General features: G+C 69.4%; 50 protein-coding genes and 1 pseudogene (1 of these 51 cut by a window edge). 22 read left to right on the top strand and 29 right to left on the bottom strand.

Annotation, left to right across the window (positions count from 1 at the left end; all coding sequences use genetic code 11):
- Positions 1-48, top strand: the 3' end of a protein-coding gene (locus tag ACJ8AN_RS39860) for a hypothetical protein (protein ID WP_407760869.1). The gene continues 201 nt to the left of window position 1, outside the view; 48 of the gene's 249 nt are visible here — the last part of the coding sequence; the start codon falls outside the window, past its left edge; the stop codon is at positions 46-48.
- 66 nt (positions 49-114) lie between these two features.
- On the opposite strand, the gene ACJ8AN_RS39855 is transcribed toward ACJ8AN_RS39860, so the two are convergent.
- The 3 genes from ACJ8AN_RS39855 to ACJ8AN_RS39845 all read right to left on the bottom strand — a co-directional run bounded on the left by ACJ8AN_RS39855 (position 115) and on the right by ACJ8AN_RS39845 (position 3,294).
- Positions 115-1,152, bottom strand: coding sequence for a heparin lyase I family protein (locus tag ACJ8AN_RS39855; RefSeq protein WP_407760868.1), 1,038 nt, complete (start codon positions 1,150-1,152; stop codon positions 115-117).
- Positions 1,153-1,332: 180 nt separating this feature from the next.
- Positions 1,333-2,181 (bottom strand): S-formylglutathione hydrolase, encoded by an 849-nt coding sequence (fghA, locus tag ACJ8AN_RS39850; protein WP_407760867.1) that lies wholly within the window; start codon positions 2,179-2,181, stop codon positions 1,333-1,335.
- Positions 2,182-2,184: 3 nt separating this feature from the next.
- Positions 2,185-3,294, bottom strand: a complete 1,110-nt coding sequence (locus tag ACJ8AN_RS39845) for an S-(hydroxymethyl)glutathione dehydrogenase/class III alcohol dehydrogenase (protein ID WP_407760866.1) — start codon at positions 3,292-3,294, stop codon at positions 2,185-2,187.
- An 844-nt stretch (positions 3,295-4,138) separates the two neighbouring features.
- Here ACJ8AN_RS39845 and ACJ8AN_RS39840 point away from each other — a divergent pair.
- The 3 genes from ACJ8AN_RS39840 to ACJ8AN_RS39830 all read left to right on the top strand — a co-directional run bounded on the left by ACJ8AN_RS39840 (position 4,139) and on the right by ACJ8AN_RS39830 (position 8,116).
- The gene (locus ACJ8AN_RS39840; protein WP_407760865.1) at positions 4,139-5,143 is read left to right on the top strand and encodes a hypothetical protein; all 1,005 of its coding nucleotides are present in this window, start codon (positions 4,139-4,141) and stop codon (positions 5,141-5,143) included.
- A 101-nt stretch (positions 5,144-5,244) separates the two neighbouring features.
- Positions 5,245-6,441 (top strand): cytochrome P450, encoded by a 1,197-nt coding sequence (locus ACJ8AN_RS39835; RefSeq protein ID WP_407760864.1) that lies wholly within the window; start codon positions 5,245-5,247, stop codon positions 6,439-6,441.
- 199 nt (positions 6,442-6,640) lie between these two features.
- Positions 6,641-8,116 (top strand): right-handed parallel beta-helix repeat-containing protein, encoded by a 1,476-nt coding sequence (locus tag ACJ8AN_RS39830; RefSeq protein WP_407760863.1) that lies wholly within the window; start codon positions 6,641-6,643, stop codon positions 8,114-8,116.
- Positions 8,117-8,122: 6 nt separating this feature from the next.
- Here ACJ8AN_RS39830 and ACJ8AN_RS39825 read toward each other — a convergent pair whose 3' ends face one another.
- Positions 8,123-8,656: a hypothetical protein gene (locus ACJ8AN_RS39825; RefSeq protein ID WP_407760862.1), complete on the bottom strand. Its 534-nt coding sequence runs from the start codon at positions 8,654-8,656 to the stop codon at positions 8,123-8,125.
- Positions 8,657-8,672: 16 nt separating this feature from the next.
- Complete coding sequence (locus ACJ8AN_RS39820; RefSeq protein ID WP_407760861.1) at positions 8,673-9,185, bottom strand: hypothetical protein; 513 nt, start codon at positions 9,183-9,185, stop codon at positions 8,673-8,675.
- Positions 9,186-9,387: 202 nt separating this feature from the next.
- On the opposite strand from ACJ8AN_RS39820, the gene ACJ8AN_RS39815 reads away from it, so the two are divergent.
- Together ACJ8AN_RS39815 and ACJ8AN_RS39810 are read left to right on the top strand one after the other, a co-directional pair.
- Entirely contained in the window at positions 9,388-11,034 is a 1,647-nt protein-coding gene (locus ACJ8AN_RS39815) for an acyl-CoA synthetase (RefSeq protein WP_407760860.1), read from the top strand.
- Positions 11,035-11,154: 120 nt separating this feature from the next.
- Positions 11,155-11,841 carry a hypothetical protein gene (locus ACJ8AN_RS39810; protein WP_407760859.1) on the top strand — a complete coding sequence of 229 codons (687 nt, stop codon included), beginning with the start codon at positions 11,155-11,157 and terminating at the stop codon, positions 11,839-11,841.
- Positions 11,842-12,291: 450 nt separating this feature from the next.
- Here ACJ8AN_RS39810 and ACJ8AN_RS39805 read toward each other — a convergent pair whose 3' ends face one another.
- The 6 genes from ACJ8AN_RS39805 to ACJ8AN_RS39780 form a co-directional block, all read right to left on the bottom strand.
- Positions 12,292-13,749, bottom strand: a complete 1,458-nt coding sequence (locus ACJ8AN_RS39805) for a DUF4214 domain-containing protein (protein ID WP_407760858.1) — start codon at positions 13,747-13,749, stop codon at positions 12,292-12,294.
- Between the two features lie 381 nt (positions 13,750-14,130).
- Positions 14,131-14,277, bottom strand: coding sequence for a hypothetical protein (locus tag ACJ8AN_RS39800; RefSeq protein WP_407760857.1), 147 nt, complete (start codon positions 14,275-14,277; stop codon positions 14,131-14,133).
- Positions 14,253-14,531, bottom strand: coding sequence for a transposase (locus ACJ8AN_RS39795; RefSeq protein WP_407760856.1), 279 nt, complete (start codon positions 14,529-14,531; stop codon positions 14,253-14,255). Before ACJ8AN_RS39795 ends, ACJ8AN_RS39800 begins: the two co-directional genes overlap by 25 nt.
- Before the next feature lie 26 nt (positions 14,532-14,557).
- Positions 14,558-14,731, bottom strand: a complete 174-nt coding sequence (locus tag ACJ8AN_RS39790) for a transposase (RefSeq protein WP_407760855.1) — start codon at positions 14,729-14,731, stop codon at positions 14,558-14,560.
- Positions 14,719-14,916 (bottom strand): transposase, encoded by a 198-nt coding sequence (locus ACJ8AN_RS39785; protein ID WP_407760854.1) that lies wholly within the window; start codon positions 14,914-14,916, stop codon positions 14,719-14,721. Before ACJ8AN_RS39785 ends, ACJ8AN_RS39790 begins: the two co-directional genes overlap by 13 nt.
- Before the next feature lie 468 nt (positions 14,917-15,384).
- The gene (locus ACJ8AN_RS39780) at positions 15,385-15,687 is read right to left on the bottom strand and encodes a transposase (protein ID WP_407760853.1); all 303 of its coding nucleotides are present in this window, start codon (positions 15,685-15,687) and stop codon (positions 15,385-15,387) included.
- Here ACJ8AN_RS39780 and ACJ8AN_RS39775 point away from each other — a divergent pair.
- A complete protein-coding gene (locus ACJ8AN_RS39775; RefSeq protein ID WP_407760852.1) occupies positions 15,686-16,105 on the top strand; it encodes a hypothetical protein in 420 nt (139 codons plus the stop codon). The genes ACJ8AN_RS39780 and ACJ8AN_RS39775 overlap by 2 nt on opposite strands.
- Positions 16,077-16,517 carry a hypothetical protein gene (locus ACJ8AN_RS39770; protein ID WP_407760851.1) on the top strand — a complete coding sequence of 147 codons (441 nt, stop codon included), beginning with the start codon at positions 16,077-16,079 and terminating at the stop codon, positions 16,515-16,517. Before ACJ8AN_RS39775 ends, ACJ8AN_RS39770 begins: the two co-directional genes overlap by 29 nt.
- 83 nt (positions 16,518-16,600) lie before the next feature.
- Here ACJ8AN_RS39770 and trxA read toward each other — a convergent pair whose 3' ends face one another.
- A complete protein-coding gene (gene trxA / locus ACJ8AN_RS39765) occupies positions 16,601-16,927 on the bottom strand; it encodes a thioredoxin (RefSeq protein WP_407760850.1) in 327 nt (108 codons plus the stop codon).
- A gap of 121 nt (positions 16,928-17,048) precedes the next feature.
- Positions 17,049-17,960, bottom strand: coding sequence for a LysR substrate-binding domain-containing protein (locus ACJ8AN_RS39760; RefSeq protein ID WP_407760849.1), 912 nt, complete (start codon positions 17,958-17,960; stop codon positions 17,049-17,051).
- 174 nt (positions 17,961-18,134) lie between these two features.
- On the opposite strand from ACJ8AN_RS39760, the gene ACJ8AN_RS39755 reads away from it, so the two are divergent.
- A complete protein-coding gene (locus tag ACJ8AN_RS39755; protein WP_407760848.1) occupies positions 18,135-19,136 on the top strand; it encodes a fatty acid desaturase family protein in 1,002 nt (333 codons plus the stop codon).
- Here the strand turns inward: ACJ8AN_RS39755 and ACJ8AN_RS39750 are convergent.
- Positions 19,109-19,294, bottom strand: coding sequence for a hypothetical protein (locus tag ACJ8AN_RS39750; RefSeq protein ID WP_407760847.1), 186 nt, complete (start codon positions 19,292-19,294; stop codon positions 19,109-19,111). The genes ACJ8AN_RS39755 and ACJ8AN_RS39750 overlap by 28 nt on opposite strands.
- A 7-nt stretch (positions 19,295-19,301) precedes the next feature.
- On the opposite strand from ACJ8AN_RS39750, the gene ACJ8AN_RS39745 reads away from it, so the two are divergent.
- From ACJ8AN_RS39745 to ACJ8AN_RS39735, 3 genes are all read left to right on the top strand, one after another.
- The gene (locus tag ACJ8AN_RS39745) at positions 19,302-20,246 is read left to right on the top strand and encodes a TIGR00730 family Rossman fold protein (RefSeq protein ID WP_407760846.1); all 945 of its coding nucleotides are present in this window, start codon (positions 19,302-19,304) and stop codon (positions 20,244-20,246) included.
- 95 nt (positions 20,247-20,341) lie between these two features.
- Positions 20,342-20,758 carry a hypothetical protein gene (locus ACJ8AN_RS39740; RefSeq protein WP_407760845.1) on the top strand — a complete coding sequence of 139 codons (417 nt, stop codon included), beginning with the start codon at positions 20,342-20,344 and terminating at the stop codon, positions 20,756-20,758.
- Between the two features lie 195 nt (positions 20,759-20,953).
- The gene (locus ACJ8AN_RS39735; protein WP_407760844.1) at positions 20,954-22,309 is read left to right on the top strand and encodes an aminotransferase class V-fold PLP-dependent enzyme; all 1,356 of its coding nucleotides are present in this window, start codon (positions 20,954-20,956) and stop codon (positions 22,307-22,309) included.
- A gap of 1 nt (position 22,310) precedes the next feature.
- Here the strand turns inward: ACJ8AN_RS39735 and gndA are convergent, their stop codons facing one another.
- From gndA to zwf, 3 genes are read right to left on the bottom strand one after another with little or no spacing between them, the layout of a single operon-like run.
- The gene (gndA, locus tag ACJ8AN_RS39730) at positions 22,311-23,750 is read right to left on the bottom strand and encodes an NADP-dependent phosphogluconate dehydrogenase (protein WP_407760843.1); all 1,440 of its coding nucleotides are present in this window, start codon (positions 23,748-23,750) and stop codon (positions 22,311-22,313) included.
- A gap of 34 nt (positions 23,751-23,784) precedes the next feature.
- On the bottom strand, positions 23,785-24,453 hold the full coding sequence (pgl, locus tag ACJ8AN_RS39725) for a 6-phosphogluconolactonase (protein WP_407760842.1): 669 nt from the start codon (positions 24,451-24,453) through the stop codon (positions 23,785-23,787).
- Positions 24,450-25,994 carry a glucose-6-phosphate dehydrogenase gene (zwf, locus tag ACJ8AN_RS39720; RefSeq protein ID WP_407760841.1) on the bottom strand — a complete coding sequence of 515 codons (1,545 nt, stop codon included), beginning with the start codon at positions 25,992-25,994 and terminating at the stop codon, positions 24,450-24,452. Before zwf ends, pgl begins: the two co-directional genes overlap by 4 nt.
- Before the next feature lie 240 nt (positions 25,995-26,234).
- Here zwf and ACJ8AN_RS39715 point away from each other — a divergent pair, with 240 nt between their 5' ends.
- The 3 genes from ACJ8AN_RS39715 (at position 26,235) to ACJ8AN_RS39705 (ending at position 29,436) form a co-directional block, all read left to right on the top strand.
- Complete coding sequence (locus ACJ8AN_RS39715) at positions 26,235-26,603, top strand: hydrogenase maturation nickel metallochaperone HypA (protein ID WP_407760840.1); 369 nt, start codon at positions 26,235-26,237, stop codon at positions 26,601-26,603.
- A 100-nt stretch (positions 26,604-26,703) separates the two neighbouring features.
- Positions 26,704-28,512, top strand: a complete 1,809-nt coding sequence (locus ACJ8AN_RS39710) for a serine/threonine protein kinase (RefSeq protein ID WP_407760839.1) — start codon at positions 26,704-26,706, stop codon at positions 28,510-28,512.
- A gap of 54 nt (positions 28,513-28,566) precedes the next feature.
- Positions 28,567-29,436, top strand: a complete 870-nt coding sequence (locus ACJ8AN_RS39705; RefSeq protein ID WP_407760899.1) for a DUF2381 family protein — start codon at positions 28,567-28,569, stop codon at positions 29,434-29,436.
- A gap of 11 nt (positions 29,437-29,447) precedes the next feature.
- Here ACJ8AN_RS39705 and ACJ8AN_RS39700 read toward each other — a convergent pair whose 3' ends face one another.
- The 3 genes from ACJ8AN_RS39700 to ACJ8AN_RS39690 form a co-directional block, all read right to left on the bottom strand.
- Positions 29,448-29,843: a hypothetical protein gene (locus ACJ8AN_RS39700; RefSeq protein WP_407760838.1), complete on the bottom strand. Its 396-nt coding sequence runs from the start codon at positions 29,841-29,843 to the stop codon at positions 29,448-29,450.
- A 48-nt stretch (positions 29,844-29,891) separates the two neighbouring features.
- Positions 29,892-30,377 (bottom strand): hypothetical protein, encoded by a 486-nt coding sequence (locus ACJ8AN_RS39695; protein WP_407760837.1) that lies wholly within the window; start codon positions 30,375-30,377, stop codon positions 29,892-29,894.
- A 466-nt stretch (positions 30,378-30,843) separates the two neighbouring features.
- A complete protein-coding gene (locus ACJ8AN_RS39690) occupies positions 30,844-32,556 on the bottom strand; it encodes a GNAT family N-acetyltransferase (protein ID WP_407760836.1) in 1,713 nt (570 codons plus the stop codon).
- A 203-nt stretch (positions 32,557-32,759) separates the two neighbouring features.
- Between ACJ8AN_RS39690 and ACJ8AN_RS39685 the strand changes: the two genes are divergently transcribed.
- Together ACJ8AN_RS39685 and ACJ8AN_RS39680 are read left to right on the top strand one after the other, a co-directional pair.
- Positions 32,760-33,422, top strand: coding sequence for a hypothetical protein (locus tag ACJ8AN_RS39685; RefSeq protein WP_407760835.1), 663 nt, complete (start codon positions 32,760-32,762; stop codon positions 33,420-33,422).
- Positions 33,423-33,710: 288 nt separating this feature from the next.
- The gene (locus ACJ8AN_RS39680; RefSeq protein ID WP_407760834.1) at positions 33,711-36,659 is read left to right on the top strand and encodes a kelch repeat-containing protein; all 2,949 of its coding nucleotides are present in this window, start codon (positions 33,711-33,713) and stop codon (positions 36,657-36,659) included.
- On the opposite strand, the gene ACJ8AN_RS39675 is transcribed toward ACJ8AN_RS39680, so the two are convergent.
- The 5 genes from ACJ8AN_RS39675 to ACJ8AN_RS39655 form a co-directional block, all read right to left on the bottom strand.
- Positions 36,580-37,374 (bottom strand): hypothetical protein, encoded by a 795-nt coding sequence (locus ACJ8AN_RS39675; RefSeq protein WP_407760833.1) that lies wholly within the window; start codon positions 37,372-37,374, stop codon positions 36,580-36,582. The two genes, ACJ8AN_RS39680 and ACJ8AN_RS39675, sit on opposite strands and share 80 nt — an antisense overlap.
- On the bottom strand, positions 37,371-39,038 hold the full coding sequence (locus tag ACJ8AN_RS39670; protein ID WP_407760832.1) for a protein kinase domain-containing protein: 1,668 nt from the start codon (positions 39,036-39,038) through the stop codon (positions 37,371-37,373). The genes ACJ8AN_RS39675 and ACJ8AN_RS39670 overlap by 4 nt, the downstream gene beginning before the upstream one ends.
- Before the next feature lie 223 nt (positions 39,039-39,261).
- Positions 39,262-40,425, bottom strand: coding sequence for an NAD(P)/FAD-dependent oxidoreductase (locus ACJ8AN_RS39665; RefSeq protein WP_407760831.1), 1,164 nt, complete (start codon positions 40,423-40,425; stop codon positions 39,262-39,264).
- A gap of 14 nt (positions 40,426-40,439) precedes the next feature.
- Complete coding sequence (locus ACJ8AN_RS39660; RefSeq protein ID WP_407760830.1) at positions 40,440-42,314, bottom strand: LodA/GoxA family CTQ-dependent oxidase; 1,875 nt, start codon at positions 42,312-42,314, stop codon at positions 40,440-40,442.
- Between the two features lie 16 nt (positions 42,315-42,330).
- Positions 42,331-44,157 (bottom strand): fascin domain-containing protein, encoded by a 1,827-nt coding sequence (locus tag ACJ8AN_RS39655; protein ID WP_407760829.1) that lies wholly within the window; start codon positions 44,155-44,157, stop codon positions 42,331-42,333.
- Positions 44,158-44,816: 659 nt separating this feature from the next.
- Here ACJ8AN_RS39655 and ACJ8AN_RS39650 point away from each other — a divergent pair.
- Complete coding sequence (locus ACJ8AN_RS39650) at positions 44,817-45,656, top strand: DUF2381 family protein (RefSeq protein ID WP_407760828.1); 840 nt, start codon at positions 44,817-44,819, stop codon at positions 45,654-45,656.
- 12 nt (positions 45,657-45,668) lie between these two features.
- Complete coding sequence (locus ACJ8AN_RS39645; RefSeq protein ID WP_407760827.1) at positions 45,669-47,474, top strand: serine/threonine protein kinase; 1,806 nt, start codon at positions 45,669-45,671, stop codon at positions 47,472-47,474.
- Between the two features lie 32 nt (positions 47,475-47,506).
- Here the strand turns inward: ACJ8AN_RS39645 and ACJ8AN_RS39640 are convergent, their stop codons facing one another.
- The 3 genes from ACJ8AN_RS39640 to ACJ8AN_RS39630 form a co-directional block, all read right to left on the bottom strand.
- Positions 47,507-47,713: an OB-fold protein gene (locus ACJ8AN_RS39640; protein ID WP_407760826.1), complete on the bottom strand. Its 207-nt coding sequence runs from the start codon at positions 47,711-47,713 to the stop codon at positions 47,507-47,509.
- A gap of 835 nt (positions 47,714-48,548) precedes the next feature.
- The gene (locus tag ACJ8AN_RS39635) at positions 48,549-49,964 is read right to left on the bottom strand and encodes an ATP-binding protein (protein WP_407760825.1); all 1,416 of its coding nucleotides are present in this window, start codon (positions 49,962-49,964) and stop codon (positions 48,549-48,551) included.
- A complete protein-coding gene (locus tag ACJ8AN_RS39630) occupies positions 49,961-50,344 on the bottom strand; it encodes a hypothetical protein (protein ID WP_407760824.1) in 384 nt (127 codons plus the stop codon). The genes ACJ8AN_RS39635 and ACJ8AN_RS39630 overlap by 4 nt, the downstream gene beginning before the upstream one ends.
- Positions 50,345-50,830: 486 nt before the next feature.
- On the opposite strand from ACJ8AN_RS39630, the gene ACJ8AN_RS39625 reads away from it, so the two are divergent.
- The 3 genes from ACJ8AN_RS39625 (at position 50,831) to ACJ8AN_RS39615 (ending at position 54,881) form a co-directional block, all read left to right on the top strand.
- Positions 50,831-52,591, top strand: a complete 1,761-nt coding sequence (locus tag ACJ8AN_RS39625; RefSeq protein ID WP_407760823.1) for a glycoside hydrolase domain-containing protein — start codon at positions 50,831-50,833, stop codon at positions 52,589-52,591.
- 281 nt (positions 52,592-52,872) lie between these two features.
- Complete coding sequence (locus ACJ8AN_RS39620) at positions 52,873-54,477, top strand: sigma 54-interacting transcriptional regulator (RefSeq protein WP_407760822.1); 1,605 nt, start codon at positions 52,873-52,875, stop codon at positions 54,475-54,477.
- A 74-nt stretch (positions 54,478-54,551) separates the two neighbouring features.
- The gene (locus ACJ8AN_RS39615) at positions 54,552-54,881 is read left to right on the top strand and encodes a hypothetical protein (RefSeq protein WP_407760821.1); all 330 of its coding nucleotides are present in this window, start codon (positions 54,552-54,554) and stop codon (positions 54,879-54,881) included.
- Here the strand turns inward: ACJ8AN_RS39615 and ACJ8AN_RS39610 are convergent.
- A pseudogene (locus ACJ8AN_RS39610) lies at positions 54,874-55,351 on the bottom strand (serine/threonine protein kinase); the annotation flags it as partial. The gene ACJ8AN_RS39615 and the pseudogene ACJ8AN_RS39610 overlap by 8 nt on opposite strands.

Raw genomic sequence — 55,351 nt, 5'->3', positions numbered from 1 at the left:
CGCCCGTACGCCGAGCCCGCGGCGGACCGCAAGCTGGCGCCGGTTTGAATCCCAGGGGCCCTCACCGCGCACGGCTTCCATGGCGGTGAGGGACTCCCCGGGACTCCGCGCGGCTCAGCGCCGCGAGGAGCGAGGACGGCGAGCGCGCGCGGGGGCGAGCGCCTTGCGCCGGCCGAGCAGGGCGGCCAGGGTCAGCGCGGCGGCGACGAGCAGGGGCGTTCCGCCGGTCGCGGAAGCACCGCAGCCCGCGGTGGGAGGCACCATGCCGGCCCCGAGCGACGAATCACCGGGGACGATGCCGCCCGGGCCCGGGAGGGAAGAATCCCCGGGGTCCGAGGGCAGCTGCGCGATGGGCCCCGTCGAGGGCTCGTCCTGGGGAGCGGACTGCCCGGGCGCTCCGGTGTCCGGGTTCGGCGCGGGGCCGGGCTCCGGGGTGGCGACGGCGGTGGACATCACGTCCTCCAGGCGCGTGGCCTGGACGAAGCCGTCGTGGAAGACGATGCCATCGGGCGAGATGGACTCGTCGCGGTAGAGGCCCAGCTTCAGGTAGTTGCCCTGGCCCGCGTACTGCGTGGCCACCATCGTCTTGGGCACGACGACCTGGCCGTCGTGGTACAGCTCCACGAAGCCGGCCTTCGGGTCGGGGGACCACTTCACGTGCAGCACGAAGTCGTTCCAGTGCTCGCGCTGCATGGGCGCGGTCCAGACGATCTTCCCGCTGCTGCCACCCAGGCGCAGCGTCAGCTTGTTGTTCACCACGTAGAACTCGAGCGGCGGAGAGCCACCGTTGCCATCGTGGTGCCACTGGGTGAAGAGGGCCCACTTCGGCGAGCTCGGGAAGCTGCTCGGGAAGAGGGTGCTCCACTTGTAGAAGAACTCGGAGCCCGCGGCCTCGCGCTTCAGGCTCAAAACCTCGTTGCGGTTGCCGCTGGCGTTGATGGGGTCATCGCCCTTGCGAACGGTGACCTTCATCGCGTAGCGGCCCTCTCGCACCGGCGAGCTGACCACCTGCAGGCGATCCGAGGCGACACTTTGCTCGCGATCCCACTGCGAGAGGTTTCCAGTCTCGAAATCACCCCGCCAGACGATGGAGGCGGAGGCAAGGGTGGGCAGTAGCAGGGCGAAGGGGGCAAGTCTCAGCAAACGCTTCAATCTCGGGCCTTTCGTTCCGTTGAGCCACCTCGGACAAATGGCGGCTCCCGAGACTTCCCCGCGTGCCTCCCTGTCAGCCCTCCTTGGAGCGGGTGCTGTCCCTCTTCCCCGGGCCCTGCTCGAGCACACGAGCGCCACGCAGTGGGCCCGCCCGGCGAGCGAGCGCGGCCCCCTGCCATTTCAGGCGTTTAGCGCCGCGGCGTGGTGGCGGAGGTGGTCCTCCATGAACGTCGAGACGAAGTAGTAGCCGTGGTCGTAGCCCTCGTGGAAACGGAGCGTCAGGGGCTGCCCCGTCTGCTCGCAGGTCTCCCGGAGGAGCTCGGGTTTGAGCTGCTCGGCGAGGAACTTGTCGCGGGTGCCCTGGTCCACGAGGAGGTGCGGAAGCCGCGCGCCCGCGCGGAGGAGCTCGGTGGCGTCCCACGCGCGCCAGGCCTCGGTGTCCGGCCCGAAGTAGGTGCCGAAGGCCTTCTGTCCCCAGGGGCAGCGCATGGGGGCGCAGATGGGGGCGAAGGCGGAGACGGAGCGGTAGCGGCCGGGCTGGCGCAGGGCGGAGACGAGCGCGCCGTGTCCGCCCATGGAGTGGCCGAAGAGTCCCTCGCGGTCCATGCGAGCGGGGAAGTTGCGGCCCACCAACTCCGGCAGCTCGCGGGTGACGTAGCTGAACATGTGGAAGCGCGAGCTCCAGGGCGGCCGCGTGGCATCCACATAGAAGCCGGCGGCGGTGCCCACCTCCCAGTCCGCGTCCTCCTTCTCGATACCGGTGTTGCGCGGGCTGGTGTCGGGGACCACGAGCATCAGCCCGAGCTCGGCGGCGAGCCGCTGTGCCCCGGCCTTGATCTGGAAGGTCTCCTCGGTGCACGTGAGGCCGGAGAGGTAGTAGAGGACGGGCACCTTGCCTGCCCGCGACTGGGGAGGCAGGTAGACGGAGAAGCGCATCTCGCCGCCACACACCTCCGAGTCGTGCCGGTAGTAGGCGACGGTGCCGCCGAAGCAGGAGTGCTCGGAGGAGAGCCGGAGCTTCGCGTCCATCCTCTAGTACCTCACCACGGCGCGGATGGACTCGCCCCGGTGCATGAGGTCGAAGCCCTCGTTGATGCGCTCGAGCGGCAGCGTATGGGTGATGAGCGGGTCGACCTGAATCTTGCCCTCCATGTACCAGTCGACGATGCGGGGCACGTCCGTGCGGCCCCGCGCGCCGCCGAAGGCACTGCCCTTCCACACGCGCCCGGTGACGAGCTGGAAGGGACGGGTGCGGATTTCTTCTCCCGCGGCGGCCACGCCGATGACGATGCTCTCGCCCCAACCGCGGTGGCAGCACTCGAGCGCCTGGCGCATGGTGTTCACATTGCCGATGCACTCGAAGCTGTAGTCGGCGCCGCCATTGGTGAGGTTGACGAGGTAGGGCACCAGGTCCGCGCCCACCTCGCTCGGGTTGACGAAGTGGGTGAGGCCGAACTTCTCCGCGATGGCCTTGCGCGAGGGATTGAGGTCCACGCCGACAATCTGATCCGCGCCCACCATGCGGCACGCCTGCACCACGTTGAGGCCGATGCCGCCGAGCCCGAAGACGACCACGCGCGCGCCCGCCTCCACCTTCGCGGTGTAGACGACGGCGCCCACGCCCGTGGTGACGCCGCAGCCGATGTAACAGACCTTGTCGAAGGGCGCGTCCTCGCGAATCTTCGCCACCGCTATCTCCGGGAGCACCGTGTGGCTCGCGAAGGTGGACGTGCCCATGTAGTGGTAGACGGGCTCCTTGCCGATGCGGAAGCGGCTGGTGCCGTCCGGCATGAGGCCCTTGCCCTGCGTGGCGCGGATGGCCGTGCACAGGTTCGTCTTGCGCGACAGGCACGACTTACACTGGCGGCACTCGGGCGTGTAGAGCGGGATGACGTGGTCGCCCTTCTTCACCGAGGTGACGCCGGGCCCCACGTCCACCACCACCCCCGCGCCCTCGTGGCCGAGGATGCAGGGAAAGAGGCCCTCGGAGTCCTTGCCCGACAGCGTGTACGCGTCCGTGTGGCAGATGCCCGTGGCCTTCAGCTCGATGAGCACCTCGCCGGCCCTGGGCCCCTCGAGGTGCACCGTCTCGATGCGAAGGGGCTTCCCTGGTTCGACTGCCACCGCGGCCTTGATGTCCATACCCGTGTCCTCCGGTTGCGAGATGTAGCGGGGAGCGGCGCAGGATAGCGGGCACGCACGGGGCCAGGGGCTTCATCGGCCGAAGAATTGCGCTTCCCGACAGGCGCGGTAACACATGGTCGGATACGCGGTGGAATCGAGGAGCACCGGACGAAGCGCATGAGAAGCGTGGCCGACAGAGCGGGAGCGGGCGTGCGGCCCGGCGGGACGGGTGTCCTGCTGGTGGCGCTGCTGCTCGCCGTGTCGGCTTCCGGGTGCACCCGTTTCGACGAGTCCATTGATTCGCTCACCCTCCAATTGGAGGAGCTGAGCCGGGCCACTCCCGCTGTGCACCGTGCCTCGGTGCGCGAGCCGGTGGCCCCAGAGAGCGTCGCCCGGGTCCGGGGGATGCTCATCGCGGGCCTCGCTGCCGTTCGCGAGGAAGACCCGCCCAGGCCAGTGGGTACCGAGCTCCGTCGGTCCCCCCCGGGCCCGGAGGCCACGCCTCCGAGGCAGGCCCGGAGAGCCGAGCACCCGCAGGTGAAGCCGGTGCTTCGTGTCGCAATCGCCGTCGGAGCACCGCGCCAGCCGGTCAACACTGGCCGCGGTCGGGGGATGTTGCCGGGAGTCGTCCGGGGCCGGGGAATTGATTCCACCGAGCCGTCGGACCTCGCGCGCCCGTTGCCGGGTGGCACATCCCTGTGGGCTGGAGGTGTCCTGCCAGACACTCTCCGATCGCGGCCGGGCCCCGAGCCCTCTGGGACACTTGTTGCCGCGAAGCCTCGTCCCCACCTCCTCGCGCACCTCGAAACCGCCAGGGCTCCTGACGGGACGCCGGGCGTGGAGAGGTGGAGGAGGCGCTCACATGAAGCGGGGAGCGGTGAACCGGGCCACGAGGACGTGTGTGCTCGCGGGAGCTGTGTGGCTTCCGGCGGCGGCGTGGGCGAACCCGCCCAATCTGTCGTTTCCGGTGGTCCTCCCCGAAGGCGCGGGCCTCTCATTGCGCACGGGCCCGACGGCCCCGCGCCTCGAGGGCCATTGGTGGTACGGCTGGAGCGAGGGACAGGAGACGGTGGTCTGCGCCCCGAGCACCTGTACGCCTCCGCCCGGCGTGGACGTGTGGCGCGTGTACCCCCAGGACGAGGGGGGCTATTGGCGTGCGGGTGTGCGGGCGGGGACGCCAGGCGCGAGCGTGGACGTGTCCGAGGTGGACTGGAGCGACGCGCTCGAGAACACCACCTGGAGCACCGCGTCCGCCGTCCGCGTGGAGACCACGCTGTACACCGCGCTCGCCGAGCCCTTGCCGGCCTACGAGATGCTGCACCTCTATGGCCAGGGGAACCGGGAGATGCGGGGCGTGGTGGCCTCGAACACGGAGCCGTCGCTTCCCTCGCTCACCGAGAGCGGGGACGCGACTGTCGTCACGCCGTGTGCGCGGCTCACCCTCCAGAAGCTGGAGGCGTCGGACAGCGCCACCCGTCCGTCCTCGGAGCGTTTCCATTGGAACGCGGCCGTGGGCGAATGGAGTGGGGCGGCGTACACGCTCGTCAACAGCGCGCTCTGGGAGAAGGCTGAGCGGGGCCACGGGGACGGCCTGTCAGCCGAGGTGGACATCGGCGGCAGGGCGCTCTTCCGGTACGACTGGGAGCCGGGGCGTGCCGCGTTGCCCTCGCACGTGAGCGCCGCGGGCTGGTACCGCCTGACGTTCAGCCTGGATGGGAGCGTCGCGGGCGGCAAGCGCTGCGGGGCGTACGTGCTCAATACCTCGATGACCGAAGCGGAGGTCGAGGTGGGCGAGCAGTACCCGGCCGTGGTCGATCCGGTGTGGAACCTGTCCTATCTGGATGTCTACGTACGCCAGAAGGACTGAACCCGTGCGGTAGGAATCCCCCTGATGCCCCCGGCTGCGCGTGGGAGGGCACGTGAGGTAGCCTCGGGCGCCTCATCTTCACCTCCCCGGGGGGACTCCACATGACCGCTCGTTTGAACCTCTTCGCGCCCGAGTTCCGGGCCGACCCCTATCCCATCTTCGCCGAGCTGCGCCGTCAGCCCACGCTCGCCCGGGTGGAGCCGATCGGCTTCTGGGGCATCACCCGCTACGCCGACGCCCTGGAGGTCTTCAAGAACCCCCAGCTCTTCACCTCCACGGGTCAGGCGGCCATCGCGGAGCCCGCCTGGCTGGGGCAGCGCAACCCGTTCGCGCACTCCGTGGTCATGTTGGATCCTCCCCGGCACACCCGTCTGCGGGCGCTCGTCAACCGCGCCTTCGGCCAGGCCGCCCTGAGCCGGTTGGAGCCGCGCATCCGCGCCTACGCCCAGCAGGCCGCCGCCGAGCTGCCCCTCGGCCGGCTCGTGGACTTCATCGACTCCTTCGCCCTGCGCGTGCCCGCCGCCGTCATCGGCGAGCTGCTCGGCCTGGACGCCTCGCTGCACCCGCGCTTCAAGCGCTGGGCGGACGACATCGTCCACACCACCTCCACCCCCCCGGATGCCCATGAAATGCAGGCGCGGATCCGTGCCACCTACCAGGAGATGCAGCAGTACCTGGGCGAGGTGTTGGAGGACCGCCGCCGCTCCCCCCGCGAGGACATGGTGAGCGATCTGCTCGCCGCCCGCGTGGACGGCGAGTCCCTCACCGGGGAGGAGCTGATGGGCTTCCTCTTCCTGCTGCTCGTCGCGGGCCTGGAGACCACCGTGCACCTGCTGGCGCACTCCGCCCTGGTGCTGTCGGAGCGCCCGGACGTGCTCGCCCGCGTGCGCGCGGACCGCTCGCTCCTCCCGCGCTTCGTGGAGGAGGTGCTGCGCTTCGCGGCGCCCGCCCAGACGGCGGTGCGCAGCACCACGGCCGACACGGAGCTCTCGGGCACCCGCCTGCCGGCCGGCTCCCATATCCTGCTGTTCCTGGGCGCCATCTCCCGCGACGAGGCGCAGTTCCCCAACGGAGACCGCTTCGACCTGGATCGCGAGGGCCAGGCAAACATGCCCTTCGGCCACGGCATCCACTTCTGCCTCGGTGCCCCGCTGGCCCGGCTGGAGGCGCGGCTCGCCCTGGAGGCGCTGTTCGACCGGTGCGGCGGGCTGGAGGGCGACGCCGGGCCAGTGCAGTGGAACGAGTCCATCACCGTGCGCGGGCCCAAGGTGCTGCCGCTCACGCTGCGGCCCGCGTGAGGCCGGTGTTCGCCCCGGAGTGGCCCCTCGGACTGTCCTGGAGGCGATGAACGCGTACGACCCGGGTGCGGCTCGTGCACCCGGGAGCGCGCGAAGTGTCGCCCGGTGCGACCTCTCCCCACGCTCGTCCCCTTGATGACGCCTCCGGTCGTGCCGAACTTCGGCGCGGGCAACCGGGCAGGTGGGCGAGGGGGCGAGCATGAAGCGGGGAGAGGGCGACAGGCGCGGCCTCAAGGGCACCTGCGGAGTGCTCACATGGTTACTGCTGAGCGCCTGTGGGCCCGCGACACCGGCGGAGACGCGGTCCCCCGACTCGTCCGTGCCTCCCGGGGCGCGGCCTGTCCCGGCGGAGCAGACGCCTCCTGGCGAGCAGCCCGCCCCGGAGGAGCCCACGCTCCCGGAACCCACGGGACGCAGTTGGTACGTGAGCACGAAGGGCTCGGACGCGGGGGCGGGCACGCAGGAGTCCCCGCTGCGCACCCTTGGCCGGGCGGTGGCGCTGGCCCAGCCGGGGGAAGTCATCCGGGTGCTGCCGGGCGTGTACGCGGAGCAGCTGCTCCTCGAGTCCCGGGGCGAGGGGGCCCAGGCCATCATCCTGCGCGGAGAGGGCACGCCGCGGCCCACCCTCGTTCCGAGTGACAGGGCCCGGAGCTCGGTCATCCTCGTGCGGGGGCGGTGGATCCTGGAGAACCTGCACGTCGACGTGGGCGGTGCGCCCATGATGGCCGTCACCTTCGAGAGCGGCGCCACGGGCTCCTTCCTGGCCGGCAGCGAGCTGAACGGTGGGACGTCGGGCGCGGGCGTGCTCGTGGAGGGCCCGGCGCACGTCACGATTCAAGACAACCACCTGCACCACTTCATCAAGTCGGGAGATGACTCGCATGGCGTGGCGGTGGTGGGCCCGTCGCGAGACATCGTCATCCGGCGCAATGACATCCATCACACCTCGGGCGACTCCATCCAATGCGAGGGGGAGGTACCCGCGGTGGCCCTGCGCATCGAGGGCAATCAATTGCACGATGAAGGGGAGAACGGGGTGGACCTGAAGAGGTGCCAGGACGTTCTCGTGCGAGGCAACCAGCTCTGGGGCTTTCCGAACACGGCCATTCGCGAGCCAGGGAGCTCGGCCGGCGAGGCGGTGGTCATCCACGAGTCCGCCCGGGGTGTCGTCATCGAGGGCAACACCCTGTCGCGCGCGGGCCGGGGCGTCTCCGTGTTGAGCGGAGAGGACATCCGGGTGGAGGGCAATACGCTGCGGGAGATCCGCAACTTCCCCGAGGGCAACGGCCAGGGCATCCGCATCGCGGGGGGCAGGAACGTGCAGGTGGTGGACAACACCGTGGAGGGCTCGGCCAGCTATGGGTTGATGCTGGCGGCCGATGGCGAGGCCGTCACCGGACTCACGGTGAGGAACAACCGGTTGTGCACGGGCACGCAGCCGCTGCTGCTGCGGCTCGGTTCCGAGTCCTTCCGCCCCGGGCTGCGCATGGACACGAACCACTACGCTCCGGGCGGCGTGCTGAAGGCCGATGGCGTAAGAGAGACGCTCACGGGAGCGCTCACGGCCTTCCAGGCGGATTTCTCCGGAGAGCAACTCCTGCTCTCGTCACAGGAGCGGCTCGAGGTGTGGCAGCGGGTGCTCGGAGTGGATGAGGACTCCTCGCTGCTGGAGTGAGCGGAGTCAGGCCGAGGGCCTGCCCTCGCCGAGGAAGCGGGCCCTCAAGGTGCGGACCACCTCGGTGTCCCAGCGTGCGGAGAGCAGCTCCACGGCGGTGCGGCGGTAGCGCAGCGCGCACGCGAGGCACACCAGCGTGGCCCCCAGCCCGATGACGCTGTTCTGCCAGGACGCCAGGTCCCACTGGCCGTCCCAGTACCACTCGCGCAGGCTCGTGGGCCAGAAGTACCAGAGCGGCCAGCCCGGGCCGCTGCCCGCGAGGTCACACAGCAGGTGCAGGTGGAAGGCCCCCAGCGCCAGGGCCGCCACCGCGAGCTTCCTCCGGGCCAGCGCCGCGCACACCGCCGCGGTCACCAGCGCGCCCACGTACCCGTGGAAGAGCAGGTGGTGGTAGCGCGCGTACAGCTCGCCTCCGCCGAGGATGCTCAGCCCGTCCAGGTCCGGCGCCAGCCCCGCGCAGGCCACGAGCACCCGGTCCCTCCGGGCCTCCAGGCGCTGCGCCATCAACCAGGACAGCTCGGCGTGAACGATGGGATTCATGCGCTGGGCCCGGCGCTCAGGCGACGTCCGGGGGCGTGTCGTAGTCGGGCGTCAGGTCAATCACATACACCGTGAGCAGGTGGTAGATGATGACGTTGCTCACCCAGAAGAAGATGGCGGGGAAGCTCACGTACACCAGCAGCGTGCCCGGCCACACCTGCAGGTGCTTGCCGAGGAGCACCACCGGGAGGAAGCCGCCCACCCACTCGCCGGCCCAGCACACCACCGAGGCGATGGCGATGCGCGTCCAGAGCTTCACGCCCTTGGGGTAGAACCAGTAGTAGTGCAGCGTCCACATCAGGAACACCGCGCCCGCCCACAGCGCCATGCTCCCGAACGAGAACCAACCGTAGTCCGAGTCCGGGTACACCCAGCCGTACGTCCCGTTCACCGCCTTCCAGGCCTGGTTCTGGCTCAGCTCCAGCAGCCACAGCAGCGGCGCGATGTAGAGAATCTGGGTGGCCAGCACCCGCGCGTAGAGGTGGAACGACCGGCGTTGGGAGTCGGCTGTCAGGGCAATCGCATTCATCGGGTTCCCCGGGAAAGGAAGGACTGGGTGACGTAACGGCCGCTGCATGCACCGACCCCGTCCCCCGCTGCTTCCCTCTGGCCGTCAACCGCTTCCATTCTGGCGCCAAACCCGTGCGGTTTTCCACTCCCCGACAGTTCTTCCCGGTGTGTGGGGCGTCCCCGTGGCAGGCTCCCGGGGCCTTTCCCGACAGGAGCGAGTCATGTCCTCACCCTCACCGCGCAACATGACCGACTACGAGGCGACCTACCGCGGCTTCAAGTGGGAGCGCCCCGAGTTCTTCAACTTCGCCACGGACTTCGTCGACCGCTGGGCCCGCGAGCGCCCCGACGCGCCCGCCCTCCAGTGGAGCGACGAGGCGGGCAATGTCCGGCTCTTCAGCTGGAAGGAGGTGAAGCAGCACTCGCTGCACGCGGCGCAATTCCTCGCGAGCCTGGGGCTGCGCAAGGGCGACCGCGTCTTCGTGATGATGCCGCGCATTCCGGAGTGGTGGTTCCTCACGCTGGGCTGCATCCGCGCGGGCATCGTCTTCATGCCGGGCACGCCGATGCTCACCGCCAAGGACATCCGCTACCGGCTGCTGGCGGCGGAGGCCAACGGCGTCATCACGGACGCGAGCTGCCTGGACAAGTTCGAGGGCCTGGTGGGCACGGGCCGGGTGGAGACGTGGGTGGCGGTCGGCCAGGCGCCCTCTCCCTGGGTGGGCTACGCGCCGGGCGGGGCGGGCACGGGCCAGCACGGGGCCGGCTTCGAGCGCACGCGGGCGGATGACCCGATGCTCATCTACTTCACCTCGGGCACCACGGGCATGCCGAAGATGATGCAGCACACGCAGGCCAGCTACGGCCTGGGACACCAGATTACAGGGCGCTACTGGCTGGATTTGACGCCGGAGGACCGGCACCTGACGCTGTCGGACACGGGCTGGGCCAAGTGCGCGTGGGGCAAGCTGTTCGGCCCGTGGAGCCAGGGCGCGTGCAACGTGGTGTACGACTTCCGCGGCCGGTTCGACGCGGCGCGGATTCTGCGGGTGCTCGAGCGGCAGAAGGTGACGACGTTCTGCGCGCCGCCCACGGCGTGGCGGGCCATCGTGCTGCAGGACCTGTCGCAGTACGATCTGTCGTCGCTGCGGCACGTGCTGAGCGCGGGCGAGCCGCTCAACCCCGAGGTCATCGACACGGTGAAGCAGGCCACGGGGCTGTACATCCGCGAGGGCTACGGGCAGACGGAGTCGGTGGTGGTGGTGGGGATGTTCTCCGCGCTGGAGCCGAAGGCGGGCTCGATGGGCAAGCCGTCACCGGGCTTCGACGTGTCGGTCATCGACCAGGACGGCAAGGAGCTGCCGGCGGGCCAGGAGGGAGACATCGCGGTGAGGGTGAAGCCGGAGAAGCCGGTGGGCCTCTTCGACGGCTACCTCAACGACGACGCGTCCAACGAGGTGTCCTTCCGGGGCGACTGGTACGTGACGGGAGACCGGGCGGTGAAGGACGCGGAGGGGTACTTCTGGTTCGTGGGGAGGCGCGACGACGTCATCAAGACCTCGGGCTACCGGGTGGGGCCGTTCGAGGTGGAGTCGGCGCTGCTGGAGCACGCGGCGGTGGCCGAGTCGGCGGTGGTGGGCGTGCCGGACGAGCGGATTGGCCAGCGCATCAAGGCGTACGTGGTGCTGGCGCCGGGCTTCAAGGCCTCGGACGCGCTCGCGGAGGAACTCCAGGAGTACGTGAAGAAGACGACGGCGCCCTACAAGTACCCGAGGGAGATCGAGTTCGTGACGGAGCTCCCGAAGACGGTGAGCGGTAAAATCCGCCGCACCGATCTGCGGGCGATGGCGCAGCAGAAGAAGGACTGAGCCCCTCACCCCTCTCCCCCCGGGCTGAGGATTGCACACGCAGAGGGAGAGAGGGAGCAAGGGGTGAGCACGTTGGACGGCGCATGACGTGCGCGGTAGGGTTTTATAGAGAGGCAGCCAATGCAAGCTGCCCCTCTATATCTGACGTACGAAGTTCTCTATCCGGCCGGGAGTTTCGGTCCACTTGATGAGGTGTGGCTGAGGCAGAGGCTGCTGCACACCCTGCACCTCATGGAGGAGCAACCCGGCGTCACCATCAACCGATTGGGCACCAGCCGGGCGGAGCGAATGGGGGCCTACCGGATGGTTGAGAATGAAGACGTCAGCTTCCAACGACTGCTTGAGCCGGCGGCCCAGACGGTGGGCAAGGCAGTGGCACAAGGCCTGGCGGGCGAGGTGGCCCTGTGCGTGCACGACCGCACCGAGGTAGAGCTCAGCCACCTGTCCATGAGCGGGGTAGGCCAGGTGGGCAACCCCGTGTGCCAGGGCTTCTTGTTGCAGACGGCGTTGGTGGAGCAGATGGACGGCACGGCTTTTGGAGTGCTGGGAGCGCGCACCTGGGTGCGCCCGGCCGAGCAAAGGGGCAAGGCCCAGAGCAGAAAGCAGCGGCCCTTCGAGCACAAGGAGAGCGTCTTGTGGTGGCAGGCCCTGGTGGAGGCCGAAGAGCGCGTGGGCGAGCCTGGGCGTCTGCTGCACATCATCGACGCGGAAGGATACATTTTCGAGTTGCTCACCCGCGCGGCCAGCGCGTCGTTTCAACGTATCAGTTCGCCGTGCCCCATCGTGACGAGAAGGCCGCCGCCGTGACACCTCAAGGGCTCCACCTGAGGAGGAGTCCACGGAGTAAGAGTTGGAGCAGTTCCGGCAGGAGGTAGAGCGACTGGTTGAGATGACTTGCAGTCGGCGTGGGGCACACGCCCGCCCTGCCCTCTGTCTGCTTAGGGCAAGGCGGGCTCCTGGAGTTTTGACAATTCCTGCTGCGGGCTCAGCACCACCCGCTCTGAGGGGGCCCCCGTGCTGGAGCCAGCCTCTCAGGCTGCGTGGGCAGTCCCAAGTGTTGCAGGATGGGGCGCACCCCTTGCGATGAAGTCACGTACGCCAGCACTTGGCGTCTGCCTCCACCGCGAGTGGGAGTGGAGCCTGCGTCACCGTGCGGGCAGAGGCCGTAGCAGCAAGCCCCCCCGTGGAAGTGGCATTGCCAGCGCGTTTTCCGCGGCCAAGCACCTGAAACCATTGAACCTCAAACCGATCGGTGCCTTAGAGGGGGTGGCCCATGCAGTGGTGCACCGCTCGGTTGGTGGCCGGTGTCATGAGGGAGCCTGAGGCATGGGGGCCGAAATGCGCGCTCACGGCTCCGTCCTGTGGGCACGGGATGCCGGTGTTCACACCCATCGTGTAGAACGCGTTGCTCTGGACCGTGCCGTTCTCCATGCCGTCGATGACAATCCCCAAGTGGACGTAGATGTTCAGGTTTCCCGTAGTGTTGCCCAGGGCCGTACCGTTCTTGCCTGTGCCCGAATCCCACGGCTCGGTGCCCACGAACAGGCCGATATCGAAGTGCTGGAGTGGGCTCGTCCACAGGAGGTTGTCCTGGATGAGGGCCCCGGTGAAGTCCGCCCCGGTTTGTCCAATGGCGTCAAACCCCACCCCACCGTAGGCGCTCCGCCCCGCGGCGATGATGGTGTTGTTCTGCACCACGGTGTTCGTGCCACTCCAGGCATTGTTGTTCCAGCGGGAGAAGACGACAATGCCGACGTCCGTGGGATCGATAATGTTATTGTACCGCGCAGTCGTGCCACTGCACGCGAGGCTGAGGCCATCCGCAAAGCCCTGCCCGATGTGTGAAGTCGAATAGCCAGTCACCAGGTTGCTGGTGATGGTGGCCGGCCCATTGCACCACTCCGGCGCGTGCAGGTTCGTCCAGCCTGCGGGCTCACTGATACGGCAACTCCGGACCGTCCCTTGCAACACATTGACGTTGATTGCCCCGGGGGTGAAGCCCAACCGGCCGCGCTGGCCGTCGACCCACACCATTTCCATCGTGCCCCTCAGCTCGACAAGAGGACCGTCGAAACTCGAGTCGCGCACGAGACGGCCAAAGCGCGCGGTGTGGTTGCCGTCCACAGCGTTGGTACGCAGGGTGCTGCCCGCGGGGATCACTAGGGTGCTCGTGAGGTAGACAACCTCCTGCGGACCGAGCGTCACGATGCCGCCGGCGTTGAGCTGCGCCTGCAAGTTGGACTGTGACCGACTGCTCGTGAGCACACTGGGCCGGAGCCAGGCAGCCTGGTAGCTGCTGCCCATACAGATGCTTGGGACCAGAGCCGCGAACTCAGCGTTGCTGAAGAGGCTGTCCACGACGGTGGCCCAGGCGGTACCCGTATTCAGCTGCCCGACCCAAGCGTTGAACTCGCTGAAGTTCGGCTCCCGGTCCAGAACTCCTCGGAAGGCCAAGAAGACCTTCTCCGAGTTGTTGTAGCCACGTGCCAGCAACTCATCCGACAGGTAAAACGAGCGGCCGTAGTTCTTGAGCGTGGCCTGGGAACACCCACTGGAGTTGAAGCCGCTGACGTACGCCGCCCATCCAGCCTGATCGGGAGCGCGTCCCAGTACCTCGCTGTACTGCTTTGCGATGAACTGGTACGGCACTGCGGCGGAGGCCGCTCCTGACGCGAGGCCGACGGCCAGCACAACCATCCCAATTATCTTCTTCACGATGAAAGACCTCCAAGTGTTCACAAGGGACATCTCTGACTGCGCATAAGCAAGAGGCCGCGCATGACGGGTCACCCGTTGTTGGACCCATTCATCGGGAAATGAGCCTCTGAGGCGGAAAATGATGCAGCAAATCTGCGGATCTCTGGCCAGAACCAATGTGGGGACAGAGCGTTTTACAAAAATACCCCAGATTTTTACCGGGCAGTGGGATTATTCCAGCGCCAAGCTGCTGCACAGCGTAAATGCTCGCCGAGCCCCGTGGTCGAGGAGCTTGACGACGAATAGGGGGCGTGAGGGGGCGCTCACCGTCACTGCGGTACGACAAGCACCTCGGCGCCCGGTCAGCTTGAGACAGGTGGGAATGAGTGCCGTGGTGCGTCAGCCCGCGGCGGGCTGCACGAGTTGGTTGGGCAGGGGAATCGGCTCCCCACGCAGAGCCGCCAGCGCGGCCTCTCGTAGGTAGCGTTTGGGGTCCACCCCGCACAGCTTCGCCGTCTCCATCAGGCTGTAGTAGAGGGCCGCCACCTCGGCACCGCGCCGGCTCCGGCTGCCGTAGTGATTCTTGCGCCCAGCGCAAGCCCGCGCATGGCGCGCTCGGTGGCCCCATTATCCAACGGCACTCGCGGGTCCGTCAGAAACCGAGTCAGCCCCGTCCACCGGTTGCTCATGTATTTGATTGCCTGGCCCAGCGCCGACTGGGGCAATGCGCGCTGCTCGCACGCCCACTGGTGCAGCCGCTCGATGATGGGACGGCTCTTGTGCTGCCGTAGCGTAAGCAAGCGCTCCAGGCTCTCGGGTCCCTCCTTTACTCGCGCTCCACCGCGTACAGCCCGGCAATCATCTCCAGAGCCTCTTCGGCCTGGGGGAAGGCCTCCACGTACTCCACGTACTTGCGCCGCGCGTGCATCCAGCAGTTCACCGGGGTCAGCTTCCCACCGGAGCCCGCGGCGGCGCTCTCGTAGGTGCTCAGCCCATCCATGCCAGCGCGTCTATCTGGTCCCAAAGCGTCTGGCTGTCCACCACCAGCCCCTCGCGCTGCATGATTCTCACCTGCCATTCCAAGGGCATATGGTCGAGGTATTTGGCCACGGCCACTTCCACGGCGAAGTCCACCGAGTAGCGCCCGCCGGGCTGGAGCTTGGGCGGGCCCAGGGCCGTCTCCACGCACCCGCCGCACCCGCACGGTACTTCTGGCGCTTGTGGCGGCGCAGCACGAAGCGCCGCTCCACCACGTCCACCTCCTCGGCCTCCTCGTAGCAGCCCTTCATTTCCGCCAGCGCCCCTCCTCCGCACTTGGGACACTGCTTGTCGGGCTCCTCCAGCGTGTGCACTTGCTCCAGCAAGGGCAGCGTGGGCTGGGTGCGCGGGCAGTGGCCGCGCGGGCTCGGCCGGCCCGGCTTGTTTCCCCGCGTCCTGCTCGCGTCGGGGGCGCTTAGCCCGCACAGCGCGTCGAAGCTCTTGCGCATGTCGCACGGCTGTCCGTAGGCATACACCGCGAGTCGGCGCGTGGAGCCAATCACAAAAGCCCTCGCAACAGCCGCACCGCGTCCTCCAGCGACAGCCCCTCCACCCGCACTCCCCCCGGCCCGTGCACCACCAGCCCCCCTCCTCGCGCCCGGGCTCGCTCCTCCTTCACCTCGACGGGTACCAGCGCCGCCTTCGCGGGCTGCTGCTGGGTGGCTCGGCGCGCGCCGCGCTGCCCCACCGGCTGAGCGTCCAGCTGCTCATGCCCAACTCCTTCGCCGCTTCCTCCACGATCGCCCCCTGTTGCTGGCGCGCTCGCACGTACTCCACCGCCTCCTGTCTCTGCTCCGCCGTGTAGCGCGTGCGCGGGCCCACTACGCCCCGCTCGAGTACCGCCTTCCGGAACTTCTCCGCCTGCTCCTTCATGTCCATCGCTTCCGCCTCCTTCTTCGGGACGACGGACATGCTCATGCCTCTGCCTTCACGTCACGACGGGCTCGGGCGAGCATTTACGTTTCAACTGCTGGTGCGCGCCGGCCAGGACAGGCGCGTGCAGGGGGAAGGCGGAAAGCTGTGGGCCACCATGGAAGGGCTCGCCGTGGTGGACAGCCGGCAGATGCACGTGTCGGCCCAGCCAGCGCGTGCGGGCAAGCCGGCGCGCACGGCACGCGACGCCACGCTGACGCTGCGCCATGCCCCCCTCACGCTGCTGCCTCCAGAGCGCCAGGGCGGGCAGTCGGTGCAGGTGTGGGGCGTGCTGGTGCGTGAAGAAGAGCCGTCCCAGGGACAGCAGGCAGTGCAGTGGCTGCTGCTGAGCAACGTGCCCATTGAAAGTGTGGAGGCGGCCTGGGGGCACGGTAATGGCCTACCAGAAGAGGTGGGGCATTGAGGCGTTGCACAAGGCCTTGAAGACGGGCTGTTGGTTGGAGGGGCGTCAGCACGAGGCGCGCGAGCATCTTGAAAACCTACTGGCCCTCACCCTGCTGATATCCGTCAAGCTGCTGCGCCTGCGCACCCTGAGCCGCACCCGCCCAGATGAGCCCGCCAACGAAGTGCTGGAACCGGCCGAGGTGCAGGTGCTCCAAGCCCTGGCTCCCCAACTCTCTCCACGCATGCGACTGCAAGGGGCGCTGACTCTTCGTCAGGCCCTGCTGCTCATCGCCGCCTTGGGCGGTTACATGGCCAACCCGCTGAAGCGGCCTCCGGGCTGGCTCGTCCTCTGGCGCGGCTACGAACGGCTGGGTGACTACGTCGCAGGCTTCATCCTCGCCCAGGCCCTTCCCGCTCCCCCGCCTGCTTAGCGTGTGCAATCCTCAGCCCCCCGGGCGAGAGACGGGGTGAGGGTATCCGTCCCCCGGGTTGAACCCGTGGGGACGTCACCGTCTCAAAGGTGCTGTTGAACCGCGCCCTCCAGTTTGGCCTTGGGCACCGCGCCGACAATCTGCCCCACGACCTTGCCCTGCTTGAAGACGAGCAGGGTGGGGACGGAGCGGATGCCGTACTGCTGGGCCGTCTCCTGGTTGTCGTCGATGTCGAGCTTGGCGACCTTCAAGCGGCCCTTGTACTCGGTGGCGAGTGCCTCGACGGTGGGGGAGATGGCGCGGCAGGGGGCGCACCAGGTCGCGGTGAAGTCGACCAGCACGGGCCCGTCGGCCTCCAGCACTTCGCGCCGGAAGTCCGCGTCTCCGAGATGAATGATGTCTCCAGCCATGGCGTGTCCTCGTTTCCGGGGCGGGCGAGTGGCGCCCGTCGTCCGATGACGAAGATGTAAGGGGCGGGGAGTGGCGGCGCGAGAGCCCGTCACGCAATGGATTGTTCCGCGAAGAGCCCCATCACATGGTTTCCCAGGGGAGCGCGGCGCTGCGCTGGGCGAGCGTGTCGAGGAAGGCGCGCACCTTGAGGGGAAGCTGCCGGCTGCTCGGGTAGACGGCGAAGATGGGGAGGCCCGGAGGAGACACGGCCTCGAGCACGGGGACGAGCACGCCCGCGCGCACGTCGTCCGCGGCGAGCACGGTGGGCAGCCGCACCACGCCCAGTCCGGCGCGAGCCGCCGCATGGCCCGCGCGAACGCTGGGCACCTGGAGCCGTCCGCTCACCGGCACGGTGCGCGCCCCGCGTGGGCCCGAGAAGAACCACACCTCGTCCGTGCCCGGCTCGGCGACGAGCACGCACTCGTGGCGGGAGAGCTCGTCCGGTGTGCGGGGCGTGCCTCGGCGGCTCAGGTAGGCGGGGCTCGCGTAGTAACCGGTGCGCACGTGCCCGAGCCGCCGCGCCACCTGTGACGAGTCCGGCAGCGGCCCGGTGCGCAGGGCGAGATCATAGGCCTCGGCGACGAGATCCACATGCGCCTCGGCGAGCGACACCTCCACGCGCACCTGCGGGTGGCGCAGGAGGAACTCGGTGATGACGGGAGTGAGCAACTCGCCGAGCAGCGAGAACGTGGCCACGCGCAGCGTGCCGTGGGGCGTGCCGCGTGAATCGCTCAGTGCCCGGTTCACCTCGCGGGCCTCGGCGACGAGCCGCGCGCAGTGCGCGTGGTACTCGCGTCCCGTCTCGGTGAGCCGCAGCCGCCGCGTGTTGCGCTCGAGCAGGCGCGTGCCGAGCCTCTCCTCCAGCGCCGCGAGCCGCCGGCTCACCGTGGACTTGCGCAACCCCAGCCGCGTGGCCGCCTTGGTGATGCCTCCCGCGCTCACCACCTCGGCGAAGACGAGCATGTCATCGAGCAACGGTGGGGTAGGGGACATGGGCGGCATCCTATTTGACCTCGTGCGTCATCCCAATGTGTTGGCAGGGCGGGCGTGCATGCGGTCCCCCGGTTCGATTTCCGCGGACATGACCGGCCCGTGACACGAGTGGGCGTTGAATGCTGACGCCACCTTGATGAGCACGCCGCGGCGCCGCTCTGGAGATCCCCATCCATGGAACGAACCACCCCGACGCGTGGCAAGGATCTCATTGCCCTGACGCGCCCCTTCGCCGCGCAGGACGCCGCGCGCAGCTGGTTTCATGTGGCCTCGACCTTCGGCGTGCTGGCCGCCGCCATCGCCCTCGCGGCCGCCGCGCCCTGGTGGCCGCTGCGAGTCCTGGGCGCGCTGCTCGAGTCACTCGTGTTCGTGCGCGCGTTCATCCTCTACCACGACTACATGCACGGGGCCCTGCTGTCCGGCTCCCGCGTGGCGCGGATGCTCTTCCACACCCAGGGCGTGTTGATGCTCACTCCGCCGCGCAACTGGAGCGAGACCCATAACCACCACCACGCCAACACCGCGCGCCTCGCCGCTTCCTCGACGGGCACCTTCTCCACGTGGAGCACCGACACCTGGCGCGCGGCGTCCCCCTTGCGGCGCCTCGGCTACGTCCTCGAGCGCCACCTCGTCACCCAGCTGTTCGGCTACGTCTCCGTCTTCCTGCTGAGCCAGTGCCTCTCCTCGTTCGTGAAGGATCCCCGGCGGTACTGGAGCTCGGGGCTCGCGCTGCTCGTCCACGTCGCGCTGTCCATCACGCTCTGCGCCGTCTTCGGCCCCGCGGTCTACTTCCTCACCCTGCTCGGGCCCTTCCTGACGGCTTACGCGCTGGGCACCTACCTCTTCTACGCGCAGCACAACTTCCCGGACGTCGGCTTCCGCTCGGAGGACGAGTGGACGCACGCGGACTCGGCGCTCGAGGCCTCGAGCTACCTGAGGTGCGGCCCGGTGATGGCCTGGTTCACCGGCAACATCGGCTATCACCACGTCCACCATCTCAACCCGCGCATCCCCTTCTACCGCCTGCCCGAGGCGATGGCCGCGATTCCGGAGCTGCAGAGCCCGCGCGTCACGAGCCTGCACCCGCGGGATGTGCTCGCGTGCCTGCGCCTGAACCTCTGGGAGCCCGCGCTGGGGCGGATGGTGGGCTACCGGGACGTGCGCGCCCAGGCGTAGGGGCGCGGGCTCAGGCCTGTTTCCCGTCCTCGGAGGCGGGGGGGGGCGTCCAGCTCCTCTCGGTTGAGCGAGGCGGGCAGGAGCGCGTTGGCGAGCACCCCCACGAGCGCGGCCAGGGCCATGCCGTGCAGCTCCAGGTGCACCTCGCCGAAGGACACCGGCACCTTGGAGCATGGCGAAGCCGGCGGCGATGCGCAGCACGGCGGGGTCGTGGACGCGGGTGACGGCGAGCCCTGCCGGGTACTGCCTTCTTGTTCGGGTGTGCGCCAGCGGCGGCTACACTCGCGAGCCGTGCCAGCGGATGACAGCCAGAGACCGGGTCCCGAAGCGACTCCCGACGCGCGGTGGGGGAAGGGAACGCGGACCCACGAGGAGCGCATCTTCCTGGAGGGGCCCAAGCCCCGGTGGACGGAGCTGCGCCGCGCCCTGCGCATCTTCAGCGAGTGCCTCAAGGGCTTCCGCACGCTGCACTTCGTGGGGCCGTGCGTGACGGTGTTCGGCTCGGCGCGCTTCGGCTCGGAGCACCCCTACTACCAGCAGGCGCGGCACATGGGGGCGGAGCTCGCGAAGCTGGGCTTCTCGGTGATGACGGGCGGCGGGCCGGGCCTCATGGAGGCGGCGAACCGCGGCGCTCGCGAGGCCGGTGGCCGCTCGGTGGGCTGCAACATCCAGCTCCCCCACGAGGAGAAGCCCAACGCCTATCTCGATACCTTCGTCGAGTTCCATTACTTCTTCATCCGCAAGCTGATGCTGGTGAAGTACTCGTATGCGTTCGTCGCCTTCCCGGGTGGCTTCGGGACGATGAATGAGATTTTCGAGACGGCGGTGCTCATCCAGACGGGGAAGATCCGCGGCTTCCCCCTGGTGTTGATGGGCCGGGAGTATTGGGAGCCGCTGCTGGGCTTCCTCCGCGGAACGCTGCTGGCGGCGGGTACCGTCGACGCGGCGGACCTGGACCGGCTGGTCGTCACGGACTCGGTGGAGGAGGCCGTGGAGTGCATCCGTGGGTGTCTGGTGGAGCGGCCCGGCCTCCTGAGTGCCAGGCCCCCGCGCAGCAGGTTGCTGGGCGAGCGACGCGACCCTTCTCCCCCTGGACGCGGGACGGGGTGATAGGCGCCTGTCACAAGTTCCCCCGAGCTGCCTCCAACCGCTGTAACCCGCGGCCCTCCTCGGAGTGCGCCGCCCCAGCCAGACGAGGCAGATTCATGGATCAGATCGAGGCACCCAAGCCGCAGGCCGTCGTTTCTCGTACCGCCAATACCTACGAGTTGAGGGGAGAAGGGGTTCGCGTGAGCTTCTCGGCGACCAGCATCACCGGGGATCCGCTCCTGGAGTACCGCGACCGCCGCCATCACGTGAGCGCGCGCGGCAAGGAGATCCAGCAGGTGGACATGGGCATCGGCACGCTGGTCACCATCGTGCTCGAGCCGAACGCGGATGCCGGCGCGCTCCTCTTCAGCGTGGTGATTCCGCCCGCCCGGCTGGTGGGGTCGGACGAAACGGTGGCCATCCACACCCTGGGCATCACCACGCGCACCGCGGGCTTCATCCTCAACACCGCGCAGCTCGACAACTACTCGGCGGTCAAGCTGTCGGGAGAGGCCTCCTTCGTGGTGTCCTGAAGCCAGGGCCGTGAGAACCTTTCCATGGTTCTGCAGCCACGGTGAATGAGGACTCCCGGGATTTCCCTCATCGAAAGACAATCCGAAGCGGTGGGATGAAACACTTGCGATGGGGGAGAATCCTTTTCGAGGGGGTGGAGAACACGCACGCGCGCCGATAGGCTTGCATGACAAGCATTGGAAGGAGTCGCGTGCATGCTGAGCCGGCGCCGTTTCCTTGTCACGAGTGCCCTCGCCGCGGGAGCGGGGGCTGTTCCCTCTACGGGCCTCGCCGCGGAGAAGACGCGGCGGGCCGCCACGGAAGACCTCCGGGACTGGGGGGCTGTGCGGCGGCAGTTCGACCTCGACCCGCGCTACATCCACACCGGTCTCTTCTTCCTCTCCTCGCACCCGCGCCCGGTGCGCGAGGCCATCGAGCGCTACCGCCAGCAGCTCGAGGCCAATCCGTTGCATACCGTCGAGCACCTGGTGTTCACGGGGCCGCCGGACTACATGCCCGCGAAGGTGTGCAACGCCATCGCCGCGTACATCGGCGGGAGCGCTGATGACATCGCGCTGACGCAGAACACCACGACGGGCCTCGCGCTCATCTACCAGGGCCTGCCCCTGAAGCCCGGGGATGAGATCCTCACCACCGCGCACGACCACTTCGTGCACCACGAGTCCATCCGTCTGGCCTCCGAGCGCAGTGGGGCCAACTGGCGCAAGGTGGCCCTCTTCGACTCGCACGACGCCCTCTCCGCCGATGAGATGGTCGAGCGCCTGCGCAAGGCCATACGTCCCGAGACGCGCGTGCTGGGCGTGACGTGGGTGCACTCGAGCACCGGGCTCAAGCTGCCCATCCGCCGCATCGCCGATGCGCTCGCGGAGGTGAATCGCGAGCGGCCGCCGGAGCGCCGGGTGCTGCTCGTGGTGGATGGGGTGCACGGGCTCGGGGCGGAGTCACCGGATGTCGTTGCGATGGGCATGGATGCGTTCGCGGCGGGGACGCACAAGTGGATGTTCGGCCCGCGCGGCACCGGCTTCGTCTGGGCCCGGCCCGAGCTGTGGTCCGTGATGCGGCCCCTGATGCCGAGCACCTCGTCCGCCGAGCTCTTCTTCGCCTGGGCCAGTGGCAAGCCTCCCGCGCAGCCCGCTCGCGCGACGTGGTTCTCTCCGGGCGGCTTCCAGGCCTTCGAGCACTCCTGGGCCGTCCCCGAGGCCTTCGCGTTCCATCAGGCCATCGGCCCCCAGCGCATCACCGAGCGCATCCACGCGTTGAACGCGCAGGCGCGGGAGGGCCTCGCGAAGATGACCCACGTCACGCTGTACACGCCGCGCGCCCCGGAGATCGCGGGCGGCATGGTCTGCTTCGACGTGAAGGGGATGACGCAGCAGCAGGTGGTGCAGCGGCTTTTCGAGCGGAACAGGATTCTCGCCTCGACGACGCCGTACGCCGTGTCCTACGCCCGGGTGTCCTTCGGCATCCAGAACACGCCGGACGAGGTGGAGAAGACGCTCGCGGCCGTCCGCGAGCTGGCGGGCGCCACCGCGAGCGTCTCGGGCGGGTAGCTCAGCTCCAGTCCGAGTGGACGAAGCCGGCCTCGGGCCTGTCGCGGCGCTGGTAGGTGTGCGCACCGAAGGCGTCGCGCTGGGCCTGCGTGAGGTTCTGCGGCAGCTCCGCGCTCCGGTAGCTGTCGAAGTACGCCAGGCTCGCGCTGAACACCGGCACCGGGATTCCCAGCCGCGTCGCCACCGCCACCGTCCTCCTCCACGCCGGCCCCATCTTCTCCAGCACCGGCGCCAGGCTGTCCGCCAACATCAGGTTCGGCAGGTCCGGCTTCTTCTCGAAGGCCTCGCGCAGCGGCGTCAGCAGCTTCGCCCGGATGATGCACCCCGCCCTCCAGATGCGCGCCATCTCCGCCAACGACACGTTCCACTTGTACTCGGTGCTCGCCGCCTGGATGAGCCGCATCCCCTGCGCGTACGTCACCACCCGCGACGCGTACAGCGCGTCATGCACCCAGGCCGCCAGGTTCGCCTTCTCGTCCGCGGACAGCGACTCGCCCTTCGGGCCGTGCAGCACCCGGCTCGCCGCCACGCGCTCGTCCTTCATCGACGACAGGTTGCGCGCGTCCAGCGCCCCCGCGATCGACGGCACCGGCACTCCCAAATCCAGCGACACCTGCACCGTCCACTTCCCCGTCCCCTTCTGTCCCGCCTTGTCCAACACCATGTCCACCAGCGGCTTGCCCGTCTCCGCGTCCTTCTTGCGCAGCACCTTCAGCGTCGTCTCGAGCAGGAAGGACTCGGCGATGCCCTGGTTCCACTGCGCGAAGAGGTCCGCCACCTGGTCCGCCGACAGCCCCAATCCGCGACGCAGCAGGTCGTACGTCTCCGCCAGCAACTGCATGTCCGCGTACTCGATGCCGTTGTGCACCATCTTCACGAAGTGGCCCGCTCCGTCCGGCCCCACGTGCGTCACGCACACCCCGGCCTCGCTCTTCGCGGCGATGGCCTCCAGCACCTGCCGCACCTGCGCGTACGCCTCGGCCGGGCCTCCCGGCATGATGGACGGGCCGTAGCGCGCTCCCTCCTCACCGCCCGACACGCCCACGCCCATGAAGTGCAGCCCCTTCTGCTTCCAGGCCTCCTCGCGCTTCCGGGTGTCGTGGAACCACGAGTTGCCACCGTCCAGCACGATGTCCCCCGGCTGCAGCAGCGGCTCCAGCTTCTCCATCATCGACTCCACCGCCGCCCCCGCCGTCACCATCAGCATGATGCGCCGCGGCCTCTCCAGCGCCGCCACGAACTCCTCCAGCCCTCCGTAGCCCTTCAGGCTCTCCGGCGCCCCCTTCTTGCGCAGCTCGTCGAAGCGCTCCGTGTGCCGGTCCCACACCGCCACCCGGAAGCCGTGGTCCGCCACGTTGAGCGCCAGGCTCTGTCCCATCACCCCCATCCCCGCCACTCCGAACTGCGCTCGCCCCTGCTGCGGGCCTTGTGCTGTGGTCATCGTGTTGGCTCCTGTGTCCGCTGTGGCCTGTCTTTCAGCCCTGGCCCGCCGCCGCCCGGTCCATCATCCACTGCGTCTGCTCGACCTTCGCCGCCGGCAGGTCCTCCCCCGCCAGCACCCGGCGTACCATGTCCCGCTTGCCCGCCCCGCTCACCAGCCCCAGCACCTTCCTCGCCGAGCGCAGCACCGGCAGCGTCAGCGTCAGTCTCCACGGCGGCGGTTTCGGGCCCACCACCGCCAGCACCCGCCGCTCCTTCTCCTCGAGCGCCGCGTGGCCCGGGAAGAGCGAGGCCGTGTGTCCGTCCTCCCCCATCCCCAGCACCACCACGTCCAGCACCGGCGGCAGCTTCTTCTCGTAGTCCCTCGCCGCCTGGTCCCGGTCCACCCGCTCTCCCTGCATCCGGAAGATGTGCCGCGGCGGCACCCCCAGCGGTTTGAACAGGGCCTCCTCCGCCAGCAGGTAGTTGCTGTCCGGGTGGTCCGGCGGCACGAAGCGCTCGTCCACGAAGTAGAAGTCCACCCGCTCCCACGGCACGTCCCGCTTCGTCAGCTCCCGGTACACCGGCCCCGGTGTGCTCCCTCCCGACAGCGCCAGGCTCGCCCTCCGGCCTCCTCCCAGCGCCTCGCGCAACTCTCGCGCCACCCAGTCCGCGCCCTCGGAGCCCATCGCTTCCTTGTCCACCACGATGGGGGCCGGCCTCATCCCTTCAGCTCCGTCCACCGGCGTCCGTCCTTCGACGCCAGCGCCGCCGCCGCGTCCGGCCCCGCGCTCCCCGGCTCGTACGTGTGCAGCGGCCCGCCCTTGCCCGAGTCCAACGACTCGATGATCGGCGTCACCCACCCCCACGCCTGCTCCACGCTGTCCTGCCGCGCGAAGAGCGTCGTGTTCCCCCGCATGCAGTCCAGCATCAGCCGCTCGTACGCCTCCGGCACCGGCTTGTGGAAGCTGTTGGCGTAGTCGAAGTCCATCGTCACTCCGGCCACGTTGATGTCCTCGCCCGGCACCTTCGACTCGAAGCTCAGCGCGATGCCCTCGCGCGGCTGGATGCGCAGCGTGAGCACGTTGGGCTGCAACCGCTGGCACGTGTCGCTCGTGTTGAACAGGCAGTGCGGCACCGACTTGTAGTGGATGGACACCTCCGTCACGCGCTTGCTCAGGCCCTTGCCCGCCCGCACGTAGAAGGGCACTCCCTGCCAACGCCACGTGTCGATGTATGTCTTCAGGGCCACGTAGGTGGGCGTCGACGAGTCCTTCGCCACCCCGTTCTCCTCGCGGTAGCCCTTGTACTGCCCGCGCACCACGTACTGCCCCACCTCGCTGCCCACCATGGGGCGCAGCGCCCGGAACACCTTGTTCTTCTCGTCCCGGATGTCCTCCGCCCCGAACGACACCGGCGGCTCCATCGCGCACAGCGCCAGCACCTGCAACAGGTGGTTCTGCACCATGTCCCGGATGACGCCCGTCTCGTCGTAGAAGCGCCCGCGCCCCTCCACTCCAATCTTCTCCGCCGCCGTGATCTCCACGTGGTCGATGTGCTGCCGGTTCCACAGCGGCTCGAAGATGGCGTTGGAGAAGCGGAAGACGAGGATGTTCTGCACCGTCTCCTTGCCCAGGTAGTGGTCGATGCGGAAGATCTGCTTCTCGTCCAGCACCGCGGCCAGGGCGCGGTTGAGCTCGCGCGCGGTGGCCAGGTCCCTGCCGAAGGGCTTCTCGATGACGAGCCGCCGCCAGGGCCGCTTCACGCTGGGGTCCTCGCGGTACAGCAGCCCGGCGCCCGACAGGCCCTCGAGCAGCGAGGGGAAGGTGGAGGCCGGCGTGGCCAGGTAGTAGAGCTGGTTGCCCTGCGTGCCGAAGCGCCCGGAGATGCGCTCCAGGTGCTCGCGCAGGCGGATGAAGGACTCGGGGTCGTCGTACCCGCCCGTCATCATCTCCAGCCGCGAGGAGAGCCACTCCCAGGTGGCCGGGTCCAACGGCTGGGTGCGCGCGAACTTCGCCAGCCCTTCCTTCACCTGCGCGCGGAACTGCTCCAGGTTGTGCTCCGAGCGGCTGAAGGCCACCACCGCGAAGGCGTCCGGCAGCAGCTTCTGGCGCGCCAGCTCGAAGAGCGCCGGGAAGAGCTTGCGCTGCGCCAGGTCTCCCGTGGCTCCGAAGAGCACCATGGTGCAGGGGTCCGGTCTGCCCGCGCGCAACAGTGGGTCGCCCTCGCGGGGATGCGTCTCGATGTGCAGGCCCTGCTGGTCCATGTGGCCCTCCAGAACGGCGGATGCGGGGGAGGAACATATGCGCTCGGGCTCGTGGCGGCGCATCAATACGTCGTGACACGCATCCGTCCGTCAGGCCGAGCCCGCCGTCGGGTGCCGGATGTGGGAGTCGCAACCGTTGGCCGGATGACGTGCCGCGCTCCCCCCGGCTCGCGGGCCCGAGGGGCGGGCGCGTAGGCTTTCCGGCCGCAACTCCCGCCTTCCGCCCCCCCCGGAGGCCCCATGATCGCCCCCTCCCGTCGTGTCACTCCCCAGGAGTCCACGCTGGCCCGGCAGGTGCTCGACACCGTGCTCCAGCAGGCCGTCTTCCACGGCGCCTCGCGCATCCGCGTGGTGCGCGGCTGGGTGGCCGAGACCGGCTCCCTCTCTCCCGAGGGCCTGTCCCTCCACTTCGCCGCCCACGCCCGGGGCACGCGCGCCGAGGGCGCCCGGCTCCTGCTCAACCTCATCCACGTGGAGGCGCGCTGCCGCACGTGTGGCCGCACCTACGCCCCCGAGCACCACCTGCTGTGCTGCCCCGTGTGCGGCAGCGCCGATGGGGAGCAGCTCGGACAGACGGGCATGGCCATCACCGCCCTCGAGGTGGATTGAGGCTCCCCGCCGGGTGACGTTGGGCCAGCGTCTCCCTACCCCCGGCGTCCGGGGCTGTTTCGCCGCGCTCGGGTAGCCTCGCCAGCCGGAGGGAGGCCGGATGCACGACGAGATGGGCGGGGCAGGGGAGGGGCCGTGGCTGGAGCTCGAGCCCGGCGAGCGCGTGGCGGGCTTCATCCTCGAGGGGAAGATTTCCTCCGGCAGCGGGGGCACCGTGTACCGGGCCTCGCGGGACGGGCGCGCCTTCGCCGTGAAGCTCGTGCCCGTGGGCCGCCGGGGCCAGCGCGAGGTGGATGCGCTGCGCCGCGTGCAGTCCCCCCACGTCGTCAGCTTCCGCGGCTACAGCCTCTGGCCGGACGAGGAGCCCCGCTTCCTCGTGCTGGCGCTCGCGCTGGTGGAGGGCCGCCCACTGGACGTGTGGGCCCGGGAGCAGAACCCGTCCGTGCTCGAGCTGGTGCGCCAGGTGCTGCTGCCGCTGGCGCGCACCCTGGGCGAGGTGCATGCCGCGGGCGTGGTGCACCGGGACGTGAAGGAGCCCAACGTCGTCATGCGCGAGGCCGATGGGCTGCCGGTGCTGGTGGACTTCGGCGCGGCCGCCTACGAGGGCGCCCCGCGGCTCACGACGCTGCTGCCTCCCGGGACTCCCGAGTACCGCAGCCCCGAGGCGTACCGGTTCGCCCGCGAGTGGGAGGGCGGGCCCTATCCCTTCGGCAAGGGGGATGACCTGTGGGCGCTGGGCGTCGCGATGTATGGGCTCCTCACGCGCGAGCTCCCCTTCGGAGACCGGCACGACCTGGACATGGTGCGCTCCATCCTCCAGGAGGACCCCGAGGCTCCGCACCTGCTCAACCCGCGCGTGCCTCCGGCGCTGGGCGCGCTGTGCCTGCGCCTGCTGGCGAAGGCCCCCGAGGCGCGCTTCCCGGACGCGAGGGCCCTCGAGGCGGCCCTGGAGGACGCGGCGGCCCGGGCGGATGACGCGTGGGCTGTGCCGCTGTTTCCCGGGGGCAGGCGGGAGCGGCGCCCGGTTCCGGCACTCGAGGCGGAGGGGGCTCCTGCTCCGGTTCTCGTTTCCGAGGTGGCACCGGTTGCCGCGCCTGTCGTCGCGCCAGCGCTGGCGGAGCGTGCTCGCCCGGGGGGAGGGTGGTGGCCCTGGGCGGCCGGTTTCGTGCTCGGCGCAGCCGTGGTCGCGGGCGTCCTGCTCTTCCTGCCCAGGGCCGGGCGGCGTGCTCCCGAGGAGCAGGTGCCGGCGGCGCGCGTGGCCTCCGCCACCCCACGTATTACGTCACCCACCCCCTCCCAGCCTCAGCAGGCTGTGCCTCGCCAGGAAATGGCGCCTCCCCGGGTGACGGGAGACGTTGGCCCCGGCGCGGTACCCCGGGCGTCACCCACCCCCGCGCCCGTCGCCCGAGCGACGCGAAGCGAGGACACCGCGATGAAGAAATCCCAGACGGCCCGCTCCCTGCTCACCGTCGGCTGCCTTGCCGGCTCCGCCTGCGCGAGCGGTCCTCACCAGCGTCCGCCTCCCCCCGAAGAGGAGTGCCCGCCCGGCTCCATCGAGTTCGCCAAGCAGGCCGGCATCCTCGCGGAGGAAAATCTCGTCGTCTTTCCCTCCTTCGAGAGCACCCGCGTCGCCATCGTTCGGGAGGGCGAGGTCTCGGTCGAGCTCGCGATGGACTGGCGTGAGTTGCCGGCGGGCACCGTCTTCACCGGCCGGACCATGTTCGGGACGGATCGTGTCTACGGCCGGTTCACCCGGGCCCGCCTGCCCGGGGGGGAGACCGTGCCGGTCTGTATGGCCTGGCTGTCGACCGATGGGCTCGGTATCAAGATGGAACCCGGTAGCACGGCTCGGGAAGCCCGCCTCCCCTACGCGGTCTACATCCGAGCGGTCCCTTACTTCTTTCAATAGGCCTCGGGTTGAAGGCATCCTTCCGTGTTCCCATCCTCGCCCTCGTCCCTTTTGATGCTCGTGTTGCTTCGAGGTGCACCCGACGTGGCGCCACCGGCGGGTGATGCCTGTGAGGAGGTTCAGCGCGTCGAGCTGGCACTCGCTCCCGTCACCCAGGCCCGGGAAATCTGCGTGGGTCCAGGACTCATGACGAGCCTGCGTTTCGATGCTCCCGCTTCCGTGGAGCTGCAAGACGAAGTGCGGTTCGAGGAGGTGGTGCGTACCCGGCGGCTCCTCACGCTGCTACCGCCGCCAGACCTGAGCCCCGGGGAGCGTCTGCGGCTCTCGGTGCGCTTCGAGGGCGAAGCATCCTCGAGCAGCATCGCCTTCGTCCTGGTGGCCCACCCGGGACAGGCAACGCATCAGGTGGAGGTCTATCGCGATCCACGCACCCGGGAGTCCTTGCAGCAGGAGGTGCTTCAGGAGCGCGCCCGGAATGAGCGGCTGCGCGAAGAGCTCGAGCTGACGCGTGCACACCTCCACGAGTCAAAGGGCCTGCGGAGTCTCATTGCCAGCAGGTTGCTGGGGCGCGAGGGGGTTCAAGCGCAACCGCTCCGCGTGGGGACATTTCCACCATCGGAAGGAGGCCTCTCCCTGCTGGCGGGGACCAGTTTCCGCGGAGGCAAGAGCGTCGCGGTGGAGGTGGTTCTGCTGAACAGCGGTTCGGAGCCCTGGTCGGTGGCGGGGGCCGCTCTGGTGGACGCCCGGGGCGAAGAGTTGCAGAGGGTTGCGTTCCGGCAAGATGAGGTCATTCTGCCCAATGCGCGCAAGTCGGTGGTCGTGGAGGCCGAGGCGAGCGAAAGGCAGGCGCGAGGCGAGCTGACGCTGAAGCTGTGGGACGCGAGCGGACGTGCCATCACCATCCCCGAAGTGTCGTTCCCGTAAGCATGAATTGCCTACTCGGAATCCTCCTCTGATTTGTCCGCTTCCACCTCTTCGCCTTCAAGAGGTGCACTCATGAATGTAAACCTTCCAGGCAATCGAACGACCATGAAGCCCCTGCCCGCAATTCTGATGCGCTCGGCGTCTTCGGCCTTCCCACTGGCAAGCCATTGGTCTGCATCTTCCCGTGTTGCGAATTCATGGGAGACTTCGAGCTTGAATGAGGGGTCGAAAAAATCCCTGTAGAACCTGCGGAATTCATCCTCTTTCCTGATGTGGCGGGGGTAGATCAACGCAATCTGTGCAAGTTCGATGGCGTCCCTTTCCGGTGAGTTCTCCGGATGTTTCTGGCTGATTGAGTCCAGGATGCCGAGGATTGCGTCTGTGTCGAAGTCCGGAATGTGGGGCATTATAGCGCCAAGCCTTTCGCGTTTCTGTTCCTGGCGGCAACGCCTGGTTCAGATGGGGACAAGAAAAAGCGCGCCACCCATTATCGCAATAACAAAGCCCACTCCGGCCACGACTACATGGGTTCCGGGCGGCGCCTCGGGGGTGTGTTCTTTGAGCCAGTCGAGCGCGGAGTCGATGCTTGGGAAGGTCAATTTCTTGCTGTTTGACTCTTGCCGCTCGATTTCCTCGAGCTTGTCGACGCACTCGTTGAATTCTTCCCGGCATTTCTTGGTGCAGAATTCGCGGTGCACGGCGGAGTGTTTCTTGATGCTCCAAATCGGAGGCTTGCGCCCCCAGCACTTGTCGTAGCACTGGATTTGCAGTTCATTGCAGTAGGTCTCTGCGCCAGCACCGCCAGTTCCGGGAGTGTATTCTTTGAAGTGGATGCGGCTTACATCCTCTGCGATCAGGTACATCTTTCGCTCAGGTGCTTGCGTGTGGACGCATCCGAGGCTTGCCATGGCCACTGCCATTATCAGGGCAAGCAATTTCATCGGGTGTCCTCCTCCCATCCCTACGGTCTCGCGTGGGTGCTCCGGTTCGCGCATGATTCCGGGCTGGCCGCTTTGGCCCGCGAGCCCAGCTTCCTGCCCAGTGTATCGGTGGGGCGCTGCACACATCGCGCCGCCTCCCCCACCCGTCTGGTGGTGCACACTCCAGCGGTAGCCGAGGTTCAGGGCGATGGGGTCATCGGGACGTGGCAGACGAAGTTCAGGCCGGTGCTCCGACGGAGGAATACGTGTGGGAGCCCATGGGGCGTGGCCCACCGTCTTCCACTCCGGTAGGTCAAACGTGAGCGCGCGGCCCTTCGCCAATCCCTGGCGCGGAGGCGCCATCCGCTCAAGAGGCTTCGGGCGACGATAGGGATTCGAAGCTCTCGTAGTGCTTCGTCAGCTTCCGCGCTTGGAGCATCACGCCCCCCCTCCCGTGACGGCCCTCGCGGCGCGAACCGCACCCGGCTCACCACGTGCCCACGCCGAGGTGCAGTCCGCCCCGGGCCTCGATTTCCTCCAGCAGCGCCGAGCCGCCGAGTGCCAGGCCCCAGGTGGGCATGGACTCGGTGACGAGCCGGCCGTCCTCGCGCGCCAGGTACGTCACCGGGGCGCCGATGCGCGAGAAGCCCGCGGCGCGCAACAGCTTCTCCGCCGAGCGCGTGAGGAGGAAGGCCAGGGCGAGCTCCACACCGCGCTCGGCCAGCAGCGCCAGCACCCGGCGCGTGAGGAGCGTCCCGAGTCCCTGCCCCTGGTGCTCGGGCGCCACCGCGATGCCCAGCCCCGCCACCTTCACCCCCCGGCCTCCCAGCAGCACCTCGCGGAAGGTGACGGCGCGGAAGCCCGCGAGCCCTCCGCCGCGCCGCACCGTCACCACCACGTCCGGCCGCGTGTCGTAGTAGTATCGGCCGTGCAGCGCGGGCTCTCCCGGGAAGGTGCGGGCCACCAGCGCGCACAGCTCCGCCTCCAGCCCCGGCGGCAGCGCCCGCGTGTCGTGCACCTCGAGCGACTCCTCCTCCACGGGCGGCGGCCGCACCCGCCCGCGCGCCTTCACCGTCTCGTTGTAGAGCACCACCTTGTGCAGCTCCACCGTGCCGCCGAAGATGGAGAGGCACAGCAAGTCGCGCAGCATTCCCTCGGCGCCCTCGCTCCGGCGCAGGCCCTTGCCTCCGAGCACCCGCATGAGGCCCTGCGCCGCGTCCACCGCCGCCTCCACGCCGTACAGCTTGAGGATGGACAGCGAGCCGAATACCTCCTCACCCCGCGACAGCGCCCCGAGCACCGAGTCCAGCAACGCCTCCAGCGTCTCCTCGGCCACGCGCATGCGCACCAGCCGCTCCTGAATGTACTGGTGGCGCCCCAGCGGCTCGCCGAAGGTGCGGCGCGCCTGCGCATGGGCCAGCCCGCGCTCGAGGCAGCGGCGCACCGCCGCGAGGTACAGCACGCCGGTGAGCAGCCGCTCCTCGGTGAAGGTGCTGCGGAACAGGCGCACGCCATCGCCCGGCTCGCCCAGCCGCGCGTCCGGAGGCAGCATCACCCGGTGGGCGATGAGGTTGCCCGTGGCCGAGGTGGCCAGGCCCATGAGGTCCGTCACCGGCCGCAGGTGCACGCCTGGGCGGGCCGTCTCCAGCAGGAAGAGGTTCACCGCGTGGGAGGGAGGCACGCCGGCCAGCCGTGCGGAGATGATGGCCAGGTCCGCGGGCCCCACGTTGGTGATGCTGCACTTGCGCGCGTCCAGCCTCAGTCCCTCGGCCGTGGGCGTCACGCGCGCGCGCAGGGCGAGGATGTCCGTGCCCGCCCGGGGCTCGGTGTTGGCCACCGCGCCCACCCACTCGCCGGAGAGCAGGCGGGGCAGGGCGTGCGCGCGCTGTGCCTCCGTGCCGGCCTGGGCCAGCAGCCGCGTGCAGACGAGGTGCGCGAGCAGCGAGGTGGCCAGCCCCAGGTCCCCCGAGCCCGCCGCGAAGCCCGCCAGCGCATGCACCGCGCCGGCGAGCCCCTCGCCTCCCAGCGCGGGCTCCAGCGCCACGCGGAACATCCCCGCCGCGCCGAGCTCCCGGAAGGCCGCGCGGTCAAACCCCGGCGCGGCCGCCTCCTGCCTCCGGCGCTTGCGAGTCGTCCTCGCGCGCTCGGCGCGGTAGTGCTCTCCCAGGGTGCGCAACCGCTCGTACAGGGCGCTCCTCATACCGGCCTCCACGGACGTCTCGAGTCTACACCCGGGCGGCGTGGCCTCTGGAGCAACAGCGCGGCCCTTTCTCCGTAGGGGAGCGCGCAACACCGGGTACTCCCGTTTCCCCCTTCCCGAGGGACGCACCGGGTTTCCCAGGTTGGCGCGGGGGTTGCACAGCTCGGGCGGGAAATCCCTTTCAACCCCTGAGGAGAGACCTGATGAACCGCATCTTCGGAAGCATCGCCGTGATGGGAGTCCTGGCGCTGGGCGCTGGCTGTGGTGGGACCGAGCTCGAGCCGGCCCCGTCGCAGGAACTGGAGGCCGTTGCCCAGGCCGCCACCGAGGAGCCTCGCAAGGTGGAGGACATGATTGGCGCGCTCGACCGCGAAGGGGGCGTGCTGTACGCCCGCGACGACATGCGGGACATCACCCTGCGCGAGCTCCAGGCCCAGCCGAACGCCGACGGCTCCTATGTGACCAAGGACGCGCTCACCGGCGAGGCGACCCGGTTCACCCTCAAGCTCGTCCCGTTCCCCAACTGGCCCTCGTTCTTCAAGCTCTGTCCCAATGGCCAGTGGGTGCTGTCGTGGATGCAGTGCCCCACGCTCGTCCTGAGTGATCCGCTCACGCGCGTGTGGATGAACTCGAGCTGCAGCTGGCAGATTCAGGCGGGGAGCACGGGCACCTGCGTCAACACCAGCTCGGGCGGCAGCTACCGCTACCAGTACCTGCAGGCCTGGAAGTGCGGCCTGGGCGCCGGCTTCTGCGTCGAGCGCCGCGCCGCCACCGCCGTCCGCACCGACTACGTCCTGGCGTCGTGCGACCCCTCGCTCATCTCCAACGTCCAGAGCACCAACTACAACTTCCTCTGCAAGCATTAGCGGGACGGAGCCCGCGCTCCCCGGGCCGGAGGGGAGCGCGGGGTCTGGCGGCGGCTCCTCCCATGGGTGTGCTCCTCGTCCTGAAGGGTAGACTCCCGCCCGTCGCGAGCCGGTCTGCTCGCGGCCAGGCCGTGGGATGGAGCGAGCATGAAGCATTCGTGGTTGGGCAGAGGGTCCCCTTCACCCAGGGGCACCGGGTGGCTGCTGCCGCTGGTCTGCGTGTGGCTGGGCTGCGGTGTGCCCGGAGGCAGGGACGCACGGACACTTCACGAGGACGGCCGTGCCGCCGTGACCCAGGGGCGGCGCCTGGCTCGGCTGGCGTCCGGGCCGGTGTCCACGCCGCGCGGCTATCACGAGTTCCACACGGCGACGTTGCTGCCCTCGGGCAAGGTGCTGGTGGCCGGGGGGGCGGACACGGGCGCCGAGGAGTTCGATCCGGCCACGGGCACCTGGAGCTCGACGGGCCCGATGATCGAAGCCCGCTACAACGCCTCGGCGACGCTGCTGCCCTCGGGCAGGGTGCTGGTGACCGGTGACTTCTTCGACCCCTTCGGCGCCGTCACCGCGGAGGTGTACGACCCGGTCACGCGCACCTGGGGCATGACGAGCGCGCTGAAGGTCGACCGCTTCTTTCACACGACGACGCTGCTGCCCTCGGGCCGGGTGCTGGCGGCGGGCCAGGGTGAAGCCGAGGAGTATGACCCGGCCACCAACTCCTGGCGCCCCACGCAGGCGATGGCCACGGGACGCCTGGAGCACGCGGCGGCGCTGCTGCCCTCGGGCGAGGTGCTCATCACCGGAGGCACCCCGTTGGAGGGCGGCCTGCTGGCCAGCACCGAGCTGTACGACCCGGCCACGGGCACCTGGCGCACGGTGGCCCCCCTGCACCAGGCCCGCCAGAAACACACGGCGACGCTGCTGCCCTCGGGCCAGGTGCTCGTCGTTGGGGGCGAGGGGGAAGCGGGCGGCGGGCTGGCCAGCGCCGAGGTGTACGACCCGGCCACGGACACCTGGAGCGAGACGGGCGCGCTGGCCACGGGCCGCTTCGACCACACGGCGACGCTGCTGCCCTCGGGCCGGGTGCTGGTGGCGGGGGGCTCCCGCGATGGGCCCCTCTCCAGCGTGGAGGTGTACGACCCCGTCACGGGCACCTGGAGCGGGGCGGCTCCGCTCACGACGGGCCACAGCCTGCACACGGCGACGCTGCTGCCCTCGGGCAACGTGCTGATGGTCCAGGGCGGGCGGGCGGAGGTGTACGTGCCTCCCGCCACGAGCACCTGGAATCCCGTGGCCGTGCCGGCCCTGCTCCATCGTGGCCACACGGCGACGCCGCTGCCCTCGGGCCAGGTGCTGGTGGCCGGGGGCGAGGGGACGCAGCGCGCGGAGGTGTATGACCCGGCCACGAACACCTGGCGCGAGACGGGGGTGCTGGCCCACGCCCGCTCCGGCCACACGGCGACGTTGCTGCCCTCGGGCCGGGTGCTGGCCGCTGGAGGTGGGACGGCCAGCGCGGAGCTCTACGACCCGGCCACGGGCACCTGGAGCGAGACGGGGGCGATGAAGACGAGCCGCTCCGGCCACACGGCGACGCTGCTGTCCTCGGGCCAGGTGCTGGTGGTCAGCGGGGCGGACGCCGAGCAGTACGAGCCGGCCACGGGCATCTGGAGCGACACGGGCCCGCTGGCCACGGCCCACTCCGGCCACACGGCGACGCTGCTGCCCTCGGGCGAGGTGCTCGTCGCCGGTGGCGTGAGCGGCGAGGCCCGCGCGGAGCTCTACGACCCGGCCGCGCGCACCTGGCGCACGACGGCGGAGATGAGCCAGGCCCGTGCCCACCACACGGCGACGCTGTTGCCCTCGGGCGAGGTGCTCGTCTCCGGGGGCTCCGGGGTGGATGGCGGCGCGCTGAGCAGCGCGGAGGTGTACGACCCCGCCACGAACAGCTGGCTCGAAACGGGGGCACTGGCCACGGCCCGCTCCGGCCACACGGCGACGCTGCTGTCCTCGGGCACGGTGCTGGCCACCGGCGGGGGCACGGCCAGCGCGGAGGTGTATGACCCGGCCACGGGTCTCTGGAGCGCGACGGGGGCACTGCCCGAGGCCCGCTCCGGCCACACGGCGACGCTGCTGCCCACGGGCCAGGTGCTGATGGTGGGCGGCACGAGCACGCTGGAGTCCTTCCACGCGGCGCTGTACTCGGAGCCGCGGGTGCTCGAGGCGTGGCGCCCGGCCGTGGACGCGTTGACCGTGAAGAAGCCAGGCGCGGCGCTCCGGCTCACCGGGCGTGGCTTCCGGGGCCTGTCCGAGGCCAGCGGCGGCGTCAGCCAAGGCTCCGCGACCAACTCCCCCCTCGTCACCCTGCGGGCGCTGGAGGGCGACACGCTCGTCCACCTTCCGGGGAGCGACTTCTCGGACACGGCCGTCTCCGTCTCCCTGCCCGCTCTACGGGATGGCTACTACCTGCTGTCGGTGATGACGAACGGCATCCCCGGCGGGCGGTTCCTCCAGGTGGACGGCACCGCTCCGGCTCCGCCCCAGGTGTCGGCTCCGGGCCGCGGGGCGTGGCTCAACAACCCCCGGCCCACCGTCTCGGGCACCGCCGAGCCGGGCAGCACGGTGCGGCTGGCGCTGTCCGGAGGTGGGAGGTGGACGCTCACGGCCGACGCGCGAGGCGCCTGGAGCCACACCCCGGACACGGCGCTGGCCGATGGGCCCTACACGGTCTCGCTCACCGCCGTCGACGAGGCCGGGAACGAGAGCCCGGCGTCCGAGGCGCTCGGTTTCACCGTGGATACGCGGCCCCCCGAGGCGCCGGAGGTGCTGGCACCGGGCGACGGCAGCACCTTCTACTCTCCCCGGGTGCCGGACCTCCTGGGCAGGGCCGAGCCGGAGAGCACGGTGCGGCTGGTGCTGGACGCGGGCGAAGCCGTGATGCTGAAGGCCGATGGCACGGGCGTCTGGCAATTCACGCCCCCCCAGTCCCTGGCGCTCGGGCTCCATGCGGTCTCGATCACCGCGACGGACCGGGCGGGCAACACCAGCGCGCCCACCACCTCCTCCTTCACCCTCGCCATGCCCGGCAGCTACTTCGGCTGGAGCTGCGCCACCACTCCCGCCTCCCCGCTGCTCTGGGCCTGGGTGCTGGTGGCCGGCTGGCTCACTCGTGAAGGCGCACGTCGAAGCCGAGCCCCGCCTGGACCGTCAGCGCCAGGCGCTGGTGGGCCTCGTCGGCGATGAAGAAGTAGTCCGCCCCCAGGTCCAGCAGCGCGACGAAGCCCGCGGGCAGCGAGAGCCTGCCGCCCACCACCACGCCCCCGGCATAGCCTCCCGCGCCGGGGTTGAGGGTGGCGCGCAGGGCCACGCAGGGCCGCAGGCTCCCTCCGCCCGGTACCAGCCCCCCCTGGAGTTGGAAGGCCGGCCGTCTGCCGAGCCACGCCCGCGCGCCGCCCTCCAGCGGGCCTGCGTGGATGGAGAGCCCCGCGCCCGGACTCCACACGCGGTTGAGGGGCTCGACGAGCCCGAGGAGCTCGGGCCGCAGGCGCGGCGCGTTGCGCGCCCGCTCCCGTGCCTCGCGCTCGCGCAGGGCCGCCTGCTCCGCCTCGTGCCGCTTCTCCGTCTCCACCCGCTCCCGGATGCTCTCCGCGAGCGCGACCAGCTCGGGCAGGAAGCGGATGGGGTCCACGCGCCTCTCCGGGCTCTCGCGCGCGAGCAGCTCGAGTTGTTGCTGGGCCCGGTCCAGGTACAGGAGCACATGCAGCGAGGCGGCCAGGTAGATGCGCGCCGTTCCCCGCTCCTGGGAGGAAAGCCCCGGGCGGGCCAGCCACTGTTCGCAGGCCTGGATCGCCGCCGGGTACTGGCCCTCCTCGTAGCGCTGGATGCACGGCGGCGTGTCCGCGCGGGCGGCGGGAGCGAGGAGCAACAGCACCACGGCGGCGAGGGCGCTCGGGCTCATGGACGGGGTGAGGCCTGCTCAGTGGGTTCGAGCCGGGTGGTGTACGTCAGGAGCCCGCCCGGGGGAATGACGAGCTTCTCGCGATGGGGCGCGAGGCCCGGATTGCGCAGCTCGAGCTCATGCTCGCCCGCGGGCAGGACGTAGCTGTGCAGGGGAGGCACCCTCCCGAGCATCTCTCCATCCACCCACACATCGGCCCAGGCGCCCTTGACGATGAGCTGCAGTGTTCCCGTCGTGCTCGCGGCCACGGGCGGAGGAGCGGCCTCGGACGGGGCCGGCGGCGCGGCGGCCTGCGTGGCGGAGGCCGGCCCGGGGGGGCCCATGTCGGAGGCCTCGGGCTTCGCGGGCGGGGGCTCCGCCGCGTGCGTGGGAGCCGGGTGGGACGGCCTCTTCGGCGCGGGGGACGCGACTGTCGCGGACGAAGCGGCCGGGGTGGAGCGGGGCTCGGGTGAGGGCGTGACAGCGGGCGGCGGTGAGACCGTTGACGCCGGAGTGGACGGCTGTCCGGCCACACCGGGCACCTCGGGAGAAGCTCCGCGGCCCAGGACCGCGACTCCCCCGAGCGCGAGCACCAGCAGTCCGCCCACCACCGCCCCCTGCCGCCAACGCGGGCCGCGCACCGGGAGCGGCGGGGGCGGCTGTTCCTCCCCGGTGGGGGACCCGGCCGCGGCGAAGGACCGCCGCAGGGTCGGTTCATTCATGAAGGCGAGGGCGGGGGCGACCTTCGTCACGGCGAGGAGGGCGGGAGGCGGGCTCCGGGGCCGCTCCGGCTCCGGGTTCAGCTCCCGGGCCACCTCGCTGGCCGAGGCCGGGCGCTGAGAGGGCTCCTTGGCGAGCAACCGGAGGACGAGCTCCTCGAGCGCGGCAGGCAGCTCCACGTAGGAGGAGAGCCGGGGGGGAGGGCTCTTCAGGTGATGGGCGACGATCTCCATCGAGGAACGGCCCGGGAAGGGCCGCCGCCCGGTGAGCATCTCGAAGGCGATGACGCCCACCGCGTACAGGTCGGTGCGGGGACTCACCGCCTCGCTCAGGGCCTGCTCCGGCGCCATGTAGTGGGGCGTGCCGACGATCATGTCCGAGCGCGTCTGGGGCGCGGTGCCATCGGGCACGGTGCTGCGCTTGGCGAGCCCGAAGTCGAGCACCTTGATGGACTCGGTGCCGTCCGGCTCGCGCACGACGAAGATGTTGCTCGGCTTGAGGTCGCGGTGGATGACGCCCCGGGCATGGGCGGCCGACAGCGCCTCGAGCACCTCGCCGAGCAGCCTCAGCACGTGCACGGGCGCCAGGGGGACGCCCGGCTCGAGCAGCTCGCTGAGCGGCTGGCCTTCGAGGTACTCCATGACGAGGTACTGTCCGAGGCCCGGCTCCTGGCCGAAGCCGAAGACGTCGATGATGCCGCGGTGCTGGATGGCCGCCGCGGCGCGGGCCTCGCTCAGCAGCTCCCGCGCGTGGGGGCCCCGGGTGTGTTCCTCGCGCAGCACCTTGAGGGCCACCCGGCGGCCGAGGGCCACGTGCTCGGCCTCATAGACGATGCCCATGCCCCCGCGGCCGATGCACCGGCGCACCTGGTAGTCGCCGAGCCGCTGGCCCACCAGCGCGTTCTCCTCCTTCGAGGGTTGCTCCGGGTCGCCGCCGGCCGGTGACTCCGTGAGGAGGCCGTGCACGGGACACGCCGCGCTGGGAGACAGCGCATCGCCACAGCTCGGGCAGAAACGAGGGGCAGGCGGACTCATGTGGGGGGAGTGGTTCGCCCCGCCGGTCTACCACATCAGGGAGACAACCCCCGCTACCCCCACGGGGAGTCACACGCACATGGACGCCCCGCGCTCCCGCAGGTCCGGATCCCGTGAGCACGCGCACCGGGTCCCGAGTCTGGCGGTATCGGCCTCACCCCGCGGGTGCGTCCAGCCGGCGCCTCCAGAAGTCCTCTCCGGCCCACCGTTGCTCCAGAGCGTAGTGGGCCTGGCGCGCGGACAGGTAGCGGCTGAATTCCTCCGCCTCCTGCCGTGCGTGGTCCTCCAGCGCTCCGCTGTGGCCCCCCAGTGCGGCACACAGGGCCCGCGCCGCCGCGCGCCCGGTGCGCAGCCCCTTGAGGATTCCGCTCGAGGAGAGCGGATCCCACATCGCCGCGGCGTCCCCCACCGCCACCCAGCCCGCCCCCGCCGCGTGCTCCAGGCGGCTCGTCTCGCAGCGGCGCACGTGCAGCCGGGTCACCGCCTCGAGCCCACCCACCCGCTCGCGCAGGTGCCGGGTGGTGGAGAAGAGCGCGCTCCACCCCGACGGCTGCAAGGCGCCGTGGCGCTGGAGCACATCCACGTCGCTCAGGAACGAGAGGATGAGACGGCCCCCGGGCAGCGGCGCGGCGTACCACCAGCCCTGGGGCGCGGCCTCCACCACCAGGTGCTGCGCCTGGAAACCGGACGGCCTGTCGATGACCGCGGACACGCTGCACAGCGCATCCCAGTCGCGCCGCCGCACGCCCTGCCGCCGCGCCACCTGGGCCGAGCGCCCCGTCGCATCCACCAGGGCCTCGCAGCGCAGCTCCAGCGGGCCCTGGGGCGTGCGGGCCCGCACCCGCCACCCGTGTCCCTCGCGCTCCAGGTGGGTGACGCAGGTGCTCCGCCACAGCGGCACCTGGAGCGACTGGGCCTGGCGGGCCAGCAGCGCGTCCAGGTGCCGGCGCTCCACGTGCCAGCCGCTCCCATAGGGATTGGTGAGGAAGGAGTGGTGGTGGGGCCGCTCCGAGCCCCAGGTGGCTTCCAGGCCATGCGACTCCAGGAAGCCCCCTGTCTCCAACGGCTCGGGTGCCAGCAGCTGCCGCAACTCGGCCCAGGCCACCGGGGAGAGGGTCTCCCCGGGGCGCCAGGGCGCATAGTCCGTGCGCTCCAGGACGCAGGCGGAGACGCCCGCCCTCACCAGGGTGAGGGCCGAGCTCAGGCCCGCCACACCGCCTCCCACCACCACGACTCCGTAGGAGGCGCTCGGGCCCCGTGCCTCGGAGGCCATGGGGTTCATCGTGTCCGCCAGGCTGGAGGTGGGATCGGTGCGCATGAGGGTGGCCAGGCCTAGGCGATCGCCTTGGCGGGGGCATCCGCTGCCGGGGCGGGGCCGCGCTCCTGGGTTTCGAAGCAGGCCTCCCCCTCGTTGATGACGAAGCCGAGCTGCGACCAGTTCTTCTGCATCTGGACGTACATGGCCATCTCCACGGCGGAGGTGCCCTTGGGCGCGCTGGTGGTGAGCTCCGGCTTCTGCTTCGCGTCGGCCTGGGCGACCGCCTCCAGGGCGCGCGTCCAGGGGACCATCTGGAGGTCTCCCTTCTTCGCGTAGACGTCATCCGGACGGTGCGCGGCCCACCACATGTGGTACATGCCATCGCCCGTGAAGGCGTTCTTCGTGAAGGACGTGGGGTCGAAGAGCTGCTTCTTGCACTGGTAGAAGTCCGCCTGCCAGGGCAGCGCCATCTGCTGGGAGAAGAACCCCGGGCCGATGGCGAGCTTCGCCGTGGTGGGGAACGCCGTGCCCGAGTGCTTGATGCGGAAGGGCGCCGCGTACAGCTCGGTCCGGCGCACCATCCAGCTGCAGTCGATGCCAGGGAAGAAGGGGCCGCCCACGGCGTTCTCCAGCGCGGCCCGATCGAGCCCCTCGGCGGTGATGGCCGAATCGATGGCGTGGGCCTTCGTCGCGTCCCAGTCCTCCTCGAAGGCTCCCTCGGCCCAGCGCTTGAGCAGCGCGTACTGCACCCGCGTGAGGGTCATGAAGTAGCCCGGCTTCATCCCCTCGTCGGGCGCCTCGTCCGAGTAGAGGTCGCCAAACCCCTTGGGCATCAGCAGGGGCTCGAGCTCGGTGCTGAAGGGGTTGCGCAGGTAGTTGAAGATCGTCTTCCGCAGACGCTGGCCCTTGTCCGAGGCCACCGTGCCGAGATCCTGCTCCACGCCCGCGAAGGTGGCATGGAAGGACTTGGAGGCCTCGGGGTTGTGGACGTGGCGGTGCCCCAGGGCGCGCTCGAGGATGGGGAACACCTCCAGCCGGAAGGAGGGCTTGTACGTCTGGAAGGAATGGGTCGTCGTGCTCCAATCCGCGCGCTGCTTCTTGAGCCGGGCCAACAGGCCCTGGTCGAAGAGGCCGTCGGAGTCGGGCAGCGGCACCTCGCGGGAGCGCACCGCCAGGTCCCACAGGGTGTCGAACAGGCGCACGACGTTGCCCACCGCGGGGGCGAAATCCGGCGGCCCCACCAGCAGCCAGGCGCCGTCCTTGCCCTCCAGCTTCGCCGTCTGGGTGTTGCCGGCCTCCGTGTAGGTGAGCTCCGCGCTCACGGGCCCGTCCGACATGTCGTCGAACCAGAAATCATTGTTCACGTAGTCGTTGATGAGCCCGCCCTGCGCCGTCTTGTTGGACTGGCCGAGCCCACCCAGCACGAGCAGGCGGCCATTCGCATCCGTGCGCAGTTCGCCCAGGGTGGGGATGGGGATGTGGGCCTTGGTGTTGGTGAGGGGCACGGGCGGCTGGCTCTTGCCCGAGATGGACTTGAGCCCGGGGTCGATGACGAGCTGCCGCGTGCGCTCGGCCGGGTCCTTGACGTGCGCATTGCGCACCCCCGTCCAGGTGCCGTCCGCCCCATCCTGCCCCTCGAACTTGAAGAAGGCGGCCTTGCGGTTGGCCAGGTGGACATTCCACTTGATGCCCGTCACGTCGTTGCTGCCCGCGGTGACCTCCCGCAGGGGGGTCAGCACGCCGTTCTGCATCGTGTATTCGAAGACGCGGAAGCGGGCCGCCTGCCGCTTGACGCGGCCCTGGCTGTCCTTGAAGGGCAGGAACTTCTTCTGGGTGAGGTCGAAGTTGGGCGGCTGGTTGGGATGCTCGGGGCCGATGAAGAACTCGTCCGGGGAGTTGCCCACGCGGGCGACGCCCACAGCGGGATGGATGCGAAAGAAACGGGCCATGATGTGTTCCTTGGAATCAGTGGGTCTGGTCGTACAGCTTCTGGATGAGCTCGAGCAGGCGCTTCTTGTCCTGGGCGCTCAGCTCCCGGTCCACGGGCATCTTGAAGCCCGTGATTTTCGCTTGTGTGGGATTGGGCTCCAGCCGGTCGAGGATGGGGCTGCTTTGATCCGCGACCATGTCCTTGCTGAAGACGTCGTAGCGGACGGCGCCGTGGCAGCGGTAGCAATACCGGTTCAACAGACCGAGCAATTCCTTGTCATCGGCGCTCGACGTCCAGTTCAGGGGAGTGGTGGTGGGCTTGCGGTCCTTCTTGAGAGGATGGCCGGTGTTGAAGTAGGTGACGGCGCGTTGGGTGAGGTCCGGCTCCGGTGCCACCGAGGTCTTGTGGACCTCCAGCCACTTGCTGGTCGCGGCGAGGTGGAAGCCGGTGGGGTTGACGTTCTTCTGCATGGCCGCGACCTCCTGGTTGAGCTGGCGCAGCACGCCGAAGGCGGTGGCGTACTTCGCCGACGTGACATCCTTGCCCGCGTCGAAGAGCGCGGCGGGCGCATCGGTCTTGTTCAGGGCGGGGAAGTCCCCATCCGTGAGGCGGTCCAGCCAATGGTCGGTGTCGAGGTGGTTGAGCACGGCCTTGCCACGCAGCGAGCCGTGGCAGGTGTCACACCCGTTGGGAACGAAGTAGGGGGCGCCGCCCGGGAGCGAGCCGGCATCGAAGAAGGCGTTGAGCTGGTTGGAGAGCTTGGAGCCGTCCTTCGTGGCGCCGAAGTCCAGCCAGTAGATGCTGTTGAGCTCCGCGTTCTGGCAGGCGGTCTGGCCGGCCCCGCAGGGATGGGTGAGCAGGGCCACCTGCGTGTTGACGGAGCCGTTCTTCGCCGACAGGGGCACGTTGGTGCCGCCAAAGGGGCTGTGGACGGGGGGGCTGGTGAAGTGGTTGAAGAGAATCCAGGCGCTGTCCACGAAGTGCTTCTTCGCCTCGGAACCGGGGCGGGCGTTCAGGCGCACCAGCCGGCGCCAGCCGATGTCTCGCTTGTCGGGAGCGGCGCTGAAGTTGACGATCTTGGGCGCGAAGAAGCGGGAGACGAGAATCTCTCCGTTCGCAGCGGGCTTCTGCACCACGACGGTCCACTGGGCCCTTGGCTGGTTCTTGGGGTCGGCGACATTGATCGTGACCGTGTCGGGAACCTTGGAGGTGGGCGAGCAATTGCTGCACCGGGCCAGGTACTTGCCCGTGTCCGCCTTGAAGGCGACCTTCCCGTTGGGCAGGAGCTCCGGGGTGAATTGAGCGTTGAATGGCGGCGTGGCGCCGGTCCCGTGGACGGTCGCGAAGTCCGCGATGGTGGCCTGCGCGATGCAGTTGTTGCACCGGGCCACGTAGTTGCCCGTGTCCGCCTCGAGGGCGATCTTGCCATTGCCCGCGTCCACCACCTCGAAGATGGCGGAGGGCGCGGCGTCCACGCGGGTGACGTGGGCGGTCACGGTGTCCGGCAGGGGGGGAGACACGGGTTGCTGGCAGTCTTTGCAGCGGGCGAAGAACAAGCCCGAGTCCGCCTTGAGCGCGACCTTGCTGCCCACGGGCAGCGCCTGCGCGACGGTCGCCGTCCCCCCCATCAAAGCCTCGGGCGCCGCGAATTCGAGGTCCGCGGGGGTGAGCTCCTTGTACCCGAGGTAGCTCAACAGGTCCTTGAAGGCCGCCTGCGATTCGAGGGTCTCGGGCGTGAGGAAGCCCAGCTTCCCGGAGAGCTCCTTGTAGTACGCGGACGCCTCCGCCGGACTGCCATTGTTGAGGGCGCTGGGCTGGGGCGTGGACGCGACGGGCTGCGCCAGGCCAGTCCGTGCCTGCAATGCCAGCAGTATGCCCAAGGCGAACAGCGAACCTCGGCGGAGAGACGATGGTGGGAGGCCGAACAGTTTCATGTCGTGGTAATCCCTACCCGAGAGGGAATGAGAAGTGATGGCCAGACTGCACGGGCCATGCCCGCTCGGGATGCCGCGGATGGCCCCAGGGACTTCCGCCGACCCACCCCGCTGACACGTCATTCCGCCCCGCTGACACGTCATTCCGCCCCGCTGACACGTCATTGACGTGACACGGACAGGCCGTACTCCTTCGCTGAAAAGGGGACGCTGGGGGGAGGGACTCCGTCCATTGGCCAGGACGGCAAGGGCACGCTGAAGCTCTCCAAGGCGGAGTGGACCCTCGGTGACCCAGGGGAGGTGTCAAAGCATTCGAACTTCGACCTTACCCAGATTTCTGAGGCCCGAGGGCGCGGGCCCGGAGATGAACGAGAAGGGTGAGCGTTCACGGCGAGAGCAGTGCCCAACACCCCAAGTGGGCCACTTGACGCACCTTCTTCAGGTTCCCCACTCCATGGGTTGGGCGAACGCCGCAGGGTGAAGCGCCTGCTGGGTGCGGCATCTGCTACGGTAGACCGGAGAGGTTCTCCGTCCTGGCACTACCACCGCCCCTTCCGCTCCTCGTTCTCCTTCCCCTGGCCCTCGGGATGCCCTCGGCAGCCCTGCCGACTCCAGCTCGCGAGCAGCAGCAGCGGCAGGTTGTTGTCCCCAGCAACCCCAGTGAACCGGCGCCGGAGCTGCGGGTGGCAGCAAACGTCGTCAGCTACTTCCGCTTCAACGCTCTTATCGACAGGGCCTCGGTGGAGATAGAGGGCCGGTCGGTGCGCTTCCAATGGGTGGATGTGGGCGAGCGCCTCATCGCCGTGGAGCCATCCGTCGACTTGGGGGCTGACGAGAAGTTGGTGGTGAGGGTGCGCTACCGGGACGGCGCCTCGCCGGCGGCTGCCACGCTCGTGCTCGTCTCCCACCCCACGCTGGTGGACAAGGAAGTGGAGGTGGTGCGTCAGCCTCGCTCGCGTGAGGCGCTCGAGGCCGCCCTGGCGGAGAAGGAGGCGGAGCTGACGACGCTGAAGGCCCGGTGTGGGGAGAGCGGGCCAGCCGGACTCATTTTCTCGGGCCGCATCGACTGGAAAGGCGTCCAGGCTCGTCGCATCGAGGACATGCCCACGGGCACTCAGGGTGGGCTGAAGGTGGTGGAGGGCATGGGCTACCGCGCCGGCCCCTGGGCCCTGGCTGTCGTCCGCGTGCGCAACCTGCCTGGGCAGAGCCCTTGGGTGGCAGGCACGGCGCGACTCACCCGGGCGGATGGCACCCCCGTGAAGGTGCACTCCGTGGACATGGACAAGGCGCAACTCGGGCCCGGAGAGGAAGGCTTCGTGGCGGTGGAGCCGGAGTCGCCCTACTGGAAGGTGGGCCAGGTGTTCCGCCTGGAGGTGCTCGACAAGAGCGGCGCCCGGCGACTCCCCATCCTCGAAGTGGCGCTTTAGGTGGGCGCGCCCATGACGGAAGCCTTCCACCCGGACCACTTCAAACCCGGCGACATGGTGGGGCCCTGGCGCATCGTCCAGGTGCTGGGCCGGGGAGGCTCCTCCCGCGTCTTCAAGGTGGAGCGGGAGGGGGTTTTCTACTCCCTGAAGATGGGATTGCGCCCGCTCTCCGACGCCCGGGAAGAGCTCTCCGAGGACGAGTACGTAGAGGAGCGGAGCGCGTACCGGCAGATGGCCCGCGAGGCGGCGGCTCTTCTCACCTACTCCTCGCACCCCAACCTGCTGCGCGTGTACGCGGTGGACTTCTGGCCCGACCCCAGTATGGGCTACCCCATCCTCGTCACGGACTTCGTGGACGGGGACGACTGGCACCGCTGGCGCTGGCGCAAGCCTCGTCACACGGCCGAGCTGGTGTACACCTTCAGCAGCGTGGTGCGCACCGTGGGTGTGCTGCACGCGCGCGGCGTGTACCACCGGGATTTGAAGGCGGAGAACATCCTCATCCGCCGGGCGGACGGCAGGCCATTCCTCATCGACTTCGGCACCGTGCGTCTGCCCGGCGCCCTCACGAAGACGATGGGCGTGCCCGAGGGCGTGCTGCACCTGCTGCCCCCCGAGCTCCTGGCCTACACGCGCTCCGGGGCGTTGGGGCGGGGTGAGCCTTTCCAAGGGGGTGTGCGCGCGGACTTGTACGCCCTGGGGGTGCTGCTCTACCAGGGCCTCACGGACCTGCATCCCTTCAACCCGGAGTTGCCGGACAAGGAGTTGGTGGCCGCCATCGCCACCGTCCCCCCTGCCGCGCCTCACCTCCTCAACCCCCTGGCGCCGCGCTCCCTGAGCGACATCGCCATGAAGCTGCTGGAGAAGAAGCCAGAGAACCGCTACCCCAGCACAGATGCGCTGCTCCAGGCATTGGAGAGGGCCTCCGAGCAGGAGAGAGAGACTCCCTCCTGGAAGACGCCGCTCCTCACCGCGGAGAACAGCCCGCCGACGCCAACGCCCTTCGAGGTGGAGCCACAGTCGGCCCCGCTACCAGAGACGCCGCGCGAGGCGCAGGCGGAGACACAGCCGCCCAAGGAGGAATGGGCCCAGGCGGAGGGGCGGCAGGAACCCCCTGCTGTACCTGGCGGCCCGCGCCGCGCAAGGTGGCACCTGGTTCTTCTCGCGTGCTTGACCCTACTCGGCCTTGTCTTGGGGCTGGCGCACTTCACACTCGCGCCCCCACCCGGGGCGGTGTCGTCTCCAGCCCCCTCCGACAAAGGAAGCCCGTCCATGCCCAGCTCCGCTCCCCACCAGGACTCCACCCCGGCCACATCGCGCTCAGGCTTCCTCGCGGCCTGGTTGTGCGCTGTGGCCGGCCTCGGCTGCCCCGCCGCTCAGGTGAAGCCTCCGGAGCCCTCGGACTGCCCCAAGGATGCGGTGGAAACCATGTTCCAGGAACTGAAGCTTCGGGAGGCGAGCGAGCTTCGCGCCGTCGTGGACATCAACCAGCCCGGAGATACGAGCGAGGAGGGGGTTTACCAGGACGGCCCTGTCATCGGACGCCTCACGGTGGGAGACGGCAACCTGCCCGAGGGGACGCTGCTTCATGGCCGCCTCTGGACGGGGCCCGGCATCTACGACCTCGAGACGAATGTGGAGCGCCCGGCCGTCATGGGGCGCTACACCCTGGCCGTGCTGCCCGATGGGCGGAAGTTCCCCGTGTGCATTGTGTTGGGCAACCCGGATGGGCGCGTGCCCAAGCGGGAGAACTCCAAGGAGGGAACTGCCGTGCTCAACCGGGAGGTGCCGGTGAGCGCCGTCTGGAGCTGGCCCTGAGACAACGACCAGCACTTCGCTCGAGTCGTCGGCTACATGCCGACGAACTCACAGTCGTTCATCTGGACGTTCATCATCAACCCGTCCACGCGCCCACGGACGGTGACCTGCGCGCCTTTGGACAGAGAGGCCACTCGCTGCGCATGCACGTTGCTGAAGAAGCACTGCACCCGGCGAGGCTCGTACCGCTGGCCGGTGCCGAGCGTCACGTAGATGGTGTCGGACTTCTCGCGAGGCACACCTCTCCCGACGCTGGACTCGTGCGCCGGAGGTGCCTACGTTTCCTGTGTCCCTAGCCGGACAGGACGTGGCCCAACAGCCTCGTTCCAGCAATGAAGGGTGGCAGGGCTGTTGGCGCAGCTCCGCCTCCCGGAATGGGGGCCGGACCTTGGCGGGTTCGGCCCTTTTTCTTTCCTGTCTCCTTCGGCTGTACCTCCTTCTTGTGGCGTGGTGTCGGGCCCCCGGCCCAGGCTTGCCGTGCGGCAAACGTCCGGCAGCAACTCGCGACTCAGCGCACCCCGTCACCCCACTCGCCCGGTAGTGCTGCTGCAGCAGTCCCCAAGAATGGGATGTGCGCGCGCAACGTCAATGGCGGGTAGTGATCATTCCCCGGGGCGGGACCAGTCTTGGACATCATCCGGGGTATCGCGGGCTCAACCAGGACGCTGGGCTCGCGATGGCGGTGCTCATCTGATGACCGGAACGGGGACACCACGCTCAACGGAGAGCGGCGCCTCCAACCGATGCGGATGCGCTGTCCGGAGGATGCTGGTTGTCTTGAGGGGATGGTGCAGCACCGCATGGCAGCGGGCGCACCCGGCCCGCGCAGCACCACGCGGGGCACGGCGGCAGTGCAGCACGAAGGACGCAGAACGAGAGGCAGTTGGCTCACCACGTAGGTGAACCTACAAAGTCACGCCCCATCGAGCAAATGCAATAGGTTGCAATATGTCTTTGACATAGGTCGCAACATGCTCCGGAGTGCGGACCTTTTTCACTCGAAGAAAGCCCGTCCCAAGAGGCCCATCAAGAAAATGGGTAAGGTCGAAATTCGAACGGCGTCCGGAGGTGAACCTACCCGTGCAGGCGGGAGAGGGCTGATTCCAACTCCGCCACGGTCAGCAGCTTGCCCAGGACGCGCTCCGGCATCGAGCCGGCGAAGTCGCGGCACCGGGGGGTGAAGGCCCCCCCCGAGCAGAACAGGAACCGCTTCTCCAGGCCGGGGAAGCGGGTCCGCACCTGCTCGTACACCGCCGGGCCGTCCAGGTCCGGCATCATCAAGTCACACAGGATGACGTCCCAGTCGGGTTGCCGCTCGATGCAGGCCAGGCCCTCGCGCCCGCCGAGCGCCGTGGTCACCGCGAAGTGCTTGCCCAGGGTGCGTTTGTAGGAGGACAGCAGCATGGGCTCGTCGTCGATGAGCAGCAGCCGGAGCCGGCGCGACGGCGGTGGGGCGGTCACCTGCTGGGGGCGGCTCATGGGCGCCAGGCCGGTGTGCCGCGGCAGCATGACGCGGAAACACGTGCCCCGACCCTGCTCGGTGGTGAAGGTGATTTCCCCTCCATGCTTGGAGACGATCTCCGCCGAAATGGACAGGCCCAGCCCGGAGCCATGGTCGCGTGGCTTGGTGGTGAAGAAGGGCTCGAAGAGCCTGCTCTGGACCTCGGGCGGAATCCCCGCCCCCGTGTCCCGGACCCTGATGACCAACCCGTCCCCCTCCACGTCCGTGGTGACCTCGATCTCGTTTTGCTCCGAGGCCTCTTCGGGGAGTGCCTGCACCGCGTTGGCGAGCAGGTTCGTCACCACCTGCACCAGCTTGCCGCGGTCCCCCTGGAGCCGGGGCAGCTCGCCCAGACGCTGGAGGAGCCGGGCCCGGTAGTCGATCTGCTTGCGCATCAGCTTGCAGGCCTCGAGGACGACGTCGTTGAGGTCCACCTCCTCGGCCCCGTCGTTGCCAGGGTGGGCGAAGCCCTTGAGCTGCCGCACGATGCCCACGATTCGCTTCATCCCAGCGGTGTTCTCGCTGACGATGTCGCGCACCTCGGCCAGGAGCGCCTCGGGCCGGACGGTGTCGAGAATGTCCCTCACGGCGGCCCCCTCGACACCCGCCGCGCCCGCCGAGACGGCCCGGAGCCGGTCAAAGACGTCCGTGAGCGTCGCCGTGTGCTCGCCGAGGACGCCCAGGTTGCTCATGATGAAGGCGGCCGGGTTGTTGATTTCATGGGCCACGCCCGCCGCCAGCTGCCCGATGGCGGCGAGGCGCTCGGCGCGGATGAGGCTCCGCTGCAGCTCCGCCTCGCGCGCCTGTTGCAGGGCCATCTCCTCAGCCAGCATGTTCAGCCCCGCCGCGATGCCATCGACCACGCTGCCATCGCCCGCCAGCGGCACCCGCTTGGAGAAGTCCTTGGAGGCAATGCCAACGATGACCTCCATGAGGGCCTCGAGCAGTTGGGCCTCGCTGCCAGGCGGTGCCTTGGGCGTCTCGCTCATGAGGCGAGGAAGCCTCTCAACCACGCCTGTGCTTCCTCCTCCGACGTGAACAGGCGGGTGGGGACGCCCGGCTTGTTGAGCCCCAGGTAGAAGTTGCCCAGCACCCGGCTGACCGGCGACCCGATGAGGAGCCCCACGGCCTGGGAGACCTGAATCCCCTCCCGTCCCGCCAGATAGGCGCGGGCCTCCGCCGTCTGGGACTTCACCCCCCGGAGGTCGACCAGCAGGGGCCGCCGCTGGCCCGCGTTCTTCTGGAGGCACAAGGCGACGTTGGCCCGCGCGTCGTCGAGGGTCACCTCCGCGCCCGCCCGGAACCGCGCGATGATGATGTCGGCGAAGGTGAAGACGACGGTGCGGGTCTCGTTCTCCGGATTCTGCATGGCCTTGCCCGTCTCTACAGGTGAGACAGCCCGAGCATAGCCGAGATGTCGGGGGCCTGCCGCTCGGGGGGGGACCCAGGACGCCCTCTCTCCAACGAAGGCCCAGGCTCCCCATGAGACGGCTCCTGGATTGGCGCGCACCCGGTGGGCCGGGCTGCTCGAGCTGGTCAGCTTGCCCGAGACGAGAAGGTGCCCTGGCTCTCCATGACGCTCACCTTCCATGGCGGGCTCGAGCAGGTGCGCTACAAGGAGTTGGTGGCTCGCTGGTACCGCTCCGCCGGCAAACCCCTGCTCAAAATCGTCATCATTGAAAGTCATTGTCGTCAACAACCGCGACACCTCACGACCGGGTCTGCCCATTCGCCCCGGGTCTCCGCGCGGAGCGTCTTGACCCTCGCCGTCAGGCACGTCGAGCAGCAAGCGAGCGGCGCTGCCGGGGGGGGCCCCCGAGTACAGGTTTCACCCTCGGTTCATAGCTTGTGCGCCATGGGAAAACCTCCGCGCCAGCTGCTCTGGGTCGTGTTGCTGTTCTCCTCCGCCGTCATGGCGGCGCAGCCCAGGCCTTCCGTCTGGGGCGAGAGCGCGATGACGAAGATAAGGCCTGACGCCCAGCCGGGCTCCCAGGCCGCGTTGCAACTGGTCGCGGCGCGCAACGAGTTCGTCTCCTTCCAGGTGGGGCTCCACGGAGGAAGAGCGGGGCTGACGGGGGTGAGCGCGAGCCTGACCGCACTGGAGGGGCCGAGCCGTATCGAAGGGCGCGGCATCACGCTCTATCAGGAGGTATTCCTCGATATCACCCAGCGCTCCACGCTGGACTCGACGCCCGGACGCTGGCCGGACGGGCTGGTGCCGGACACGGACGAGACGGTGGGGGAGAAGCGTCGAGCCTTTCCCTTCAACGTCCCCGCCGGTGAGGCCCGCGGAATCTGGGTGGACGTCCTGGTTCCGATGAACGCACCGCCGGGCCCTTACAAGGGCACCGTCGTGGTGAGGGCGGATGACGGGTACGAGGCGAAAGTCCAGGTTCACCTCACCGTGGTCGATGCGACCCTGCCGAGCACGGCCTCGCTGAGGACGGCCTTCCTGCTGTGGCCCCCGCATGTCTGCCGCGCCTTCACCGGGACGCCGGACTGTGGCCCGGACACCCTGGTGCCGCTGCTTCAGATGTTCCACCGGATGGCGCTCGAGCACCGCATCTCCCTGGCCAGCGCCTTTCCCCGGCTGCCGGGCCAGGCGACGTGGGACCTGCCGGATTGGGAGACCTTCGAGGCGCGCTGGGGCCCATTCCTCGACGGCACCGCGTCCTCGCGGCTGCCGGGGGCGCGGATGACGAGCTGGCAGTACCTGGGACCGGCCACGGCCGAGGGCCTCACGGACTTCCAGGAGGAGGCCCGGAGCCGCGACTGGCTCTCGCGTGCCTTCGACTACGTCGGTGACGAGCCGCCCTACGGCATTTCCTTCGAGGCCCTGGCGCAGCGCGGCGCCTTGTCGAGGCAGGCGGTGCCCGAGGTGAGCACGCTCCTCACCTCCACGGTGACGGATTTGGAGAAGCACGACCTGGTCGGGCTCATCGACACCCTCGTCGTGCTGGTCAACTACATGGAGGGGACCCAGCCGCCCTACGTGGGCAATCAGGTGGAGCGCTACCAGGACTTCGTGTCCCTGCCGCACCGGGAGCTCTGGCTGTATCAGAGCTGCATGTCCCAGGGCTGCGTTGCCCAAGAGCCCGCTCTCGAGAACCAGCCGGGGCAGGGATGGCCCTCGTACATGATCGACCGGCCGGCCACGAAGGCGCGCGCCCTGGAGTGGGTGTCCTTCCTGGAGGGCGCCACGGGCGAGCTCTACTATCAGACGGTGGGGATGCTCTCCACGGCCTGGACGAACCAGTTCCGCTTCAACGGCAACGGAGATGGGACGCTCTTCTATCCGGGGACTCCTTCGACCATTGGAGGGACCACGGCCGTCCCCCTGCCGTCCATCCGGCTCAAGCTCATCCGCCTCGGCATCCAGGACTACGAGTGGCTCGAGGCCGTGAGCGATGCGGGGGACCCGGGGTTCGCGCGCGGCGTGGCACGCAGGCTCATCCCCTCGGCCTGGCGCGTGCCCGATGACGGGGCCGCCTTCGAGCAGGCGCGGCTGTGCCTCATCCGAAGGTACCTCGAGCTCACGGGAGCCAGGGACATGGACCCCGGGCTCCCCACCCAGTGCCTGGACCCCGCCGATTCCTCCTCCCCGCCGCACGGGTAACGCCAGGCGATGGCCTCGCCCCCGAGCGCGCCGCCAGCGCCGCGCTCGTGCACGCGTACAGCTCCGCCCCCGCCGAGGGCCGCACGGCCAGCTCCGGCGAGGGCCACCATGGCTCATCCTCATGTCGTCAACCCGCGGGACCTTCCCTGGACCGATGTTGGCCACGGCTCCCGCGTCGCCATCCGCCGCAAGTGGGTTGCTGGGACGGCGAGGAAGGTCGAGGCGAGGCGGTATAGAGTGCCCGTCCACCTTCCGATGACGAGCGGGGACGGGGACTCCACATGCGCGAGGGACTGCTGGCCGATGTCTCCACGGCCGTTGGACGGGAACGTGGTGAAGGTGCCCGGGCGCCTCGGCCCGTTGCGGCCCTGACGGTCATCTCCCATCCCATGCCTCAACGGGTGGGGGAGCGGTTCCCGCTCGACGCACTGGACTCGGGCAAGCAGGTGCCCCTCTCTCGCAACGCGCCGGACTTCCTGCGGCCCGGAGCGGTCATGGGCCTGCCTCTGGCCGATCCCTTCCTGAGCCGCAGGCCGATCCTCTTCGCTCCCGGGGAAGAGGGCCGGGTCCGGCTGTTCGTGGACGAGGGGGGAACGAAGGTGGTCGCGGGCGAGCCCCTCCTTGGAGGCCGGGAGTTCTCTCCCGAGGAGCTGGCCTCCGGAGTCCCGCTCGAGCTGGCCGGACGCGTGGTGGTGCTGCTCCACCTGGTGGACCCCCGCCAGGAGGGGACTCCCGACTCCCTGGGCATGGTGGGAGAGAGCGTGGGCACCCAGCGCGTGCGTCAGGACATCGCGCAGGTCGCCGACCTGGACGTGCCGGTGCTCATCCGGGGCGAGACCGGGACGGGCAAGGAGCTGGTGGCCCAGGCCATCCACGCGCGGAGCAAGCGCCGGAGCGAGCGCTTCGTCAGCGTGAACCTGGGCGCCATTCCCAGGGAGCTGGCCGCCGCCGAGCTCTTCGGCGCGCGCAAGGGCTCCTACACGGGTGCGACCCGGGAGCGCGAGGGCTTCTTCCGCGCCGCCCAGGGCGGTACCTTGTTCCTCGACGAGGTGGGCGAGGCCTCTCCCGAGGTCCAGGTGATGCTGCTGCGCGTGCTGGAGACGGGCGAGATGTACCCCGTGGGAGACAGCTCGCCCGTGTCCACGGATGTCCGACTCATCGCCGCGACGGATGCCAACCTGGAGGAACAGATTCGCCAGGGGCGCTTCAAGGCGCCGCTGATGCACCGCCTGGCGGGTTACGGCATCCGGGTGCCGCCCCTGCGCGAGCGCCGCGAGGACCTGGGTCTCCTCCTCTTCCACTTCGCCCGCGAGGAGCTCGAGGTGCTCGGGGAGTCCTCTCGCCTGATGCCCACGGACCCCTATACCGAGCCGTGGCTCCCGGCGTCACTGGTGGCCCGGCTGGTCCGCTACTCCTGGCCCGGCAACATCCGCCAGCTGCGCAACCTGACGCGGCAACTGGTGATCGCCAGCCGGGGTCAGCGGTCGCCCCGCTTGGACCACCTGCTCGAGCAGGAATTGCAGGGGACCTCGGCCCCGGCGCTCGGGCGTCCGTGCTCCGCGCCGGAGCCGCCAGCGCCGAAGGCCGCGCCCCGCCGCAAGCCCTCCGAGGTCTCCGAGCGGGAACTGCTCGCCGCGCTGCGGGAGCACTCGTGGGACTTCCAGGCGGCGGCGGAGCAGCTCGGCATCCCCCGGCCCTCCATCTACGATCTCATCGACAAGAGCCCGAACATCCGCACCGCGGGAGAGCTGAGCGCCGAGGAGATCACCCGCTGCCACCACGAGTGCCGGGGCGACCTGGAGGCCATGGTGCGGCGCCTGGAGGTCTCCAAGCGGGCGCTGCGCCGCCGCATCAAGGAGCTGGGGCTTGAATCCAAGGGGCCCTGAGTTTCACCGCGCTCGGATGGCATACCCATTGCTACAGGATGCGGGGCCGTTTCACTCCAAGAGGAGCCTCAGAGATGTCTCAGACATATAAGGTATACATTGATAGGCACGAGTTTGATTTCCCCAGCAACCCGTTCAACGTCAATCCCAATGACAAGATCAACTTCTATCTCGCGCCGGGTCGGACACAACCAGCGACCGTGTCTGTCCAAGACCAGAACGGGGACACGAAGGATCTGTTTGGTACTATTTCATTCGTGGTGAGCTCTTCCACCACCATCATGTCGCAAACCGTCCAGAGTTCTGCCTCCAAGAAGAGCTACACCCTCAAGGCGCTCAAACAGCCGGACCACCCGCGGGATCCGCAGGATCCGATGACCGGGACGATCAACGTGCCTACCTGACGGCGGGCCTCTTCCATTCGTGCTCGAGCTGGGGATTGCTGGCCAGCGCCCGCGAGAGGTCCTCCCCCGCCTGTTCCCGCCACCCTCGCCGCTGCTCCTCGGGAGCCGCGGTCTCGGCCAACCGGAGCAGAACGCTCGCTCTCAGGAGCCGCGCGTCCGGCCACTCCGGGCGCGCGGCCAGCAACTCGTTGGCCATATCGAGCGCACGCATCAGGAGCGGGTCGGGAGCCTGGCCCGTCTTCTGGTGCCAGGCGGCCCATTCGCGGCGGAACTGGCCAAAGGCAAGGCGATAGTCCTGACGCTGGGGGGCCAGGACGAGGGCCTTCTGGTAGGCCTGGGCCGCCTCCTCGAAATCCTCCATCCGGGCCTGTCCCCGCGCGGCCAGCCAGCGGGCCTGGAGTCCACGAACCTCTCCCAGGTACTGCAGGGCCTGGGCATGGTTGGGATTGAGCTCGAGCGCCTGGCGCAGT

Source organism: Archangium sp. (genome assembly GCF_045802675.1).
In the GTDB taxonomy this organism is placed as follows: Bacteria; Myxococcota; Myxococcia; order Myxococcales; family Myxococcaceae; genus Archangium.
Note: the sequence above shows the minus strand (reverse complement) of the source record. Positions and strands in the feature narration are given on the sequence as shown.

What these genes read in the sequence shown, in the direction of transcription:
- ACJ8AN_RS39620 (WP_407760822.1), top strand. Translation starts at nt 52,873, where the DNA reads ATGCGCGAGGGACTGCTGGCCGATGTCTCCACGGCCGTTGGACGGGAA.
- ACJ8AN_RS39690 (WP_407760836.1), bottom strand. Translation starts at nt 32,556, where the DNA reads ATGAGGAGCGCCCTGTACGAGCGGTTGCGCACCCTGGGAGAGCACTAC.
- ACJ8AN_RS39810 (WP_407760859.1), top strand. Translation starts at nt 11,155, where the DNA reads ATGCAAGCTGCCCCTCTATATCTGACGTACGAAGTTCTCTATCCGGCC.
- ACJ8AN_RS39665 (WP_407760831.1), bottom strand. Translation starts at nt 40,425, where the DNA reads ATGCGCACCGATCCCACCTCCAGCCTGGCGGACACGATGAACCCCATG.
- trxA (WP_407760850.1), bottom strand. Translation starts at nt 16,927, where the DNA reads ATGGCTGGAGACATCATTCATCTCGGAGACGCGGACTTCCGGCGCGAA.
- ACJ8AN_RS39630 (WP_407760824.1), bottom strand. Translation starts at nt 50,344, where the DNA reads ATGCAGAATCCGGAGAACGAGACCCGCACCGTCGTCTTCACCTTCGCC.
- gndA (WP_407760843.1), bottom strand. Translation starts at nt 23,750, where the DNA reads ATGACCACAGCACAAGGCCCGCAGCAGGGGCGAGCGCAGTTCGGAGTG.
- ACJ8AN_RS39755 (WP_407760848.1), top strand. Translation starts at nt 18,135, where the DNA reads ATGGAACGAACCACCCCGACGCGTGGCAAGGATCTCATTGCCCTGACG.
- ACJ8AN_RS39775 (WP_407760852.1), top strand. Translation starts at nt 15,686, where the DNA reads ATGCCTCTGCCTTCACGTCACGACGGGCTCGGGCGAGCATTTACGTTT.
- ACJ8AN_RS39650 (WP_407760828.1), top strand. Translation starts at nt 44,817, where the DNA reads ATGCCCTCGGCAGCCCTGCCGACTCCAGCTCGCGAGCAGCAGCAGCGG.
- ACJ8AN_RS39660 (WP_407760830.1), bottom strand. Translation starts at nt 42,314, where the DNA reads ATGGCCCGTTTCTTTCGCATCCATCCCGCTGTGGGCGTCGCCCGCGTG.
- ACJ8AN_RS39675 (WP_407760833.1), bottom strand. Translation starts at nt 37,374, where the DNA reads ATGAGCCCGAGCGCCCTCGCCGCCGTGGTGCTGTTGCTCCTCGCTCCC.
- ACJ8AN_RS39835 (WP_407760864.1), top strand. Translation starts at nt 5,245, where the DNA reads ATGACCGCTCGTTTGAACCTCTTCGCGCCCGAGTTCCGGGCCGACCCC.
- zwf (WP_407760841.1), bottom strand. Translation starts at nt 25,994, where the DNA reads ATGGACCAGCAGGGCCTGCACATCGAGACGCATCCCCGCGAGGGCGAC.
- ACJ8AN_RS39820 (WP_407760861.1), bottom strand. Translation starts at nt 9,185, where the DNA reads ATGAATGCGATTGCCCTGACAGCCGACTCCCAACGCCGGTCGTTCCAC.
- ACJ8AN_RS39815 (WP_407760860.1), top strand. Translation starts at nt 9,388, where the DNA reads ATGTCCTCACCCTCACCGCGCAACATGACCGACTACGAGGCGACCTAC.
- ACJ8AN_RS39735 (WP_407760844.1), top strand. Translation starts at nt 20,954, where the DNA reads ATGCTGAGCCGGCGCCGTTTCCTTGTCACGAGTGCCCTCGCCGCGGGA.
- ACJ8AN_RS39710 (WP_407760839.1), top strand. Translation starts at nt 26,704, where the DNA reads ATGCACGACGAGATGGGCGGGGCAGGGGAGGGGCCGTGGCTGGAGCTC.
- ACJ8AN_RS39845 (WP_407760866.1), bottom strand. Translation starts at nt 3,294, where the DNA reads ATGGACATCAAGGCCGCGGTGGCAGTCGAACCAGGGAAGCCCCTTCGC.
- ACJ8AN_RS39615 (WP_407760821.1), top strand. Translation starts at nt 54,552, where the DNA reads ATGTCTCAGACATATAAGGTATACATTGATAGGCACGAGTTTGATTTC.
- ACJ8AN_RS39705 (WP_407760899.1), top strand. Translation starts at nt 28,567, where the DNA reads ATGCTCGTGTTGCTTCGAGGTGCACCCGACGTGGCGCCACCGGCGGGT.
- ACJ8AN_RS39740 (WP_407760845.1), top strand. Translation starts at nt 20,342, where the DNA reads ATGGATCAGATCGAGGCACCCAAGCCGCAGGCCGTCGTTTCTCGTACC.
- ACJ8AN_RS39635 (WP_407760825.1), bottom strand. Translation starts at nt 49,964, where the DNA reads ATGAGCGAGACGCCCAAGGCACCGCCTGGCAGCGAGGCCCAACTGCTC.
- ACJ8AN_RS39770 (WP_407760851.1), top strand. Translation starts at nt 16,077, where the DNA reads ATGGCCTACCAGAAGAGGTGGGGCATTGAGGCGTTGCACAAGGCCTTG.
- ACJ8AN_RS39825 (WP_407760862.1), bottom strand. Translation starts at nt 8,656, where the DNA reads ATGAATCCCATCGTTCACGCCGAGCTGTCCTGGTTGATGGCGCAGCGC.
- ACJ8AN_RS39830 (WP_407760863.1), top strand. Translation starts at nt 6,641, where the DNA reads ATGAAGCGGGGAGAGGGCGACAGGCGCGGCCTCAAGGGCACCTGCGGA.
- ACJ8AN_RS39760 (WP_407760849.1), bottom strand. Translation starts at nt 17,960, where the DNA reads ATGTCCCCTACCCCACCGTTGCTCGATGACATGCTCGTCTTCGCCGAG.
- ACJ8AN_RS39790 (WP_407760855.1), bottom strand. Translation starts at nt 14,731, where the DNA reads ATGGATGGGCTGAGCACCTACGAGAGCGCCGCCGCGGGCTCCGGTGGG.
- pgl (WP_407760842.1), bottom strand. Translation starts at nt 24,453, where the DNA reads ATGAGGCCGGCCCCCATCGTGGTGGACAAGGAAGCGATGGGCTCCGAG.
- fghA (WP_407760867.1), bottom strand. Translation starts at nt 2,181, where the DNA reads ATGGACGCGAAGCTCCGGCTCTCCTCCGAGCACTCCTGCTTCGGCGGC.
- ACJ8AN_RS39695 (WP_407760837.1), bottom strand. Translation starts at nt 30,377, where the DNA reads ATGAAATTGCTTGCCCTGATAATGGCAGTGGCCATGGCAAGCCTCGGA.
- ACJ8AN_RS39780 (WP_407760853.1), bottom strand. Translation starts at nt 15,687, where the DNA reads ATGAGCATGTCCGTCGTCCCGAAGAAGGAGGCGGAAGCGATGGACATG.
- ACJ8AN_RS39840 (WP_407760865.1), top strand. Translation starts at nt 4,139, where the DNA reads ATGAAGCGGGGAGCGGTGAACCGGGCCACGAGGACGTGTGTGCTCGCG.
- ACJ8AN_RS39715 (WP_407760840.1), top strand. Translation starts at nt 26,235, where the DNA reads ATGATCGCCCCCTCCCGTCGTGTCACTCCCCAGGAGTCCACGCTGGCC.
- ACJ8AN_RS39645 (WP_407760827.1), top strand. Translation starts at nt 45,669, where the DNA reads ATGACGGAAGCCTTCCACCCGGACCACTTCAAACCCGGCGACATGGTG.
- ACJ8AN_RS39700 (WP_407760838.1), bottom strand. Translation starts at nt 29,843, where the DNA reads ATGCCCCACATTCCGGACTTCGACACAGACGCAATCCTCGGCATCCTG.
- ACJ8AN_RS39685 (WP_407760835.1), top strand. Translation starts at nt 32,760, where the DNA reads ATGAACCGCATCTTCGGAAGCATCGCCGTGATGGGAGTCCTGGCGCTG.
- ACJ8AN_RS39625 (WP_407760823.1), top strand. Translation starts at nt 50,831, where the DNA reads ATGGGAAAACCTCCGCGCCAGCTGCTCTGGGTCGTGTTGCTGTTCTCC.